At 54.2% G+C, this 57,671-nt stretch carries 56 protein-coding genes and 1 riboswitch (2 of these 57 running past the window's edge); of the genes, 20 read left to right on the top strand and 36 right to left on the bottom strand.

What is annotated here, in order from left to right; genetic code table 11:
* Positions 1-541: the 5' portion of a D-2-hydroxyacid dehydrogenase gene (locus AV656_RS10525; RefSeq protein ID WP_063181707.1), read on the bottom strand. 407 nt of this gene lie to the left of the window's left edge; only the first 541 of its 948 coding nucleotides appear in the window; its start codon is at positions 539-541; the stop codon falls past the left edge of the window.
* A gap of 13 nt (positions 542-554) precedes the next feature.
* The gene (gene bcp / locus AV656_RS10520) at positions 555-1,034 is read right to left on the bottom strand and encodes a thioredoxin-dependent thiol peroxidase (protein ID WP_063181705.1); all 480 of its coding nucleotides are present in this window, start codon (positions 1,032-1,034) and stop codon (positions 555-557) included.
* 126 nt (positions 1,035-1,160) lie between these two features.
* On the opposite strand from bcp, the gene AV656_RS10515 reads away from it, so the two are divergent.
* A complete protein-coding gene (locus tag AV656_RS10515; protein ID WP_063181703.1) occupies positions 1,161-2,456 on the top strand; it encodes a glutamate-1-semialdehyde 2,1-aminomutase in 1,296 nt (431 codons plus the stop codon).
* A gap of 91 nt (positions 2,457-2,547) precedes the next feature.
* Entirely contained in the window at positions 2,548-3,636 is a 1,089-nt protein-coding gene (locus tag AV656_RS10510) for an FUSC family protein (protein WP_063181701.1), read from the top strand.
* Positions 3,637-3,735: 99 nt separating this feature from the next.
* Here the strand turns inward: AV656_RS10510 and nikC are convergent, their stop codons facing one another.
* From nikC to mutY, 11 genes are all read right to left on the bottom strand, one after another.
* Entirely contained in the window at positions 3,736-4,626 is an 891-nt protein-coding gene (nikC, locus tag AV656_RS10505; protein ID WP_063181699.1) for a nickel transporter permease, read from the bottom strand.
* 17 nt (positions 4,627-4,643) lie between these two features.
* On the bottom strand, positions 4,644-5,648 hold the full coding sequence (locus AV656_RS10500; RefSeq protein WP_063181697.1) for an ABC transporter permease: 1,005 nt from the start codon (positions 5,646-5,648) through the stop codon (positions 4,644-4,646).
* 73 nt (positions 5,649-5,721) lie between these two features.
* Entirely contained in the window at positions 5,722-7,338 is a 1,617-nt protein-coding gene (locus AV656_RS10495; protein WP_063181695.1) for an ABC transporter substrate-binding protein, read from the bottom strand.
* Positions 7,335-8,354 carry an ABC transporter ATP-binding protein gene (locus AV656_RS10490; protein ID WP_063181690.1) on the bottom strand — a complete coding sequence of 340 codons (1,020 nt, stop codon included), beginning with the start codon at positions 8,352-8,354 and terminating at the stop codon, positions 7,335-7,337. The genes AV656_RS10495 and AV656_RS10490 overlap by 4 nt, the downstream gene beginning before the upstream one ends.
* The gene (locus AV656_RS10485; protein ID WP_063181689.1) at positions 8,329-9,345 is read right to left on the bottom strand and encodes an ABC transporter ATP-binding protein; all 1,017 of its coding nucleotides are present in this window, start codon (positions 9,343-9,345) and stop codon (positions 8,329-8,331) included. The genes AV656_RS10490 and AV656_RS10485 overlap by 26 nt, the downstream gene beginning before the upstream one ends.
* A 212-nt stretch (positions 9,346-9,557) precedes the next feature.
* Positions 9,558-10,223 carry a class D sortase gene (locus tag AV656_RS10480; protein WP_063181688.1) on the bottom strand — a complete coding sequence of 222 codons (666 nt, stop codon included), beginning with the start codon at positions 10,221-10,223 and terminating at the stop codon, positions 9,558-9,560.
* Positions 10,224-10,226: 3 nt separating this feature from the next.
* Positions 10,227-11,255 carry a processed acidic surface protein gene (locus tag AV656_RS10475; RefSeq protein WP_063181686.1) on the bottom strand — a complete coding sequence of 343 codons (1,029 nt, stop codon included), beginning with the start codon at positions 11,253-11,255 and terminating at the stop codon, positions 10,227-10,229.
* Positions 11,256-11,453: 198 nt separating this feature from the next.
* A complete protein-coding gene (locus tag AV656_RS10470) occupies positions 11,454-13,190 on the bottom strand; it encodes an ABC transporter ATP-binding protein (RefSeq protein WP_269447387.1) in 1,737 nt (578 codons plus the stop codon).
* Positions 13,191-13,269: 79 nt separating this feature from the next.
* Positions 13,270-13,815 (bottom strand): DUF402 domain-containing protein, encoded by a 546-nt coding sequence (locus AV656_RS10465; RefSeq protein WP_063181682.1) that lies wholly within the window; start codon positions 13,813-13,815, stop codon positions 13,270-13,272.
* Between the two features lie 137 nt (positions 13,816-13,952).
* Positions 13,953-14,195, bottom strand: a complete 243-nt coding sequence (locus AV656_RS10460; RefSeq protein WP_063181680.1) for a gamma-type small acid-soluble spore protein — start codon at positions 14,193-14,195, stop codon at positions 13,953-13,955.
* A 122-nt stretch (positions 14,196-14,317) separates the two neighbouring features.
* A complete protein-coding gene (gene mutY, locus AV656_RS10455; RefSeq protein ID WP_197462241.1) occupies positions 14,318-15,370 on the bottom strand; it encodes an A/G-specific adenine glycosylase in 1,053 nt (350 codons plus the stop codon).
* 114 nt (positions 15,371-15,484) lie between these two features.
* Between mutY and AV656_RS10450 the strand changes: the two genes are divergently transcribed.
* On the top strand, positions 15,485-16,471 hold the full coding sequence (locus AV656_RS10450) for a metal-dependent hydrolase (protein WP_063181678.1): 987 nt from the start codon (positions 15,485-15,487) through the stop codon (positions 16,469-16,471).
* 50 nt (positions 16,472-16,521) lie between these two features.
* Here AV656_RS10450 and AV656_RS10445 read toward each other — a convergent pair whose 3' ends face one another.
* From AV656_RS10445 to recX, 3 genes are read right to left on the bottom strand one after another with little or no spacing between them, the layout of a single operon-like run.
* On the bottom strand, positions 16,522-16,791 hold the full coding sequence (locus tag AV656_RS10445; RefSeq protein WP_063181675.1) for a YfhJ family protein: 270 nt from the start codon (positions 16,789-16,791) through the stop codon (positions 16,522-16,524).
* 5 nt (positions 16,792-16,796) lie between these two features.
* Complete coding sequence (locus AV656_RS10440; RefSeq protein WP_063181673.1) at positions 16,797-17,126, bottom strand: YfhH family protein; 330 nt, start codon at positions 17,124-17,126, stop codon at positions 16,797-16,799.
* Positions 17,119-17,937, bottom strand: a complete 819-nt coding sequence (gene recX / locus AV656_RS10435; RefSeq protein ID WP_063181671.1) for a recombination regulator RecX — start codon at positions 17,935-17,937, stop codon at positions 17,119-17,121. Before recX ends, AV656_RS10440 begins: the two co-directional genes overlap by 8 nt.
* 110 nt (positions 17,938-18,047) lie before the next feature.
* Between recX and AV656_RS10430 the strand changes: the two genes are divergently transcribed.
* Both AV656_RS10430 and AV656_RS10425 read left to right on the top strand, forming a co-directional pair.
* Positions 18,048-18,944, top strand: a complete 897-nt coding sequence (locus tag AV656_RS10430) for a TIGR01777 family oxidoreductase (RefSeq protein ID WP_063181670.1) — start codon at positions 18,048-18,050, stop codon at positions 18,942-18,944.
* Positions 18,945-18,992: 48 nt separating this feature from the next.
* A complete protein-coding gene (locus AV656_RS10425) occupies positions 18,993-19,787 on the top strand; it encodes a polysaccharide deacetylase family protein (RefSeq protein ID WP_063181668.1) in 795 nt (264 codons plus the stop codon).
* A gap of 79 nt (positions 19,788-19,866) precedes the next feature.
* Here AV656_RS10425 and AV656_RS10420 read toward each other — a convergent pair whose 3' ends face one another.
* Positions 19,867-21,030, bottom strand: a complete 1,164-nt coding sequence (locus AV656_RS10420) for an MFS transporter (RefSeq protein WP_156484846.1) — start codon at positions 21,028-21,030, stop codon at positions 19,867-19,869.
* A gap of 83 nt (positions 21,031-21,113) precedes the next feature.
* On the opposite strand from AV656_RS10420, the gene AV656_RS10415 reads away from it, so the two are divergent.
* The 3 genes from AV656_RS10415 (at position 21,114) to AV656_RS10405 (ending at position 24,152) form a co-directional block, all read left to right on the top strand.
* Positions 21,114-21,500, top strand: coding sequence for an OsmC family protein (locus tag AV656_RS10415; RefSeq protein WP_063181664.1), 387 nt, complete (start codon positions 21,114-21,116; stop codon positions 21,498-21,500).
* Between the two features lie 387 nt (positions 21,501-21,887).
* A complete protein-coding gene (locus AV656_RS10410) occupies positions 21,888-22,067 on the top strand; it encodes an SE1561 family protein (protein ID WP_063181662.1) in 180 nt (59 codons plus the stop codon).
* Between the two features lie 192 nt (positions 22,068-22,259).
* Positions 22,260-24,152 (top strand): heavy metal translocating P-type ATPase, encoded by a 1,893-nt coding sequence (locus AV656_RS10405; RefSeq protein WP_063181739.1) that lies wholly within the window; start codon positions 22,260-22,262, stop codon positions 24,150-24,152.
* A 29-nt stretch (positions 24,153-24,181) separates the two neighbouring features.
* Here the strand turns inward: AV656_RS10405 and AV656_RS10400 are convergent, their stop codons facing one another.
* Positions 24,182-25,150, bottom strand: coding sequence for a YihY/virulence factor BrkB family protein (locus AV656_RS10400; RefSeq protein ID WP_063181660.1), 969 nt, complete (start codon positions 25,148-25,150; stop codon positions 24,182-24,184).
* A gap of 26 nt (positions 25,151-25,176) precedes the next feature.
* Positions 25,177-25,722, bottom strand: a complete 546-nt coding sequence (locus tag AV656_RS10395) for a hypothetical protein (protein WP_063181658.1) — start codon at positions 25,720-25,722, stop codon at positions 25,177-25,179.
* 236 nt (positions 25,723-25,958) lie between these two features.
* Between AV656_RS10395 and AV656_RS10390 the strand changes: the two genes are divergently transcribed.
* The 4 genes from AV656_RS10390 (at position 25,959) to AV656_RS16500 (ending at position 29,332) form a co-directional block, all read left to right on the top strand.
* Positions 25,959-27,344 carry an alanine/glycine:cation symporter family protein gene (locus AV656_RS10390; protein ID WP_063181656.1) on the top strand — a complete coding sequence of 462 codons (1,386 nt, stop codon included), beginning with the start codon at positions 25,959-25,961 and terminating at the stop codon, positions 27,342-27,344.
* A 111-nt stretch (positions 27,345-27,455) separates the two neighbouring features.
* Entirely contained in the window at positions 27,456-27,677 is a 222-nt protein-coding gene (locus AV656_RS10385) for a DUF1128 domain-containing protein (RefSeq protein ID WP_063181654.1), read from the top strand.
* 106 nt (positions 27,678-27,783) lie between these two features.
* A complete protein-coding gene (locus AV656_RS10380) occupies positions 27,784-29,016 on the top strand; it encodes an aminopeptidase (RefSeq protein ID WP_063181652.1) in 1,233 nt (410 codons plus the stop codon).
* A 163-nt stretch (positions 29,017-29,179) separates the two neighbouring features.
* On the top strand, positions 29,180-29,332 hold the full coding sequence (locus tag AV656_RS16500) for a hypothetical protein (protein ID WP_197462240.1): 153 nt from the start codon (positions 29,180-29,182) through the stop codon (positions 29,330-29,332).
* A gap of 62 nt (positions 29,333-29,394) precedes the next feature.
* On the opposite strand, the gene AV656_RS10375 is transcribed toward AV656_RS16500, so the two are convergent.
* Positions 29,395-30,345: an NAD(P)-dependent alcohol dehydrogenase gene (locus AV656_RS10375; RefSeq protein WP_063181650.1), complete on the bottom strand. Its 951-nt coding sequence runs from the start codon at positions 30,343-30,345 to the stop codon at positions 29,395-29,397.
* A 291-nt stretch (positions 30,346-30,636) separates the two neighbouring features.
* Here AV656_RS10375 and mreBH point away from each other — a divergent pair, with 291 nt between their 5' ends.
* Positions 30,637-31,641, top strand: a complete 1,005-nt coding sequence (gene mreBH / locus AV656_RS10370; RefSeq protein WP_063181648.1) for a rod-share determining protein MreBH — start codon at positions 30,637-30,639, stop codon at positions 31,639-31,641.
* A 143-nt stretch (positions 31,642-31,784) separates the two neighbouring features.
* Here the strand turns inward: mreBH and AV656_RS10365 are convergent, their stop codons facing one another.
* Positions 31,785-32,330: a GNAT family N-acetyltransferase gene (locus AV656_RS10365; protein ID WP_063181646.1), complete on the bottom strand. Its 546-nt coding sequence runs from the start codon at positions 32,328-32,330 to the stop codon at positions 31,785-31,787.
* A gap of 6 nt (positions 32,331-32,336) precedes the next feature.
* Positions 32,337-34,139, bottom strand: a complete 1,803-nt coding sequence (locus AV656_RS10360) for a M3 family oligoendopeptidase (protein WP_063181643.1) — start codon at positions 34,137-34,139, stop codon at positions 32,337-32,339.
* Positions 34,140-34,305: 166 nt separating this feature from the next.
* Here AV656_RS10360 and AV656_RS10355 point away from each other — a divergent pair, with 166 nt between their 5' ends.
* Entirely contained in the window at positions 34,306-35,049 is a 744-nt protein-coding gene (locus tag AV656_RS10355) for a hypothetical protein (RefSeq protein WP_063181641.1), read from the top strand.
* Between the two features lie 50 nt (positions 35,050-35,099).
* On the opposite strand, the gene map is transcribed toward AV656_RS10355, so the two are convergent.
* Together map and AV656_RS10345 are read right to left on the bottom strand one after the other, a co-directional pair.
* A complete protein-coding gene (gene map / locus AV656_RS10350; RefSeq protein WP_063181639.1) occupies positions 35,100-35,855 on the bottom strand; it encodes a type I methionyl aminopeptidase in 756 nt (251 codons plus the stop codon).
* A gap of 67 nt (positions 35,856-35,922) precedes the next feature.
* Positions 35,923-36,264 (bottom strand): DUF4870 domain-containing protein, encoded by a 342-nt coding sequence (locus AV656_RS10345; RefSeq protein WP_063181637.1) that lies wholly within the window; start codon positions 36,262-36,264, stop codon positions 35,923-35,925.
* Positions 36,265-36,368: 104 nt separating this feature from the next.
* A riboswitch (TPP riboswitch) is annotated at positions 36,369-36,475 on the top strand.
* An 87-nt stretch (positions 36,476-36,562) separates the two neighbouring features.
* Between AV656_RS10345 and thiT the strand changes: the two genes are divergently transcribed.
* Positions 36,563-37,126 carry an energy-coupled thiamine transporter ThiT gene (thiT, locus tag AV656_RS10340; RefSeq protein WP_063181635.1) on the top strand — a complete coding sequence of 188 codons (564 nt, stop codon included), beginning with the start codon at positions 36,563-36,565 and terminating at the stop codon, positions 37,124-37,126.
* A gap of 612 nt (positions 37,127-37,738) precedes the next feature.
* Here thiT and AV656_RS10335 read toward each other — a convergent pair.
* The 8 genes from AV656_RS10335 to AV656_RS10305 form a co-directional block, all read right to left on the bottom strand.
* Entirely contained in the window at positions 37,739-38,680 is a 942-nt protein-coding gene (locus tag AV656_RS10335; protein WP_063181633.1) for an SGNH/GDSL hydrolase family protein, read from the bottom strand.
* The gene (locus AV656_RS10330; protein WP_063181631.1) at positions 38,677-39,900 is read right to left on the bottom strand and encodes a DEAD/DEAH box helicase; all 1,224 of its coding nucleotides are present in this window, start codon (positions 39,898-39,900) and stop codon (positions 38,677-38,679) included. Before AV656_RS10330 ends, AV656_RS10335 begins: the two co-directional genes overlap by 4 nt.
* Before the next feature lie 110 nt (positions 39,901-40,010).
* Positions 40,011-40,718 carry an aspartate/glutamate racemase family protein gene (locus AV656_RS10325; protein ID WP_063181629.1) on the bottom strand — a complete coding sequence of 236 codons (708 nt, stop codon included), beginning with the start codon at positions 40,716-40,718 and terminating at the stop codon, positions 40,011-40,013.
* 79 nt (positions 40,719-40,797) lie between these two features.
* Positions 40,798-42,258, bottom strand: coding sequence for an amidase family protein (locus tag AV656_RS10320; RefSeq protein WP_063181627.1), 1,461 nt, complete (start codon positions 42,256-42,258; stop codon positions 40,798-40,800).
* 53 nt (positions 42,259-42,311) lie between these two features.
* Positions 42,312-42,467 carry a Fur-regulated basic protein FbpA gene (locus AV656_RS16145; protein ID WP_008300531.1) on the bottom strand — a complete coding sequence of 52 codons (156 nt, stop codon included), beginning with the start codon at positions 42,465-42,467 and terminating at the stop codon, positions 42,312-42,314.
* 84 nt (positions 42,468-42,551) lie between these two features.
* A complete protein-coding gene (gene cax, locus AV656_RS10315; RefSeq protein ID WP_063181625.1) occupies positions 42,552-43,619 on the bottom strand; it encodes a calcium/proton exchanger in 1,068 nt (355 codons plus the stop codon).
* A gap of 162 nt (positions 43,620-43,781) precedes the next feature.
* A complete protein-coding gene (locus AV656_RS10310; protein WP_063181622.1) occupies positions 43,782-44,822 on the bottom strand; it encodes a lipid II:glycine glycyltransferase FemX in 1,041 nt (346 codons plus the stop codon).
* A 56-nt stretch (positions 44,823-44,878) separates the two neighbouring features.
* Positions 44,879-46,099 (bottom strand): hypothetical protein, encoded by a 1,221-nt coding sequence (locus tag AV656_RS10305; protein WP_082818709.1) that lies wholly within the window; start codon positions 46,097-46,099, stop codon positions 44,879-44,881.
* A gap of 298 nt (positions 46,100-46,397) precedes the next feature.
* Here AV656_RS10305 and AV656_RS10300 point away from each other — a divergent pair, with 298 nt between their 5' ends.
* Positions 46,398-47,684 (top strand): M48 family metallopeptidase, encoded by a 1,287-nt coding sequence (locus AV656_RS10300; RefSeq protein ID WP_063181620.1) that lies wholly within the window; start codon positions 46,398-46,400, stop codon positions 47,682-47,684.
* Positions 47,685-47,949: 265 nt separating this feature from the next.
* Positions 47,950-49,434: a peptide MFS transporter gene (locus AV656_RS10295; RefSeq protein WP_063181618.1), complete on the top strand. Its 1,485-nt coding sequence runs from the start codon at positions 47,950-47,952 to the stop codon at positions 49,432-49,434.
* Between the two features lie 44 nt (positions 49,435-49,478).
* On the opposite strand, the gene AV656_RS10290 is transcribed toward AV656_RS10295, so the two are convergent.
* The 3 genes from AV656_RS10290 to AV656_RS10280 form a co-directional block, all read right to left on the bottom strand.
* Complete coding sequence (locus AV656_RS10290; RefSeq protein WP_063181616.1) at positions 49,479-50,345, bottom strand: neutral zinc metallopeptidase; 867 nt, start codon at positions 50,343-50,345, stop codon at positions 49,479-49,481.
* 131 nt (positions 50,346-50,476) lie between these two features.
* Positions 50,477-51,325: an STAS domain-containing protein gene (locus AV656_RS10285; RefSeq protein WP_082818708.1), complete on the bottom strand. Its 849-nt coding sequence runs from the start codon at positions 51,323-51,325 to the stop codon at positions 50,477-50,479.
* Positions 51,326-51,581: 256 nt separating this feature from the next.
* Positions 51,582-52,196: a hypothetical protein gene (locus tag AV656_RS10280; protein ID WP_063181614.1), complete on the bottom strand. Its 615-nt coding sequence runs from the start codon at positions 52,194-52,196 to the stop codon at positions 51,582-51,584.
* Between the two features lie 585 nt (positions 52,197-52,781).
* Here AV656_RS10280 and AV656_RS10275 point away from each other — a divergent pair.
* The gene (locus AV656_RS10275; RefSeq protein WP_063181612.1) at positions 52,782-53,942 is read left to right on the top strand and encodes a pyridoxal-phosphate-dependent aminotransferase family protein; all 1,161 of its coding nucleotides are present in this window, start codon (positions 52,782-52,784) and stop codon (positions 53,940-53,942) included.
* Positions 53,942-55,561 (top strand): phosphoglycerate dehydrogenase, encoded by a 1,620-nt coding sequence (gene serA / locus AV656_RS10270; protein ID WP_063181733.1) that lies wholly within the window; start codon positions 53,942-53,944, stop codon positions 55,559-55,561. The genes AV656_RS10275 and serA overlap by 1 nt, the downstream gene beginning before the upstream one ends.
* Before the next feature lie 600 nt (positions 55,562-56,161).
* On the opposite strand, the gene AV656_RS10265 is transcribed toward serA, so the two are convergent.
* Positions 56,162-56,953 carry an HAD family hydrolase gene (locus tag AV656_RS10265; protein WP_063181610.1) on the bottom strand — a complete coding sequence of 264 codons (792 nt, stop codon included), beginning with the start codon at positions 56,951-56,953 and terminating at the stop codon, positions 56,162-56,164.
* A gap of 215 nt (positions 56,954-57,168) precedes the next feature.
* Between AV656_RS10265 and AV656_RS10260 the strand changes: the two genes are divergently transcribed.
* Positions 57,169-57,671: the 5' portion of a PAS domain-containing protein gene (locus AV656_RS10260; RefSeq protein ID WP_063181608.1), read on the top strand. It continues 277 nt past the right edge of the window; 503 of the gene's 780 nt are visible here — the first part of the coding sequence; the start codon lies at positions 57,169-57,171; the stop codon falls past the right edge of the window.

Genomic DNA, 57,671 nt, shown 5'->3' with positions numbered 1-57,671 from the left:
TGAATGAGACCATCTCATCCATGTACTCCGCCTGTGAACCGGAGCGGTTGCATCCATAAGTCCGGACACCGAAAGCCTTCAATAGCCTTCCCGCCTCTCCGCCAATTGCGCCCGGCCCCAGAATCAGCGCTTTAGAGCCGAGCAGCTCCGTGCCGCGGATCTTCTGCTTCCATTCTCCCCTCGCCTGCTGTGCATACACGTCTCTCAGCTTCTTCCTGTATGCCAGAATATGCGCAAGCATCGTTTCAGCCATCGGCGTCTTATGAATGCCCCGCACATTGGTTACCGGGATGCCCATCTCCTCTATCCGGCCTAGCGGCATCAGTTCAACCCCTGCAGATGCCACCATGATCCATTTCAGATTCCCGGCACGGTCCAGGACGTTTTCATCGATGTCTGTTCCGTAGGTGACGATGATTTCGCTTGTCTCAATCGCCGGGTCATCCGTGTTCCGGTCAAACAGGAAATTGACTTCCGGAAATTCAACTTTTAGCATTTCTTCCTGGTGATCTCTGATTCTGAACAAAAACAAAACATCCATGCCCGGTTCCCCCTTAGTTCTCCGTCAGCTGCCTGAGTGTTTCGAGCGCATCTTCGACATGTCCCTTCACACGCACTTTCCGCCATTCTTTCACGACCGTGCCGGTCGGGTCGATCAGGAAAGTAGATCGCTCGATCCCCATGTATTCCTTCCCGAAGTTCTTTTTCAGCGTCCAGACACCGTATTCTTCCGCGACCTTATGATCCTCATCCACCAGCAGCCTGAACGGCAGGCCGTGCTTGTCGATGAACTTCGCATGGGACGTCTCGTTGTCAGGGCTCACGCCGAGGATCACCGCATTCAGCTTTTCGAACTCGTCATGGGTGTCACGGAAGTCGCATGCTTCCGTCGTGCAGCCCGGCGTGTTGTCCTTCGGATAAAAGTAGAGGACGACGTACTGCTTTCCTTTATAGTCGGCCAGCGAGACGCTGTTCCCTTCGCTGTCTTTCAATGAAAAGTCCGGTGCGGACAGGCCTTCGAGTGTTTCTGCCATTCCCAATCCCTCCATGAAGTCGTTTTCTTCATCGTACCGGAGCGCACGTGGCATGACAATTTTTTTGGTGTTCCCCGCTCTCTTTGTCTACAATGAGAATCGGAGATTATGAATGGAGGGGTTCCATTGGAACGGAAACAGTCTGAACAGGTTTACGGTGAAGCGCTGAAGCATATCGTAGGTGGGGTCAACAGCCCGTCACGCGCCTATAAGGCGGTCGGCGGAGGCGCCCCGACCGTGATGGAACGTGCGGAAGGCGCATACTTCTGGGATGTTGACGGAAACAGGTATATCGACTATCTCGCGGCGTACGGCCCGATCATCACCGGCCACGCGCATCCGCATATTACGGAAGCGATCACTCATGCTGCGCAGACCGGTGTTCTCTACGGTACGCCGACCCGCCATGAAGTGAAGTTCGCGGAGATGCTGAAGGAAGCCATCCACTCGCTCGACAAGGTGCGCTTCACGAACTCCGGGACGGAATCCGTCATGTCCACAATCCGTGTCGCGCGCGCCTACACCGGCCGCACGAAGGTGCTGAAGTTCGCCGGCTGCTACCACGGGCACTCGGACCTCGTCCTCGTCGCTGCAGGTTCCGGACCTGCGACACTCGGCACGCCGGATTCCGCAGGAGTACCGAAATCGATTGCCGAAGAGATGATCACGATCCCGTTCAACGACGCAGAGTCTTACCGCAAAGCGATGGAACAGTGGGGAGATGAACTAGCATGCATCCTCATCGAGCCGATCGTCGGCAACTTCGGAATCGTCGAACCTGAGAAGGGCTTCCTTGAGCTGGTGCATGAGCTTGCCAAAAAGCACGGCGCCCTCACCATCTATGATGAAGTCATTACGGCATTCCGTTTCCACTACGGCGGTGCACAGGACCTGCTTGGCCTGACACCGGACCTGACTGCGATGGGCAAGATCATCGGCGGGGGCCTGCCGATCGGCGCATACGGCGGCCGCAAGGAAATCATGGACCATGTCGCGCCGCTCGGCCCTGCCTACCAGGCGGGCACGATGGCCGGCAACCCTGCATCGATGCTGTCCGGGATCGCCTGCCTGGAAGTGCTGAAAGAACCGGGAGTCTATGAAGAACTGGACCGCCTCGGTGCAATTCTTGAAGAAGGGCTGCTGGAATCCGCCAAAAAGCATGGCATTACGATGACGGTCAACCGCCTGAAGGGTGCACTCACCGTGTTCTTCACGGACGAGACCGTCAGAAACTACAAACAGGCCGAAGACAGCGACGGAGAGCAATTCGCAAAATTCTTCCGGCTCATGCTGGAGCGCGGCATCAACCTCGCTCCTTCCAAGTACGAAGCATGGTTCCTCACGACGGCCCATACTGAAGACGATATCCGCGAGACAATCAAGGCGGCGGACGAATCCTTCGCCGAAATGGCACGCGGATAACCGGGGAATTGGGGGAACAATTGATTTCCCTTCCGCTGTTGGGGTATAAAGTATGGAAACAAATAAACAGCGCGGAAAGGACAATCACTGAATGAAACTCGGTGCACGCATCTTAAAAACCGGTGTCGCGATCGTCCTCGCCCTGTTCCTTGCACAGACGATGGGACTGCCGGCACCGCTCTTCGCGGGGATCGCGGCAATCTTTGCGATACAGCCGTCCATTTACCGCTCCTTCAGGACGATCATCCAACAGGTCCAGGGAAATGTCATCGGTGCGTTTTTCGCGATCATTTTCGCCCTCATCTTCGGTGACCATCTGATCGGTGTCGGGTTTGCGGCCGTTACGATCATCGCGATCATGCTGAAGCTGAATCTTGGCGATGCGGTGACCCTCGCGCTCGTCATGATGATCGGGATCATGGAGCTGCCGGATGAGAATTTCATCATGTATGCCGTTCTCAGGTTTGCGACGATGCTGACCGGGATCTTCTCGGCTTTCCTTGTGAATATGTTTTTCCTGCCGCCGAAATACGAGCCGCGGCTGTTCCAGTCCCTTTATGACGTACAGGATGAAATCATCCGCTGGACTCGGCTGACGGGGCGCCAGGCCTCCGAGCATTCCGCAACGAAAAAGGCGATGGGCAAAATCAGTGACCGGTACAGCAAAATCGACACGTATTTTTCTCTTTTCAAGGAAGAACGGGGCTACACGAAAAAGTTCACTTTCAGGAAAGCGCGGAAGCTGGTCATCTATCGGCAGATGCTCGCTGCTTCCCGGGACGGATTTGATATCCTGAAGCAGCTTCACCTTTATGAGAACGAACTGATTGATATGCCGTCGCATTTCAGGATGATGATCCAGGAACTCCTGGATGAGCTGCTTACTTACCACGAGCAGATCCTCCTGAAATTTGCAGGCAAGCTGAAGGATGACCGGATGAGCCACTCCGGTCTGGACGATCGGATGGACCGGCATGAAGTGATGGACATCTTCGTAAAGGAGATCAACATCGCCAAGCAGGAAGAGGATCACGACTTTTCCGCCTATCACCTCCTTCATCTGCTTTCCTCGCTCCTTCAATATGAGGAGCAGCTGGAAGACCTCGACCGGATGATCGTCCGGTACGTGAAGCGGCACGGAGACGAGATGGACGAGAAACTGCAGGAAGACATCATCTAATAGCAATAAAGCCCGGGGCATCGGATGCTCCGGGCTTTTTTGGCCTGCTGTTGCATAGCAAAAGGAAAGACGGCCAGCCGGAGCGGTCCGTCTTTTTGATCAGCTTTTCATTTTCGGGTCCAGCGCATCCCGCAGTCCGTCTCCCATCAGATTGAATCCGAGGACGGTCAGCATGATGGCGAGTCCCGGAAAGATCATCGTCCACGGGGCATCACGGAGATAGTTGCGGGCATCCGACAGCATCTTGCCCCATTCCGGTGCCGGTGCCTGGGCACCAAGGCCGAGAAAGCCGAGTGCCGCCGCCTCGAGAATGGCTGTGGCGACTGCGAGCGTTCCCTGCACAATGACCGGCGCCATTGAATTCGGCAGGATATGCGAGAACAGAATCCTCGAATCCTTCATTCCGATTGCCTTTGCCGCCGTAATGTACTCATCCTGCTTAATGCTCAGCACTTTAGAGCGGATAAGCCGCCCGAAGTTCGGGACGTTGATGACGGCGATCGCGATGAGCGCGTTCTGGAGAGACGGCCCGAGAACGGAGACGATTGCGATCGCGAGCAGTATCGACGGGAATGCGAGCATGATGTCGAACAGGCGGGAAATGATCGTATCGACCCACCGTCCGTAATAGCCCGCAATAATTCCGAGGAGGCTCCCGACGATGACTGACCCGATGACCGAGAAAAATCCGACCCAGAGCGAAATCCTCGCCCCATGGATGACCCGGGACAGGATGTCGCGCCCGAAATCATCGGTGCCGAACCAGTGCTCGGCGCTTGGTGCCATCAGGCGTTTGGACATGTCCTGCTCATTGATGCCTTCCGGCGCGATCAGCGGCCCGACAAAGGCGAGCACAACAAACATCAGGACAATTGCCGCACCAAAGAGGGCGGCCTTGCTTTTTCTGAAACCGGTCCAGGCTTCACGCCAGGGACCGGCCGCTTTCTCTTCCGGGGCCCCGGGGACCGGCTGTGTGACTGCTTCAGACATGGCGCATCCCCCTTTCCTCAGTCATACTTGATGCGCGGATCGACGACACTGTAGAGGATGTCGACGAGCAGGTTGATCATGACAAAGATGAATGCAACGACGAGGATGCCGGACTGGATCACCGGGTAGTCCCGGAATCCGATCGCATCATAGATATAACGGCCGATCCCAGGCCAGCCGAAGATCGTCTCGGTCAGGATCGCTCCGCCGAGCAGGATCCCCATCTGCAGGCCGATCACCGTCAGCACCGGGATGATCGCGTTCTTGAGCGCGTGCTTGTACACAACGAGTGACATGCGCTGACCCTTCGAGCGTGCCGTCCGGACAAAGTCGGAGCGCATGACCTCAAGCATGCTCGAGCGCGTCATCCGTGCAATAATCGCCATCGGGATGGTCGCAAGCGCAATCCCCGGCAGGATCAGGTGCCGGACTACTTCGCCAAGCTGGTCAAAGCGTCCCTGGATGATCGTATCGATCACATACAGCCCGGTAATCGCCGTGACGGGATTCCGCACTTCCTCGCGGCCTGTCGTCGGAAGCATGTTCAGTTCGATTCCGAAGATCCACTGCTCCATGAGGCCGAGCCAGAAGATCGGCATCGACACCCCAATCAGGGCGACCACCATCGCGGCATAGTCGAACCACGAGTTTTGGAACCAAGCGGAGATGATGCCGGCATTGACTCCGACGATTACCGCGATGATCATTGCGAACACCGCAAGTTCGATGGTCGCTGCGAGATACGGCCAAATTTCCTGGGCTACGGGAGTCCGTGTCCTGAGTGACTCGCCAAGGTCGCCGGTCAGGATGCCCGCGAGGAAGTCAAAGTACTGGGTATACCACGGCTGGTCGAGGCCGAGCTTGGCTTCAAGAGAGGCGACCGCCTCAGGTGATGCCTGCTGGCCGAGGATAACCTGTGCCGGATTACCCGGAATCGCCCGGATGATCATGAAGACGATGAATGTCATGCCGAGGAGCACCGGGATCAGCTGCAGAAGCCGCTTTCCGATGTATTGGAGCATGGTTACCACTCCCTGAGTTCAGATTCTATAAACGGGAAAGGGGAAGAGGCGGTCACGCCCTTCCCCTCCTCCATCAGTTGAAGTCGACGTTGCTCAAGATGTCCGAACCCGTCGGATGCGCCTTGAAGCCGGTGATGTCAGCCGAGCCTGCAAGGAGCGGTGTGGAGTGCGCGAGCGGCACCCACGGAGCGTCCTCGTGGATGAGTTCCTGTGCCTTGGCATACAGCTCATTCCGCTTGTCTTCATCCACTTCGGTCTGTGCTTCGATCAGGATGTCGTGAAGCTCACCGTTTTCATAGTACGTGTAGTTGTTGCTGCCGATATTGTCCTGGTCAAGGAGGGCATAGATGAAGTTGTCCGCATCCCCGTTATCCCCTGTCCAGCCGAGAAGGAATGCATCCGCTTCCCCTTTGCTTGCCTTTTCGAGGTACGTGGCCCACTCATAAGAAACAATCTCTGCCGTCACGCCGATATCGGCAAGGTTCTTCTGGATGACTTCTGCCACTTTCGCGCCGTCCGGCATGTACGGGCGCGGAACCGGCATTGCCCACAGCTCCATCTCGAAGCCGTCCGGGTAGCCTGCCTCGGCGAGGAGTTCTTTCGCCTTTTCAGGATCATACTCATACCCTTCGATGTCGTCGTTGTAGGCCGGAATGGAAGGCGGAAGCGGGTTCTTCGCAGGCTCTGCAGCCCCTTCGAAGAATGCATCGATGATCGCCTGTTTGTCAATTGCATGGTTGAACGCCTGACGGACCAGCTTGTCGCCGAACGGCTCGCGTGTCACGGTCATGCCAAGGTAGCCGATGTTGAGCGACGGACGCTCAAACAGCTGCAGGTTGTCATCGCCGTCGATTGTTCCCTGATCCGACGGATTGATGCCGTCTGCCAGGTCGATATCACCCGTAATCAGTGCATTCAGTCGCGCACCGTTGTCCGGAATGGAGCGGAAGACGACGCGGTCCAGCTTCGGAAGGCCTTCTTTCCAGTATTCTTCGTTTTTCTCGATCGTGATGGAATCGTTGCGCTTCCACTCGACAAACTTGAACGGTCCTGTGCCGACCGGATTTTCACCGAATCCTTCAGAGTCCGCCTCAAATGCCTCCGGGCTGCCGATGCCGAACATCGTCATCGCAAGGTTTTTCAGGAACGGAGCCTGCGGGCGCTTCAGCGTGAAGACGACCGTATGGTCTCCCTCTGCAGTCACCGCTTCGATGACGTGGCCCTCATCCCCCTTGAAGCCGCCGAACATCGACTGATAGTAAGGGAAGGTATCCGCATCCCCGTTCGCCCACCGTTCGAAGTTCTTTACAACCGCTTCGGCGTTGAAGTCGGTGCCGTCGTGGAACTTGACGCCTTCCTCAAGCTGGAGAGTATACGTAAGGCCGTCCTCCGATGCCTCCCACTCCTTGGCAAGGCCCGGCTGAAGCGTTGTATCCTGTTCGCCGAAATTAATCAGTGTCTCAAAGATGTTGGCTGCGACTTTCATCGATTCGCCGTCCGTCACGCGGGACGGATCGAGTGAAACGGAGTCACCGCCGCGTCCGAAGACGAGTGTCTTGCTTTCCCCACTGCTCTCGCCTGCGTTGTCGCCTTCCGTCTCCCCTTCGTTCCCGCTGTCTGCACTGCAGGCCGCGAGGACCATGGAGACAATCAGCAGGACTGCAAGCGTCCATAATTTCCCCTTTTTCACAATGACCCCTCCGTCACTAGTTTTTTATTATCATCGCCGCGGGCTTCCTCCGTATAGAGGTGGCACGCGACAGAATGACCGGTTTCCTGTTCCGTCAGCAACGGAACCTTTGACTTGCAGATGTCCATCCTGAACGGGCACCGGGAATGGAACGGGCAGCCCGGAGGCGGATCGGCAGGGCTCGGGATATCCCCCTCAAGGACAATCTGCTCCCGGACGAACCCCGGATCCGGCACGGGCACTGCGGAAAGCAGCGCCTGAGTATACGGATGAAGCGGCATTTCATAAAGCCGGTCGCTCTCCGCGATTTCGACAATCCGCCCGAGATACATGACCGCCACCCTGTCGCTGATGTGACGGACGACACTCAGGTCGTGCGAGATGAAGATGTACGTCAGCCCGAACTCCCGCTGCAGATCCTGCATCAGATTCAGCACCTGGGACTGGATTGAAACGTCGAGCGCCGATACCGGCTCGTCCGCGATGATCAGCTTCGGGTTCGTCATGAGCGCCCTTGCGATGCCGATCCGCTGGCGCTGGCCGCCGCTGAACTGGTGCGGATATCGGGAGGAGTGGTAGCCGCTCAGCCCGACAATCTCGAGAAACTCCCGGACCTTCCGTTTCCGTTCTTTCGGATCTTTCATCCCATGCACGAGCAGTGGCTCCTCGAGAATCTTTCCGATCGTATGCCGGGGGTTGAGTGATGCATAGGGATCCTGGAACACCATCTGGATATCTCTTCGCACCTTCCTCATCTCATCACCGCCGAGTGCCGTCAGTTCCCTGCCGTCGAAAGTGACCTTCCCTCCGCTTGGCTCCAGAAGCCTCATCAAAAGACGGCCTGTCGTCGACTTCCCGCATCCCGATTCCCCGACAATGCCGAGTGTCTCCCCGGGCAGAACTTCAAAGCTGACGCCATCGACCGCCTTCACGTGCCCCTTCACCCGGCCGAGCGCCCCTTTTCTGACGGGGAAGTGCTTTTTCAGACCCTCAACTTTCAGCAAGGGCTCCTTCATTTGCAGCCGCCTCCTTTCTTTCTCTCAGGAAGCAGCGGGCACGGTGGCCATCCCCCGTATCGTAAAGATCGGGATCTTCCTCTGTGCATCGTCCGAATACATACGGACAGCGCGCTGCAAAACGGCATCCTGCTTTGATTGATCCGGGGCGCGGGACATTTCCCGGAATCGGGTCGAGCCGCTCCTGCTTGAACCGCATATCCGGGACCGACTTCAGCAGCCCTTCCGTATACGGGTGCTGGGGGTTCCGGAAAATCTCTCCGACCGGGCCTTCCTCAACCACCTTGCCGGCATACATGACGATGACCCGGCTGCATGTTTCCGCTACGACTCCGAGATCATGTGTGATCAGGAGTACTGCCGTGTCCAGCCGCTCGTTCAGGTCTTTCATCAGCTTCAGGATCTGTGCCTGGATCGTGACATCAAGTGCTGTCGTCGGCTCATCTGCGATCAGCACTTTCGGCTCGCAGATCAGCGCCATCGCAATCATGACCCGCTGACGCATACCGCCCGACAGCTGGTGCGGGTATTCATCCATGATTTCCCCGGCACGCGGGAGGCCGACGAGACGGAGCATGTCGACCGCCTTGCCGCGGGCTGCCTTCTTGCTGATTTTACGGTGGATGCGGAGAGGCTCGATCATCTGATCGCCGATTGTGAACAGCGGGTTCAGCGAGGTCATGGGCTCCTGGAAAATCATCGCAATTTCATTCCCACGGACTTTGCGCATTTTCCGTTCATTGAGCTTCAGGAGATCTGTTCCCCCGTACAAAATCTCCCCACCGGTCACTTTGCCGGGCGGATTGGGCACAAGCCCCATGACGGAGAGCGATGTGACACTCTTGCCGCAGCCGGATTCCCCGACGATTCCGAGCACCTCGCCCCGGTAAAGGTCAAAATCCACTCCATCCACTGCCGGCACGACGCCCCCGTCCGTGAAGAATGACGTACGCAGCCCGCTCACTTCGAGCACTTTCTGTCGGCTGTCCATGCCATCTCCCCCTTTGTCTGTTTGCAGGTTTCTGCAATATATCAATTGCATGCGCTTTCATTTTTCTGATGATTCTGCGTTCTCTTATTATACAAATCCCCTTTTAATTTGCAAGAGTATCTGACAAAGTCATACCTCATTAAAATAGAAAGGGCTGTTAAACTTTTGAAACCGAATCCAAAAAAAACAACTCCAGTATAAGGAGTTGCTTTTTACTTGGATGAAACCAAATCTGCTATCAGGACATAGCGCTCCGGTGATGCTCCTATAAAATCAAACGGATAACATGTGGAAACCGTCAATACCGCTTTAGGTTTGGGTACAATCACGGTCCGGTCGTCCTTGTCAACGATACGGACTTTTTTCACTTTATACGTAAATTCCCCGGCAGATGTTTGAACAACAAGCAAATCCCCTATGCCTACCTCACCCAGCTTGCGAAAGACTGTATCACGATGCCCGGATAAGACAGAGTTATCATTTTCACCAGGCAGAACGCTGCCGTCGAAATGTCCAACTCCCTTTGCAAGTTCTTCTTCGGCGGTACCATGGTAGATCGGAAGCTTTGCCTCTAATTTCGGAATGATCAGCTCCCCGATATTCTCCCCCTTATTCGGACGTTCAGGGTAGAGGATTGCCGGTTCCTGTTCTTTTATTTGATCCCCTGTATTGATTTCTTTTTCGGCCTCTGTCGGATTTGGATCTGTGCTGTAGTCTTCTGCGGCCACTTCGCCTGTTTTAAAGAGCAGATAGCCTTTTAAAAACGTATAGGCATTCGTACTCCCGAACCACAGTCCGAATACAATCAGCACAACAGATAAGGAAAGAAGAACCAAACGCTTGCTGCGCCTGCTTCTTCTTTTGTTTGACCCTTTCATTGATCAGATTCCTTTAACTCTGAAGCGTCGGAACAGGAAGAGACCAACCAGTACAATTGCCAGTCCTGCCATCGCTTTCCCGGCATAGTCGGAAGCTGTCTTTGGGAGCTTTCCGCCTTTGATGGTTTTGACGGATTGTTTTGATTCTCCGGGTTTTTGGACAGTTGTAACGATTTCCTCTGCCTGCTTAATATCTTTTCCGGTCTCCCGAATGAGCTCAGAGCCAAACATGTCTGCTGTTAACAGAACGTCTGCAAGAAATGCCCCTTGCCGGTTGTAGATTTCGATCAGCAGGTCATACCCGTTTGTTGTATTCATCGTCATCAGCGTTTCAAACGACAAGCTTTGCTTTTCGCCGTCTTTTACAAGATAATATTTAGCTTCCACTTCGAAAAGATTAAGCAAGTCATGAAAAATATCGATCAGCTCCGCGATTTGCGCTGCGGAAAGTTCATCGGCTGTTTCAAAGTCTTCAAAGGCCATCATTCTGTTGCTGAGTTCAATCAGTTTGTTCAAAAATGCAGGGTCTTCGAAGTCAAGGGTTTCGAGGTGAGCAAACAGTCGGTCGAGTTCCTCATCAGTCAGGCCGATTTCCGTGAAGAGTCCATAGATCTCTTCGTCAAAAAGCTCATCAAGTGAAGCATCTTCCCAGTCATTCAGATAAAAATCGACGTATTCATGAAGTTCTTCAGAAAAAATAATCCATGTACCTTCCAGTACGTCTTGTCCTTCTTCCAAATCGCCAAATTCAACAAGAAGGTCATTTAACTCTTCACGGCTTAAGTTGAATTCCGCAAGTACGGGTTGAATAGATTCCTCGGTAAGAGGTGTACCTAGTTCATCCACGGACTCAAAGTCTTCCAAATACCACTCTTTGCTTTCAAGATAATCGATATAATCTTGTTTTTCCCAGCCGATGCTTTTCAGAAAGTCTTCAAATTCTGGTTCGTTCGGCTCAATTGCAAATGTCATCGCAGGCAAAGCTCCAAAGCCGATCACAAAAGCCAGCAGTACCGACAGCAAACGCTTCATAACCTATCTCCTCTACATTCGTTTAATATTTTCTAAAGTAGTATAATTCCAAAATATTCATTTGGGAATGGTTCTTTGGACCCCATAAATTTCAAAAGAACTACATTAATCCGATAGTCCTTTATCACTTTCAACCAGCTTCCGAAAATATAAAAAACCTGCCCCCCGATAGAGGGGGCAGGGTTTTGCGTAAATGAGTCAATGATCCGGAACGTCGAGTTCCTGAACACGGAACAGGTCATGATAGATTCCGCCTTGTTCGATCAGTTCGGCATGGGTACCGTTTTCCTTCAGTTCACCGTGGTCGATGACGAAGATGTTGTCGGCATGGGTGATGGTGGAAAGGCGGTGTGCCACGATAATGGTCGTCCGGTCATGCGCGAGCCGTTCCAGTGAGTCCTGGATGAGCGCTTCGCTCTCCAGGTCAAGCGCGGATGTCGCTTCATCGAGAATCAGGATCGGAGGGTTTTTGAGGAAGACCCGGGCGATCGCGATGCGCTGTTTTTGTCCGCCCGAGAGCTTGACGCCCCGCTCCCCGACTTCCGTGTCGTAGCCTTCCGGCAGCCCCATGATGAAGTCGTGCGCATTCGCCGCTTTCGCGGCCTCGATCACTTCTTCTTCTGTAGCATCAGGCTTGCCCATCAGAATGTTCGATTTGACGGATGCGCTGAACAGCAGATTATCCTGCAGGACAATCCCGATATTCTTCCGGAGGGAACGCACGGTCACCTCGCGGATATCCCGGCCGTCGATTCGGACAGCACCGCCGGTCACATCATAGAACCGGGGGATCAGGCTGATGATCGTCGACTTCCCTCCGCCGCTCATTCCGACGAATGCGACCGTTTCGCCCGGACGGACGGTGAGGTTGATGCCTTTCAGCACATCACCGGCCTCTTCTTCATAACTGAAGCGAACATGGTCGAACTCCACTTTGCCCTTCGCTTCCGGCATGACGGATGCTCCCGGTTTGTCGGTGATGTCATACTCTTCATCCATCAGCTCGAATACCCGGTCCATCGATGCGATCGACTGGGTGAGGGTCGTGGATGAATTGACGAGCCGGCGGAGCGGGTTGTACAGACGGTCGATGTAGGCGATGAACGCAACCATCGTCCCGATCGACAGATCTCCGCCGATCACATGCCATCCCGCATAGGTGATGACAAGAAGCGGTGCGACATCGGTGATAGTATTGACGACGGCAAATGCCTTGGCGTTCCACTTTGTATGGTCAATCGCGGCATCCAGGAAATCGCCGTTCGTCTCGTCGAACAGGCCCTTTTCCCGTTTTTCCAGCGAAAAGCTTTTGATGACGCTCATGCCGGAAACCCGTTCATGCAAATAGCTCTGCACATTTGCAAGCGCCTGGGAACGCGCCCGTGTAAGTTCACGCAGACGGCCGAAAAAGTGTTTTACGCTCCATGCGTAAAATGGGAACGCGAGCAGCGTCACGAGTGTCAGTTTCACATCCATCGTCAGCATGATCCCGATTGCGATCACGATGGTGGCGAGATCGAGCCAGACGTTCATCAGCCCAATCATCACAAAGTTCTTTGTCTGCTCGACGTCATTGATAACCCTGGAGATGACCTCCCCCGCCCGTGTATTGGAATAATACCTGAGACTCAATTTCTGCAGATGGTCATAGATGCTGCTCCGGATATCAAACAGAATCTTGTTCGATGTGTACTGGGCGTAGTACTGACGGAAATATTCGACCGGCGGGCGGACGAGGAAAAACACGAGCATCGTGCCTCCCAGCCACCAGAGAAGCTGTTCACGCTTTTCCGCCGCGGTCAGTGTGTCAACGATAATGATGTTGTCGATGACGATCTTGATGAGGTAAGGAATGAAAAGCGGAATTGCAAATTTTAAAATCCCGATGAATAGCGTGAGGATTATCATCCAGGTGTACGGTTTGACGAATGTCATGTACCGCTTCATACTGCCGATGCTGCATCATCCTTTCTATATAGACAACGGAACAGCCCGCCCGGATGGGGGCAGGCTGTCATTTCCGTGTCTGGAACTGTTTCTGGAATTCATAACGGGACGTCCAGACGTCGATAAAGTCCGGTGCGAATGGGCCGCGCCGCTGCTTGATCCATCCGATCAGTTTTTCGACGTTGCGCTTCAGGATCTTGTCGATGACGTCGGGATATCTCATCTCCGCCTTGTGATCTTCGTACTCATCCTCATCCAGGATGTTGTACGACATGTCCGGGAATACCTTCACATCCAGGTCATAATCGATGTACTTGACCGTGTTGTTGTCAAAGACGAAGGGAGAGCTCATGTTGCAGTAATAATAGACGCCGTCATCCCTCAGCATGCAGATGATATTGAACCAGTGCTGCGCGTGGAAATAGACGATCGATGGTTCCCTGGTCAGCCAGGTGCGGCCGTCGGATTCAATGACCAGCGTGCGCTCGTTTGCTCCGATCACTACATTGCGCGTTCCTTTCAGCACCGTCGTTTCCTGCCAGACCCGATGGATTTTACCATCATGCTTGTAGCTGTGAATCTGGACCGTTTCCCCTTCTTTCGGGTTTGCCATAATCAACCCACCTTTGTCTGACGGCTGTTCGGAATGATTTTGTATCTACCTATTATAACAATGAACCCCTGAAAGCGAAATCAAAAAGAGCCGGCAGGGCATATTGCCCCGCCGGCCGGTGGTTTCCATCCATTCCGTTATTTGTTGAAACGGTTGTTCGCGCGACCAGAGTTCTGTTGCTTTTTGGCTTCAGACTGCTGGTTTTGGCGACGAACCTGCTGCACGTCCGTTTCAGAACCGAACTCTTCGTTACGGATCTGTTTGCGAACTTGCTGAATGTCCGTCTCAGTGCCAAATTCTTCACGCTGAGGCTGCTGCTGGTTGTTGCGCTGGTTGCGCTCCTCCTGCTGGTTACGCTGCCTGTCGTTGTTCTTCGTCATGGATTTCTCACCTCCGTGCTCATTAAGATGGCTCGCAGGCAAGTGGAATATTCAACTGGATTTTATTTCATTTTTTAAAGGCATTTCGGACGGGAGTACACTTCCGCTCCCCGAAATGAGTCTCACAACCCGATTGCCGCCCTCACCTTTTTCGTCGGATTGGGTAAAGTAAGCATGTCGAGTTCTTCCGCCCGGAACCAGCCGCTCCGGAGTCCTGGAGTTCCTCCATCAGGGACGGATGTGGTGTACGCCGCAACTTCCCAGATCCGGTGGGTGAACACATGGCGGAAACGGACCGCTTCTTTAAGCGGACCGACCGACAGGCCGTGGCGTTCGGAGATGATCCGGACAGCTTCTTCCGGATCGGCGGTTTCAGCCGTCGGGAATTGCCACATGCCGGCGAGAAGTCCCTCTTCGGGCCGCTGTTCCATGAGCCACCGGCCTTCCCGGTCCTGTACGGCGATGACGGTATGCGGGAAAGACTGCTGTTTTTTCTTTTTCGATTTGACCGGAAGCTCTTCTTCTCTGCCCTCGTGATAAGCGCCGCAGAGCTCTCTCACCGGGCAGAGAAGGCACTTCGGCCGCCTTGGCGTACAGACGACGGCACCGAGTTCCATCAGGCCCTGATTAAACGAGGACGGATCTTCCTTATCGATGAGTTCCATGACAGCCTCTTCGAACAGGCGGCGGGTCTTCGGCTTGGCGATATCCTCTTCAATCAGAAGGATGCGGGATAACACACGCATGACGTTTCCGTCGACCGCGGGCGCCGGAATACCATACGCGATGCTCATGACCGCTCCCTCCGTATAGGGTCCGACGCCTTTCAGCTTGCCGAAACGCTCCGGATCCGGCGGCACTTCTCCGTAGGTCTCATATGCCTCCCTCACGGCCGACTGCAGATTACGGGCCCGTGAGTAATAGCCAAGCCCTTCCCACATTTTCATCAGTTCCTCTTCCGGTGCATATGCAAGTTCTTTCATCTGGGAAAAACGCTCGGTAAACCGTACATAATAAGGGATGACCGTGTCGACACGGGTCTGCTGAAGCATCACTTCAGAAATCCAAATATGATACGGATTCCGGGTGCGCCGCCACGGAAGGTCCCGCTTCTCTTCGCGGTACCAGCCCGTCAGCGCTTCCCTGAATTCTTCTTTCCAATCCAACGGCTTCACGAAATGCCTCCTGTTCGTGGTATGTTACGATTACGCTGAAACATTCAAGGGTATATTAGTGTGTGTAGATTGCGGCGCCAAAAAGGCGCCCGTACAGAAAGGGGGAAGCCGCGGATGGATACGGGAACCCATATTGTCATGGGGCTTGCGCTTTGCGGACTGGCACAAGCCGACCCTCTTGTGGCGGAGCATGCTCCGACGGCGACCGCCGTCTATGCGGGACTCATGCTCGGATCCCAGGCACCGGATGTGGACACCGTCCTGAAGCTCAAGAACAACGCGGTGTACATCCGGAACCATCGGGGATTCACTCATTCAATTCCGATGGTCCTTGCCTGGCCGCTTTTCATCTCGCTTCCCCTCGCGCTGATCCTGCCTGAGGCAGATCTTCTCCATCTCTGGCTCTGGACACAGCTTGCGGTGTTTCTCCATGTGTTTGTGGATATTTTCAACTCATACGGGACGCAGGCGCTCCGGCCGTTCTCGGACCGGTGGGTGGCAATCGGCGTCATCAACACCTTTGACCCGATCATCTTCTTTGCACATATTGTGGCACTGGCCGCCTGGTTTTTCGGAGCAGAACCGGTTTTGACGATGCTGATCCTGTACGCCTTGCTGGCGCTCTACTATGTCATCAGGTTTTCCGTCCAGGCGGCGGTCCGCCATGCAGTCCGGAACACGATTCCGGATGCCAGCGACATCATTATCGCCCCGACGATGCGGTTTTACCAGTGGCGCATCGCAGCCTGCTCCGATAACTACCATTACGTGGGCCGGGCATTTGGCCGCTCCATCACGATCCTCGACGCGTTTCCGCGCCGGCCGATTCCTGACAACGAACTCGTCAGGACCGCCTTCAAGGACCCCAACCTCCGGGCGTTCCTTGCATTTTCTCCGATCTACCGCTGGGAGATCACAGACCTCGGTACCGTCTGCGAAGTTCGGCTGATCGACCTGCGCTACCGAAGCAAGGAATATTATCCGTTTGTCGCGGTCGCCCATATCGATGACGAGATGGAGATCCGGAATTCGTTCACCGGCTGGATCTTCAGTGAGGATAAACTGAGGAAAAAACTGAGTTTCGCCCACGAAGAGGGTTGAATATGTAAACCGCCGGGCCGGGAAGGCCTGGCGGTTTTTTACGTGCGAATTCAGTGGAGCAATCCATCTTCTCCGAGCAGTTCCCTGATTTTCGGGTTTGAGGCGACAAATTCATCAAGCCGACTCCCGTAGGCATCGATCCACCGCATGATCATCTGGGAAACCTGTTCCTCCTCCATCATTCCGTAGCCGGCCTTGGCATAGGAGGCTTCGATGTCAGACGCCATGAGCTCGATCCAGATCCTTGCCTTGTGGGCGGACAGCTGATCGTTGCCTTCCATCAGGCGCACGGCCAGACGTTCGGTCAGATCCGGTGACATCTGGATCACTTTCCTTTCTTGAGGTTCTGCAGCATTGAGATCGGCAGGGCTTCCGTATGAAGCTCGCCGCCAAGACGGTGGCCCCAGGCAAAACGTCCCTTCAGATAATCCACCTGAAAGAAGTTTCCCTCATCGCCGACGATCCGATACACTTCCCCCGGCAAGATCTCGTTCGGGTCCATCATGTAAGCCTGGGCCATAAGCGCCTTTCGTTCGTATACCGCAAATTCGTTGATGATGCCGAGCTGCTCCGCCTTGCGGGCCTTTTCTTTCAGGCGTGCGATTTCCTGCCTGAGCTCGTGCTCCGTCATCTCGCTATAGTTTTTCTCATTCATCTTCCAATTCGTCCTCCTTCGCCTCGATGAACCGGCTGATCCGGTCCGGCGGGATGCCTTTCTGGTACATTGCCTGCTGCACGCGGCGCCGGAGCTCCGGTCCGCTGTGCTTTCTGCTGTATGTGCGCCACGCTTTTTCTCCCGTTTTCTCCGTGAGGTCGTCCCACTCGTCTTCTTCGGGCTCGAGTTCGGATTCAATCCGCTCGATGGCAGTACTGATCACATCATACGAATAGCCTTTGCGCATGAGGGAGTCCTGGATTTTCTGCCGGATCTGTTGCGGTGTTTTGCCGGAAGAGCGAGTTGCCACTTTCCTTGCCAGTTCCTCCGCCAGTTCCAGCTGCTCTTCCTCGGTGAACGCTTCAAGGGCTTCTTCCTGGAGTTCCTTGCTGATCCCTTTCCGGACCAGCTCCTGCCTGATCGCTCCCGGTCCTTTTTTGGCGGTCCGCTTGCGGGTCTCGAGCAGCGCTTTGGAGAATGAATCATCATCCAGGAACTTCTGCTCCTTCAGCTTATTGATCGCCTCAAGCACCACTGCCTCTCCAAATCCGGAAGCCATCAGTTTCTCCTTTACCTCATGCTCACTGCGCATGCGGAATCCGAGAAAGTGGAGCGCCTTATTATAGGCTTTGCGGATCTCGTCTCCAAAGATGATCTCATCAATCTCCCAGTCGTCGAGCACCTTCCCCTTCATGAGGCCGAACTGGATCAGTACCTGCTCATCGGTGCTGAATGCGTATTTTCCGTCAAGAAAAATATTATATCGTTCCGCATTGTTTTTCTGTGTTGAAATCTTGGTGATTTCGGGCATTGCCGTACCCCCAATCTTCTTATTCATTATACCTGTTCGGAGAGATTCCTTCATCCATGCGGCATGGGCGGAAAAACGGGTATACTGGTTGAAAATGGAGGGATGCGGATATGAGAGTGGCCATCGCGGGCGGGACAGGATTCCTCGGTTCCGTTCTGGTCAGAATGCTGGAAGAAAGCGGACATGAAGTGCTCATCCTGACCAGACACCCGGTGGCAGGAGATCACCGGATGGTCGGCTACCTCATGGAAGGAGCCAGGCCCGAAAAGGAACTCGGTCCGATTGATGCATTTGTCAACCTGGCCGGCACCTCGATCAATGCCGGAAGATGGACAGAACGCAGGAAACAGGACATCCTCTCGAGCCGGATTGCGGCGACCGACGAGGTCGTCAGGATCATCCGGGCTATGGAAAGCAAACCGGACGTCCTTGTGAATGCAAGTGCGGTCGGTCTTTATCCGACGTCCGAAACCGCCATTTACAATGAAAAAGGTCCCGCCGGCAATGATTTTCTCGCGGACGTCGTGAAAGCATGGGAACACCGCGCGGCAGAAGCGGGAAAAGAAGGGGTCCGGACCGTGTTCATGCGATTTGGTGTGATTCTTGGCAAAGATGAAGGCGCCCTGCCGCTGATCGCGTTGCCGTACAGGCTCTATGGCGGCGGGACCGTCGGCTCCGGCAGGCAGTGGGTCAGCTGGATCCATGTGCTGGACGCGGCGCGAGCCATCCTGTTCGCAATAGAAAACACTCCGGTCACAGGACCGGTCAACACCGTCGCGCCGAATCCGCTCCGCATGAAACAGTTCGGCAGGACAGTTGGACACGTGCTCAACAGGCCCCACATCCTGCCTGTTCCGGCATTTGCGCTGAAAGCGGCACTCGGAGAAAAAAGCAAACTTGTCCTGGAGGGCCAGCGCGTCGCCCCGTCCAAACTCGGCCTTCACGGTTTCCTCTTCCGATTTCCCGATGCGGAAGAGGCACTCAGGGACATTTTAAAAAACGAATAAACCCGGTCCGAATGCGCAACCTAAAGCAAAAAGAAAGGTTGCGTTTTTATGTTCAGAAACCATATAGCAGGTTTCGTGATGGCAGCGGTCCTCATTGCCGCAGGATTGGTGATGAGCCCATTCACGGCGGAAGCTGGCGAGTTCCATTGGGGCTTTAAAAAAGCAACAGACGGAATCCCGCCGGATGCGGGCGCGGAGTTGAACACCCTCCTTGAGAAAAACGGTGCGCTCTATAAAGGTTCGCCGGATAAGAAAATTGTCTATCTTACGTTCGACAACGGCTACGAGGCCGGGTACACCGAATCGATCCTGGATACGCTTAAAAAAGAAGACATATCCGCGACCTTCTTCCTCACAGGACATTACTTGAACAGCGCGGACGGCCTTGTCAAACGGATGGTCAAGGACGGCCATACAATCGGCAACCACTCCTACGGACACCCGAATATGGCAAAAATGTCCCCTGCGGAAATGGAGGCCGAATGGAAAAAGTTTGATGACCGCCTCCGCGAAGTCGCCGGCGTCAAGCGGACGCATTACGCCCGGCCGCCAGAAGGAATCTTCAACGAGCAGGTGCTCAAGACCGGCAACAAGCTTGGCTATCGCCATATCTTCTGGTCGGTGGCGTACATCGACTGGCACCGGGACAAGAAACAGGGCGGCCAGTATGCTTATAATGAACTGATGAAGCAACTTCATCCGGGCGCGGTCATCCTCATGCATACCGTCTCCCCGGACAACTCCAACGGACTGCCTGACTTTATCCGTGACGCCAAAAAACAGGGCTACACCTTCGGTACGCTTGACGGGCTGGTGGAAGAAGCATTCATGCCGGATATGTAATGCAACGAACAGACGGCAAGGACCTCACGTCCTTGCCGTTTCTCGTGTATGTATGTATTTTCCGGTGTCACCTTTTTGATCACGCTTCTTTCGGCTTGGTCTTCCCAAACAGGAAAGCGGCGAAAAGTGCAGCGACGAACAGCGAAATGAAGGTCAGATAATCCGTGCCCGATCCGACGATGACCCCACCCAGTACGGGTCCCGTCAGGCTCCCGATGCTGAAGAAGATTCCACAAAGAAGATTGCCCATCGGCAGGAACGGCTTCGGTGTGAGATCCGTCATATAAGCAATGCCGAGCGTAAACGTGGAACCGACGAGCATGCCGGCAATCATGACGGCAGCCAGCACGCCCCATTCACGGCTTCCTGCCAGTCCTCCCCCGAAGAACGCGACGGTCCCGCCGATCAGCGCAAATAAGAGGACATTGCGGCGGCCGATCCGGTCACTCAGCATACCGAGCGGGATCTGGGACAGGATCGCTCCGACCGAGAAGGAGGCCAGGATGACCGATACCATCCCCACATCGATCCCCGTCCGGAGGGCGTAAACCGGATAGATGGCATTCAGCGAAGATTCCAGGAACCCGTAGCCGAACGGAGGGATGAATGCGACCCACGCATACTTTAGCGTCGTCATCACCCTCTTGTGGAACGGCATGACTGCTTCCTTTTCCTGAACGGCTTCCGGCCGGTCATTGTCCAGGAAAAAGACGAGTGACCAGGCAGCCATGCAAAGGGCACCCGACACGATGAACGGAAGCCCCTCAAAAATGCCGATCAGCGGAACGAAAAGCGGCCCGACAGCGAAGCCGGCACTGAACATGAGGCCGTAGACAGCAATGTTCCGCCCGAGCCTTGCCTGAGGGGAAGTGCTCGTGATCCACGTCTGGGTGGCGAAATGGAGCGCGTTGTCCCCCATCCCGATCACCAGGCGAAGGATAAACCAAAACGTGATGCTTTTATAAAGGGGAAACAGGAAAAGGGCAAGGAACACGGTCAGGCCGCCCACGACAATAACAGGTTTATAGCCGAAACGCCGGAGCGGCGCCTCCATGAACGGGGAGATCAGCAGAGTGCCGATATAAAGACCGGTCGCATTAAGCCCGTTTAGAGTGGATGAGATCCCGTCCTGCTCGAAGATGACGGAAATCAGCGGCAGGAGCATCCCTTGTGAAAATCCGGATATGGATACGATGATGACGAGAATCCAGAATCTCGTCCTTTCCGAAAGCCGTGCAGCCAATGATGAAGCCTCCCGTACCGGCATTCCGTTCGAATCCGGCAGTCAAATCCTGTACAATTCTATCATACCAAGGAGGGATTCAGATGAAGTTTTCCATGACTGAACATGGCTTTGAAACCGCCACGCAATTCGGCACACTGACCATCTCGCCCAAAGATGAGCACGGCTTCCGTCCTTACCAGCTGCTTGTCTCATCAATTGCTGTCTGCAGCGGGGGTGTGATGAGGAAGGTGCTCCAAAAAATGCGAATGCCGGCAGAGGACATCCGGATAGAAGTGAAGGAAGTCCACCGCAATCCAGACATCGCGGACCGTGTCGAACGCATCCATCTCCACTTTACAATCAAGGGTGCGGACATCGAAGAATCCAAGATGCCCCGCGTCATGGAACTCACAGCGAAAAACTGTTCGATGGTCCAGTCCGTCAAAGACGCGATCGACATTCGTGAAACTTATGAAGTCATCCGCTGACCAATAAGCTGCACTAAGAAAGCCCAGTCCCTCCGGCGTTCCGGACGGCTGGGCTTCAGCTTCTATTGCACCTATTTAAATTGTCCATTTTATCGCATTCAGGGGGCGAATCCGCCCGTGAAATGTCCGAATCCCCTCCTTCGCTTTCGTTCAGGATTTCAATTCCGACTTTTCCACCTTGGCCTCCCCTCTGTGTTTAAGTTAAGTTCATGTTAACACGTTATTAAACTTTTGTAAATATTCAATCTTCGTTTTTTTCGGATTTTTTTCCTCGGCCGGCTTCCTCAACCGGGCAGCCGGGTAAAGATAAGCAAAGCCCTTTTCTGCCGGGCGTTGATTCCCGCACAGTTTCCATTTAAAATCAACCATAGGAATTGAGGTGTACTGATGAAACCGACTGAACACAAGCAACAGATGGACCTGCTGAAAGAACGGCTCAGCGATTTTCTCGAGACGCTTAATCATCTGGAGCCGGAAACGGCCGATCTGGAGGAAATCGACCGGCTGATCCTGATGATCGATGAGATCGACGCCAAAGTGGCACAGCTCAGGGACAGCGAAAACTAAAATTGGGCATATGCCGTGCCGGCACTGCCGCATAATGGTAAAATAAAGATATCAACAGAAGAAAAAGCACCAAGAATAGGATGAAAGCTGGTTTCCCGACCCGGGAAACCGGCTTTTGTGCTATATGGGGAACTCTGATAACCAGTCTCATTCTCAATGATAGGAGGGATTCCGTTGACAATTGCCCATCAGATGGCAGTGCGTGAAAAACCGGAGCGTTTTGCTTGGCTCAACGGAGAGATGATTGCCGCCCTGGGAGCAGGCGCCCTGATCATCACTGCGTATCTTATCGGAGCAGCAGGCTTTGGGACAGCTTCGGCCATCGTCTATCTTCTGGCTTTTGTGATTGGCGGGTATGCCAAGGCGAAAGAAGGAATTACCGAAACCATTCGGAGCAAATCATTGAATGTCGAGATTCTGATGATCCTTGCCGCAATCGGTTCAGCTGCCATCGGCTATTGGACGGAAGGCGCCATCCTCATTTTCATTTTCGCAGTGAGCGGCGCGCTCGAGTCGTACTCGATGGAAAAGAGCCGGAAAGAGATTTCCGCATTGCTTGATCTCAAACCGGAGGAAGCCTGGCGGCTGAAGGAAGACGGTTCGACGGAGCGCGTCGGAACAGCGAACATCCGGATAGGTGATTTGGTCCTCGTCAGGCCAGGAGAACGGATTCCGGTCGACGGCAATATCCAGGGCGGAATGAGCTCAATTGATGAATCCGCCATCAGCGGGGAATCACTGCCTCTTGAGAAAGGCCGGGACGATGATGTGTTTGCCGGAACCATCAACCTGAGCGGTGCGCTGACCGTCCGGGTCAATAAACTCAGTTCGGATACCCTTTTCCAGAAGATCATTGATCTTGTGGAAAAGGCTCAAAGCGAAAAGTCCCCTTCCCAGCAGTTTATCGAACGGTTTGAAAGCACTTATGTCTACGCAGTGCTCGGGGTTGTAGCAATTATGATGGTTCTGCCCCATTACCTGTTCGGCTGGGACTGGACGAATACCATCTACAGGGCAATGGTACTGCTGGTTGTCGCATCTCCCTGTGCACTTGTCGCTTCGATCATGCCCGCCACTTTATCCGCCATATCAAATGGCGCGCGCCATGGAGTTTTGTTCAAGGGCGGAAGTCACCTGGAAAGCTTGTCTTCTGTTAAAGCAATTGCATTCGACAAGACCGGCACCTTAACGGAAGGTCGTCCTGCAGTGACAGATCTGATTGTCAGAGAGGGACTGGACCGCCGGCAGACCCTTTCCCTACTGCGAACGATCGAGTCACTCTCTTCCCATCCGCTTGCTGTGGCGATTCAGGCTTTTGCGGAGAAGGAAGGAGCCGGACTGCTAAAGGGAATTGAAATCCGTGATATCCCGGGATCAGGTCTGGAAGCGAATTGGGAGGGGAAAACCTATCAAGTCGGCAAACCCGGATTCGTCGGCAAGGAGGAAGCTGCCGAGTTTGCGGACGGCGCGCTGGAACGGCTGGGAAATGAGGGGAAAACAGTGGTTTTCATGCGTGGCGATGATGGCATACTGGCACTTGCCGCACTCAAAGACACACTTCGCCCCGAAGCCGTGGAAGCACTGGGCTCCCTGCGGGAACTCGGCATCCGTACGGTCATGCTGACCGGCGACAATGAACAGACGGCACGGGCGATTGCCAAAGAAGCCGGAATCGACGAATACACAGCAGAATGCCTGCCGGAGACTAAGGTCGCCAGACTAAAAGAGCTTGAGAGGGTCTATGGGCAGGTAGCCATGATTGGTGACGGGATCAATGATGCCCCGGCCCTTGCGACCGCATCGATTGGTATTGCAATGGGCGACGGTACGGGTGTGGCTCTGGAGACCGCAGACGTCGTCCTGATGAAAAATGATTTGAGACGGCTTCCATACGCCAGCAGGCTATCCGGCAGGATGAACCGGATTGTAAAACAGAATATTGTATTTTCGATTTCTGTGATTCTCTTGCTTGTGCTGTCCAATTTCATGCAAGTGATTGACCTTCCCCTCGGCGTCCTGGGCCATGAAGGCAGTACGATTCTGGTCATCCTGAACGGCCTCCGGCTGCTGAAAAGCGGCGACTGAACAAAAAGAAAAAGTGGCGTTGCCGGGGGTCATACCCCGACAGCGCCACTTTTGGCTTTAGCTTTATTTTCTTCCCGTCTTTCCTGCATGACGGCATTAACCTGCCCGCCAAGAATCAGGATGATGGAAGAGAGATACATCCAGATCATGAGCACAATGATGGCACCGATGCTGCCGTATGTGTTTGAGTAATTGGCGAAATTGCTGACATAATAGGAGAATGCCGAGGTGGAAAGGAGCCACCCGACTGTTGCAAACACCGCGCCCGGAATCGCATCAATGATTCTGACCTTTGCAGCAGGCACCAGCCAATAAACTAGCGTGAACACCGCAAAGATCAAAAGCGGCGGAATCGTCCAGCGGATATTGTTCCAGACCGTCAGGAATTCCTCATCAAGTCCCATGTAGGAGAAGAGGGTCCGGCCTATCTGCTCGCCGAATACCGGCAGGACCAGGGCCACCACCACTACGCCAATCAGCATGAGGGTGAAGACGATCGACAAGACCCTTTTTTTGATAAATGACCGCTTCCCATGCGAGAAGTACGACCGGTTGAGTGCCCTTGTCAGTGCATTCATGCCATTGGAAGCTGACCAGATGGTACCGATGATACCGAGTGACAGCAGGCCACCGCTCCGATTGTTCAGCACCTCACCCAACGTGGTCTCGATCATATTATAGACACTCGTCGGCGCGTACTCTTTGATGAAATCAAACAGTGCCGACTGGTCGATGTTCAAATACGGCAAAAGCGTAAGCATGAAGATCAGGAGCGGAAACAGCGATAGCAGAAAGAAGTAAGCCAGCTGCGAACCCAGCCCGACGACATCCACAAGTTTGATTCGGGTGATGAGTTCCTTGAAGAAGCCATGGCGCGTCGTCACATCAAAGCGCTCCAGGTCTCCCTCATTCACGTCCTCCACAAATCCCATCACTTTGTCTTTTAGGTTGTCGTCCCGGCTGGCCGCACCCGTGTCCAGCTTCTTATCATCCGCCATCAATCATCCGCCCCCTATCCCGTGCATCAGTTTTTCATATTGTCCCGCGCTTCTCCGGCCACCTGACCTTCACGATAAGCTTCCTCGGGCACGAATGTCCCTTTTGATGTGCCTGTTTTCTTCGCGCCGCCGTCGACCTGACCGCCGGCGTATGCCTCTTCCGGTACGAATGTCTGATCCGTGCCCGGGTGGTTGCCCTTGAACGCCGTTGTCGCCATCTGCTTGTAGTCGTCTTTGGCTTCCATGACTGCATCCTTCGAATCGACGAACGCCGTCTTCGTATCCTCCACCAATGTCTTCACCGTCGGCGTCAATTCCTTCAGTTCTGCCGCCTTCGATTGAAGATAGCGCTTATCGGAGTCGAACTGCTCATAGAGCGCCTTCAGCTTGTCGGACTTGTCCTGAATTTTCCAGCGGAGAACGTCCGGATTCTTCATGTAGTACTTTGCATCATCGCTGAGCCCCATTGCGCGGCGTGACATTTCGGACCGTGTTGTCCTGTCGAACATGCTGATGACCGCGCCGGTAAGCGCGCCGATGAGCACCATTTTGCCAAATTTGCTTCCTGCCATCAAAAATCCCTCCATAACTGTGTTTTAGACGATTTGCATACTCCATTATACCCTCACTCTTCCGGGCACAAACAAGGGAGCCGATGCCCATTTTAAAATTAGGTCTTGACGGGAGAGCTGAACTTTCGGAATATTAGTTCTAAGGTGATATAGAACAGTAGGTGATATAGAGCAGATTTCACAAGACAGCATCATTTTTTGGGGGAAACGATCACGAAGAAAAAGGGGGAACAAAAATGGAAGCTCTAGAGAAATTCCTGGGATCACTCAGCGGCATCGTATGGGGACCGTGGCTGCTCGTCCTGCTTGTAGGTACCGGTATTTTCCTCACCTTCAGGCTTGCATTTATTCAGGTGCGTTTATTGCCCTATTCTTTAAAACAGGTATTTTCGCGCAAGCATGATAAAAAAGCGGAAGGCGATATTTCACAGTTCCAGGCACTGATGACCGCCATGGCGGCGACCGTCGGAGTCGGAAACATTGTGGGTGTTGCGACCGCCGTTGTCCTCGGCGGTCCCGGCGCGGTCTTCTGGATGTGGCTGGCCGGCTTCTTCGGAATGGCCACCAAATACGGTGAAGCGATCCTTGCCGTCAAATACCGCACAAAGGATGCCAACGGCCAGATGGCCGGCGGGCCGATGTACTATCTCGAACATGGCCTGAAGGCACGCTGGCTTGGAGTCAGCTTTGCCCTGTTCGGCACACTTGCCGCGTTCGGCATCGGGAACGGGACACAGTCCAAAGCAGTTGCAGATGCCATGAACATGAACTTCAACACGCCGTACTGGGTCACGGGCCTTGTCCTGATGGTCGTCGCGGGGGCCGTCATCCTCGGAGGGATCAAGTCGATCGGCCGGGTAGCCGCCTTCTTTGTTCCGATCATGGCTCTCTTCTACTTTATTGCCGGTGCAATTATCATGATCACGAATTTCGACCTTGTCCCTTCTGCGTTCGCTACGATCTTCTCTTATGCGTTCGGCATTGAGTCGTTCGCCGGCGGAGCAGTCGGTGCAGCCATCCGCTTCGGGATTGCCCGGGGTCTCTTCTCGAACGAGGCCGGCCTCGGTTCCGCTCCGATTGCAGCTGCAGCAGCCCGGACGGATATGCCTGGCCGACAGGCGCTCATCTCGATGACCCAGGTGTTGTTCGATACCCTGATCATCTGCTCGATCACAGGCATCACAATCGTCATGTCGGGCGCCTGGCAGGATGAAGGGGCCGAAGCCGGAACGCTTACAGCCATGGCGTTCGGAACATTCTTCGGAGATGCGGGACAGTACATTGTCGGACTCGGCATCGTCTTCTTCGCCGCTTCCACGATTTTCGGATGGGCTTATTACGGAGAAAAGTGCTTCCAGTATCTTTTCCCGAATCCGAAACTTCTTAAGTTCTACCGTCTGGTATTCGTAGTGGTTGTCTACTTCGGCGCCACCGCCACACTTGATGTGGTCTGGCTCTTCTCCGATGTCATGAACGGCCTCATGGCCATTCCGAACCTGATCGGCCTCCTCGGCCTGTCCGGTGTCATCGTAGCCGAGACCAGGCGCTTCCAGAACAAAATCAAGGAAGAGAAAGAAGCAGAATTGGCTGCTGTTCCGGCCGTCAACTCTTCCAACGATTGATTGCCTTACCCATCCGGCCACCGGGGATCTCATGTTCCCGGTGGCTGTTTGACTTTGTATTCTATTAGTGTGAGAATGATGGCAATCCGATGAAAGGCAGGAACACCACAAATGGACCTTACCAACCCCACTGCAGAAAACGTGGAGTATATGATCAACGCGATCAAGGATAAACTTCGCATGGTCAATGTCGATGCAATGAAGTCCGAGCACTTCAACACATCCGACTACGAAGATCTTCGTGACATCTATGACATGGTTATGAAGCGAAACAACTTCAGCCCGAGTGAGATGCAGGCAATCGCAGCCGAGCTGGGCAGCCTGCGCAAATGAGCGATACTTCGTCCCCCGTACTGCTTCGGCAGACGGGGGATTTTTCGTTGCCGGCCATACCCTGCTATTGGTAGACTATGGTTAGATCGGAAAGGAGATTTGGACAATGGGGACATTTGAAGAAAATCTCGACAAGTACGCAGAGTTGGCAGTGAAAGTCGGCGTCAATATCCAGCCCGGGCAACCGCTCTATATCGGCGCCTCGACCGAGTCGGCGGAATTCGTACGGCTTGTAACAAAAAAGGCCTATGAAGCCGGTGCCCGTCATGTCATCGTCGACTGGCAGGATGATGAAATTTCCCGTCTCCGATATGAGATGGCACCTGAAGATTCGTTTAGTGACTTCCCTGCCTGGATTCCGAAGATGCGCGAAGAACTGGTCGGCATGAATGCAGCGTTCATGAATATCGTGTCGCAGAGCCCCGATCTCCTGAAAGGGATCGATCCGACGCGGATCGCAAACTTCCAGAAAGCCGCCGGCCAGGCCCTGGAGTCCTATCGCCAGGCGATACAGTCCGATAAGGTGAGCTGGACGGTCATTGCAGCTCCATCAGAGGCATGGGCTTCAAAGGTGTTCGCCGACCTGCCTGAAGAAGATCAGGTTCCTGCCCTCTGGGATGCCATCTTCAAGGCCGTCCGCGTAGATACCGAAGACCCTGTCGAAGCGTGGAAACAGCATGATGAGACGCTTTACGAGAAAGCCGATCATCTGAACAAGAAGAAATATACAAAGCTTCACTACACCGCTCCGGGAACGGATCTGACCATCGGCCTGCCGGAAGGCCATATCTGGGCCGGTGCAGGGAGCATCAACGCCCAGGGGGCGACATTCATGGCCAACATGCCGACGGAGGAAGTATTTACTGTCCCGCACAAGGACCGCATCGACGGCTATGTCTCAAGCACAAAACCGCTCAGCTACGGCGGCAACATCATCGACAATTTCAAGATTACCTTCAAAGATGGGCGGATCACGGAAGTCGAGGCTGAGCAGGGTGAAGACGTGCTGAAGCATCTCATCGAAGCGGATGAAGGAGCAAAATCCCTTGGTGAAGTTGCGCTTGTCCCGCACTCTTCTCCGATTTCAACGTCCGGCCTGCTCTTCTACAATACGCTGTTTGACGAAAACGCCTCGAATCACCTGGCGATCGGAAGCGCATATGCCTTCTGCATCGAAGGCGGCAAAGAGATGGACAGCGAAGAATTGCAAAAGCACGGACTCAACCAGAGCATCACCCACGTCGATTTTATGATTGGCTCGGAAGAAATGGACATCGACGGCATCCTTGAAGATGGTACGGCAGAGCCGATTCTCCGCGGCGGCGAGTGGGCATTCTGATAACAATTTTCCATACTGACATTGCATGACACAAGGGATGGCGGGTTCACATTTGTCACAATTCAGCCGTATTCCAGCAATGTCCTCTTAAAAACAGGCATATTCTGTAGTATAATGAGCTATAGAGATGCATAGGAACAAGAATAGAGAGGAGTATTCTGCTATGTGGCTGATGTTTACAACAGTAATCGGTTTCACGGTCCTGCTGCTTTTCGGCATGCTGATCATGATTCACTTCCTGCAGCGCGCAATGATCTCGGAAGACTCGGTTACCATCGACGATAAACCCGAGAAAACATATACGCTTGACTCCTGAAGAATTGCCGGTCATCCGGCAATTCTTTTTTAATTCCCTATGGAAACCTCACAAATGCTCTATCAGAATTTCAAAACGATCTTGCCCTTTGTGCGCCCGCTCTCCATGTGCCGGTGCGCTTTTATAATTTCCTCAAACGGATAACATTTTTCAATAGTCGGTTTTAATTTCTCTTTCTCCACAAGAATTCTAAGGAAATCCAAATCTCCATGATTCGGTTTCGTAAAATGGATTTTTGCTTTTTTTCGACCAATTAACGAGCCGATCATCAATTGAAATGGGTGATATTTAGGGTGAAACGGGTGTTCCGTGATATAAAGACCTTCCTCGGTTAAAGATTTTAGACAACTGAAAAAGGTTCGCTTACCCACTGCATCCAGAATAACGTCGTATTTTTCTCCGTTATCCGTGAAATCTTCCTTGGTATAATCAATTACATATTGTGCACCGAGTTCCTTAACCCAATCCAAGTTAGAAGTGCCGCAGACAGCAGTTACCTCAGCCCCAAAATAGTTTGCAAGTTGAACAGCAAAATGCCCCACTCCGCCAGAAGCTCCATATATTAAGACTTTTTGACCTGGCCTTACCTGTGCTACATCTCTCAATGCTTGTAATGCAGTTTGAGCGGCACATGGTATTGCAGCCGCTTCCTCATAAGTCATGTTTTTCGGCATATGACATAAGGCATTCTCACGTGGCGCGACATATTCTGCATGAGATCCGAAGCAGCTCCCGAAAACATGATCCCCCACCTTAAAGTTGCGGACATCCTCACCGACAGCCTCAATGGTTCCGGCAACATCTATGCCCAGTATCTGATTCTTGGGTCTCGTTAGGCCATTATCCTTCCTGGTTGGAAAATAACCCTTGCGGTACAAGCAGTCCAAAGTATTGACGGATGCACTGTGTACACGAATCAATACCCTGTCCGGTTCGTTGATGGTTGGTGGTTCCACATCCTCTATCCCTATAGCCTCAGCAGAACCATAAGTGCTGTAAATTGCTGCTTTCACCCGCGGACCTCCAAGTTTAAAGTTTCCCCATCATATGTTTCTTCTTGAAATATTCAGACCCCGGCACCCTTCATTTCAAAATGAAATTTCCCTTACAATCTGATTTCAATTCATGACGATTTTTGTAACATTCCACCCTTTACGCTTTAATAATTTCCCTCAATTTGGTTTTAAATAGATCTTCAGGCTCATTCCGGTTTGTCATATACCATTATCTACTAATTTGCGGACAGGCTATTTTCTACTATACTTATCATCAGCAGAAAGTACCGTTACCGGGAGGCAACTTAAATGTGGAATTCTACTGATATCGGCATCGACCTTGGCACTGCCAATTTACTCATCTATACAAAATCAAAAGAAATCGTCTTTGATGAACCCTCTGTCGTCGCCGTCGATCCGGCAGGAAAGCTGATTGCCATCGGCCACGAGGCAAAAGTGATGCTCGGAAAAACACCCGAGCAGATCACAGCCATCCGGCCGCTCCGTGACGGTGTCATCGCGGACTATGATATGACAGCAGAACTGCTTAAATCCGCCATGGCCAAGGCATCCAAGAAACTCGGCCAGACCCTCCGGAAGCCCCGTGTGGTCGTTTCAATCCCTTGCGGCGCCACTTCCGTCGAACAGCGCGCGATCGTGGATGCCGTGAAATCCGGAGGCGCCAAAGAAGTCCACCTGATCGAAGAGCCCGTCGCAGCAGCCATCGGGGCGGATCTTCCGGTGAGCGAACCGATCGCGAACGTCATCGTCGATATCGGCGGCGGAACAACCGAAGTCGCGATCATCTCGTTTGGAGGCGTCGTCTCTTCCAACAGTGTGAAGTTCGCCGGTGACAAAATGGATGAGGAAATCATCCATCACATCCGAAAGCGCCACAACCTCATCATCGGAGAGCAGACAGCAGAAGCGATCAAGAAGGAAATCGGATTCGCGCCGATCGCCCATGAAGCGAAAACGATGGACATTCGGGGCCGTGACGTCGTTACGGGTCTGCCGAAGACAATCACCCTCCACTCCCGCGATATCCAGCAATGCCTGAAAGAAGGCATGGAAACGATTCTTGAAGCCATCCGTACGACACTCGAGCAATGCCCTGCGGAACTGTCCGGCGACATCGTCGACCAGGGCATCGTGCTCACCGGAGGCGGCGCTCTCATGAACGGCATGCAGGATTGGCTGTCACAGGTCATCTCCGTACCTGTCCATACCTCTCCTGATCCGATGAAGGCCGTCGTATTCGGCACCGGTAAAGCACTCGGTACGATTAAAACCATGCGCAAAGTTGCAAACTGAATTAGAACACACCCCGGGAACGCAGCCCCCTGCCTCCGGGGTTTTTTGTATTTAAAAGACATATCAAAAGGACCCTGTCCGGCTCATGGCCGGAATAGGGTCCTCAGTTTTGCAATGGGTTTCCGCAGAGCGGCCTTACCCTTTCAATGTCCGTCCTCGATGATGGAATAAATATAGTGGTCCTCCCATACACCGTTGATAAATAGCAGCTGGCGCAGGAGGCCTTCCCGCTCCATCCCGGCCTTCTCGAGCACACGGACCGAACCCTGGTTTCTCGGAGACACATAGGCCTCGATCCGGTGGAGCCCCGCACGCTCGAAGCCAAACTGCAGGACCAGCTTCAGGGCTTCCGTCGCGATGCCGCGGCCCGCTTCCCCCTGATCGACGGAATAACCGACAAAGGCGCTCAGGAAAGGCAGCCGTTTCAGCCCATACAGGGAGATGTGGCCGATCAGCCGGCCGTCTTCCGCCCGGAAGATGCCGAAGCTGTATTCCCGCTTTTCCCTGAGCTGCTGGAGCGACTCACGGATCTTTTCGCGCTGGACGCTGACTGTGTAATAGGAGCTGTCATGCCTGGGCTCATAAACGGTCCAGTAGTGCTTGTTCCTTGATACGAGGTTCGTCATGGCAAGTGCGTCGTCGTCAGTGAGGACGCGCAGGATGACCCTCTCGCCCTTCAGAGTAATCAAGTCGGCTCACCCTTCTCCGGACGTCAGGCTCAGGAACTCTTCCACATCCCGGATGCAGAGCCGGACACCCTTTTCCCAGAAGTCCCGCTTCGTGATATCTTCACCAAGATGCTTCATCGCCAGATCCTCGGTCGTCATGACAGCCGTATCGCGCAGGAGCGCCATATACTTCTCCTCAAACGCCTCTCCTTCCTCGAGCGCCTTGGCATAGATGCTCAGTGAAAACAGGTAGCCGAATGTGTACGGGAAGTTATAGAACGGAACGCCAGTGATATAGAAGTGCAGTTTGGAGGCCCAGAAGTGCGGGTGCGTCTCGCCGAGTGCTCCGGCATAGGCCTCGCGCTGTGCATCTTCCATCAGTTCGTTCAGGCGGTCAGAAGAAACGACGCCCTTTTTCCGTTCTTCGTAAAATCGCGTTTCAAAAAGAAAGCGTGCATGGATGTTCATGAAGAAAGAAACGCTCCGCTGCGCCTTGTCTTCAAGGAGAGCGATCTTTTCTTCCTTCGTCTGCGCTTCCTTCACCGCCGCGTCGGCGACGATCATCTCGGCGAATGTCGATGCGGTCTCCGCAACGTTCATCGCATATTGTCTGTTGAGCTGATGGACCGGACGGAGCGCATACGAGTGGAAGGCGTGACCGAGTTCGTGTGCGAGCGTGGCGACGTTCGACATCGAGCCGCTGTACGTCATGAAGATACGGGATTCCTCGGACAGCGGCATACCGGTGCAAAAACCGCCCGGTCGTTTGTTCGGACGGTCTTCCGCCTCGATCCAGCCGTTTTCGAACGCCATGCGGGCGAACGACTCGAGTTCCGGACCGAACTTACCGAAATGCTTCAGGATGAATTCAGCGCCTTCCTGATAATCCAGTTTCGAAGTTGATTCGGACACCGGCGCGAAAAAGTCATACCAGTCAAGCTGTTCCTTGCCGAGAAGGGATGCCTTGCGGTTCAGGTATTCCGCAAACGGCTGCTTATTGGCAGAAATGGCGCCCCACATCGCGTCAAGCGTCTCCTGCTTCATGCGGTTGTACTCGAGCGGTTCATGGAGGACGTGGTCCCAGCCCCTCTTCTCATACACCTGCAGACGGAATCCCGCAAGTGAGTTGAGTGCCTTTGCGAAGAACTCTTCCTTCTCGGCCCATGCGGCCTCCAGCTTATCAAACGCCTCTTTGCGGACCGCGGGATCGGGGTGGGTGCCGAGATTGTTCGCCTGTCCGACGGAAAGCACTTTCTCCTCTCCGTCCACCGTGACCTTCACCTGCATGTCTCCGACAAGCAGGTCGTAAAGTTCTCCCCAGCCATGGTAGCCATCGACGGACAGTGCCGTGATGAGCGCTTCCTGCTCCTCCGGAAGTTTGGCACCGGCTTTTTTGCGCCATTCATCCAGGATGAACGAAAACACTTGCAGCTGATCGGAAGCGAGCATCTCTTCCCAGACCTTCTCATCAGTCTTCGCCAGCTTCTGCTGGAACGACATGAATGCCGTCTGGAACTTTGCGCCGAGCACGGACACTTCTCCCTGCAGGAGATGCGCCTTTTTATCTGTCGTGTCCTGTGCCAGGAAGCAGCCGATGACCGCGCCGGCTTCTCTCAGGTGGGCCGATGTGCTTTTCGTCTCTTCAAGCAGAGCCGCGACCTGCTCTGCTGCGTCTGCGGCTGCAGGTGAGCTGAAAGCTGCGACCGATTCAGCATAGCTGCGGACTTTTTCCGCCCCTTCCTGAAGATGGTCACGAAGTTCTTCGGATTCACTGCCTCCACTGAAAAACGTTTCCAGGTCCCAGGTGACCGGGTACGTAGTTGTTGACATCCCAATTCCCCCTGACTGTTTGCCAATTTTCTAAAAACAATTTCCCTGCAATTATAACACGGTTGTTCGGAAGGCGAAACTTGCCAACTGGCAAAAAAGCGTCACACTTTCCACCGTTAACGCCGAAAATCCCATGTATACTAATACGGGTAGGAGGTGAAGAAGATTGATCCGAAAACTGTTGATGGGGATCGCCCTGGCTGCGGCGGTCGGCTTCCATGCGTCGGCGATGTTCATGCCGGCATTCGGGCGGCCCGCCGGGGAGATTGCTGCGCGGCTTCCGGTCGTCTTCATGCCGTCCATGTACTCGTCGCTGATCCTGATTGTCCTGATGCCGCTTTTGGGGCTGTATGTTCTCAGCGGCGGCGGCAAGGCGGACCGGCCCTCGACTGCGAACCTGCGTGCCGCTCTGTTCATCGCGGCCTCCATTCTCCATATCATCGAAATCATCACTTGGCAGGAAGAACGTTTTATCCTGTTCACAGCGGCGGAAGTCGCCATGCTGGCCGTCCTGGCCGCCCTCTACTTCACCTATCCGAAAAAGGAGAACCGCCTTTCGGGACGGATTCCCATATCGGGGATCTTCTCCTATTTCTTCTTCAGCCTCCTCGTTGCGATTCACTATACGCTTGAGGAGAATGATTGGGGCGGGTTGGGCCTGAGCGATGCGCTTTGGGCAATCATCACGCTGACATTTGCCGCAGCGATTGCACTTCATTTTCTTTACCACCACAGGGATGATATGTTTGCGGGCGTCTTTGCATGGATGTCCATCATGGTCGCTGCAAAGAACGGGCTTGACGAGCCTCTTGTTTCCGCGGCTTCCCTTTTCCTCGCCGGAGCGGTCATCACCTGGATGGTCGTAAGCAGAAGGCAAAGCGGTAAAGTGCCGCGAACGGCGGAAGAATAATCATCTATTATACGTAAAACGGTCCCGGGACATGATCCCGGGACCGTTTTTTAGTCTTCGCTGATGTCAGTGATCAGAAGCGGACCATCCGCCGTGACGATGACGGTATGCTCAATCTGGGCCACAAGTGACTTGTCCGGCGTGATGAACGCCCAGCCGTCGCCGCCTTCGATGATGTGCTCTGCCTTCTGGGAGATGAACGGTTCGACCGCAAGGACCATGCCTTCCTTCAGAAGGGTGGTATCCCAGCGGTCATAATAGTTCAGCACATGGCTCGGCTCTTCATGGAGGGAGCGGCCTACTCCGTGGCCTGTCAGATTCTTGATCACATGCAGGCCGTTGTCGCTCGCCTCACGGCTGACCGCCTTGCCGAGCTGATTCAGCCGTCCGCCGGGCTTCACCTTTTCCATCGCCCTGTCGAGGGCCGCCTTCGCGACATCGATGAGTTTCTGTTTTTCCTCGTCCGGTTCGCCTGCCACGATCGAAATGCCCGTGTCGGCAAAGTAACCGTTGTACGAACCCGACACATCGATGTTGACCATGTCGCCATCCTTGATCACATAGTCATCGGGGATGCCATGGGCCACCACTTCGTTGACACTGATGCACGTGAAGCCGGGAAAGTCATACTCGCCTTTAGGACCGGAGATGGCTCCCTTCTCCTCGAACATGCGGCCTGCCATGTCATCCAGCTGTCTGGTCGTGACGCCGGGTTTTGCGGCGTCTTTCAGCGCATCGCGGATTTCCGCACAGATGCGCCCGATTTTCTTGAGATTCTCGAAGTCTTCGGTCGTCTTCGCGATCATTCGATTCAGCACTTCCTTCTGTGGATTCAGTTTCCACTATACCACAGACCGGACCGGCGCCAAACAGTCAGGTTCTCAGCGCACGGATCCCCGCCACGGTGCACCAGACGAACGCCGCCCCCTGAAAGATGGCATACAGAAGGGACAGCAGGGCGGTCATGCCCGCATGCCCGAAAGACGGCACCGTGCCGGTGAACGCCGCTTCCCTCACCTCATTCGCCCCGATAAAGGTCATGACCAGCAGGGCCGCGAGCGGCAGCGCCGGCATGAGCTGGATGGCAAGTGCCCGCTTCGCGTGGCGCCTGACCAGCCCGTCGCCCGACGCCAGAAGCAGGATGAACGGGAACAGGACGGGAGCAAACAGGATGCTGAAGTAATTGATTGATGAAAGAATGCGGGGATTGTCCATCATGCCCTCCTTCCGGAATGTGGCACAGCTGTTTTCATCGTATGCCGGGTCAGGTTGAAAACAGCGGGCGGGTAGTCTACACTTGAAGGGTCCATACTGAATAGTTGAACCACAAGGGGAGCCGCAGATGCGGCTGAGAGTGGGCGCCCGCCGCCCAGACCCTTTGAACCTGTAAGGTCATGCTTGCGCAGGGATGTGGATGGAAAACGATGCCCGAAGGCGTCCGGCTCTGTCCCGGACGCTTTTTATATTGGTCATCCCCATCTTGCGACATCATTAAAAATGGGGGGAATCATCTATGCAGCGCAACTCACGTCTCCAGCTCCTGATCGAAGTCGCAATCTTTTCCGCGATCGGCTTTGTGCTCGATCAGATTTCCATTAAACTCTGGTTCCAGGGCGGATCCATCAGCCTCACGATGGTGCCGATCGTCCTGATGGCCTTTCGCTGGGGGCTTGGCGGTGGCTTGCTTACCGGCCTGATCCTCGGCATTCTCCAGACATTCGCCGGTGCCTACATCATTCACCCGGTACAGGGCTTCCTGGATTACATTGCGGCATTTGTCGTGATCGGTGCCGCTGCTTTTCTGCGGCCCATGGTCGTGGGCGGCGCCGACTCCGGCAATAAGGGGCGGATGGTAACCGGCATCGTCATCGGCACGGTCATCGGCGGCCTGCTCCGCTACGTCATGCACGTCCTGTCGGGCGTCGTATTCTTCGGTGCCGCGGCAATTGATGCCGGTGATAACGTCTGGTGGTATTCGATCGTCTACAACGCGGGCTACATGATCCCGTCAATCATTCTGACGGCCGCCGCCTGTGCCCTTCTGTTCGGCACCGCGCCTCGGCTGCTGAAGAGATAACCCCAGTCTGCCCGCGCGGCGGCTGGAATAAACCGGAATTCAGATGGACTGACATACCCCGCCGGAAACGGCGGGGGTTTTTGCATGAAATTGGGGCGGATGAACGGCGTATGACATCGGATTTCGGAGTATGGCGTCCGAGTTCGGAGTATGTGACACGAGTTTGGAGTATGGAGACCGAGTTCGAAGTATCCGACACGAGTTCGGAGTATCCGACACGAGTTTGGAGTATGGAGACCGAGTTCGAAGTATCCGACACGGGTTTGGAGTATGGAGACCGAGTTCGGAGTATGTGACACGAGTTTGGAGTATGGCGTCCGAGTTCGGAGTATGCGACACGGGTTTGAAGTATGGCGTCCGAGTTCGGAGTATGTGACACGAGTTTGGAGTATGGAGACCGAGTTCGGAGTATCCGATACGAGTTTGGAGTATGGCGTCCGGGTTCGGAGTATGCGACACGAATTCGTCCTTACTCAAGGGAAATCGGATTAAGACCGTGATTTTCTGAGTATGCGGCGGCTGGAATAAACCGGAATTCAGATGGACTGACATACCCCCGCCGGAAACGGCGGGGGTTTTTGCGTCCCGCTAAGCAACAATTCAGCCAACGTCTCACTTCACTAAGGCAAAGTCACCATATAAAAACCCCTCCGGCAGATCGGAGGGGTTAAAGTAAATGGCGTGGATGCCCTGAAGATGGTCATCAGCCGTATATCGGTCCGGTTTTCTGCCGCCGGCATCGGCGCTTCGTCCGTCCGCCTTCTGCAACCGCCGGCTCATCTCCTTAAACGAGACCGGGTTCGGAGGCGGCACTTCCCACGGCTGGACGGTCAGCCGGTAAGGCGAAGTTTCAAAGAAGGCATTCGCCATCCGGCGGTACCCTTCCAGTGAAGGGTGGACGTCCGCGGGGTTCGGAAGCAGCTGGGTGCCTTCGCCGGCGAATGCCTCTTCGACCGGGACAAAAACCGCTCCCGTAGCTTCCGCCTCCTGCTTCAGAATGGCGTTCAGCCTGCCCAGCTCTTTCCTCAGACCCGGCTTCATCTCTTCACGGGCATGCGGATATGCGAAATAATAGCCCATGATATAGACTTTCGCCCGCGGTGCGCGCTCCGCCAGTTCGTCCAGAATGGCCGAAACATTCTTCCTGACCCCGTTCAGCGCATAGTCAGCCGGGATCCGGTCGTAGGCGAGCGTGCCCGCCCGGGAATCGTAGCGCACCAGGCCGAGCAGATCATTGGCGCCTGCAGAAACCGTAATCAATGTGGCACGCTCCAATATCGGGCGTGCCTCTTCCGACTTCACACGCTCCAGCACCTGCCCGCTTGTGAGGCCGGGATAGCTGAGATCCTTTGAATAGAAGGCAAGAGGCACATGCCTGCGCAGCTCCATCGCGATCATGTCCGCATAACCGAGGTCAATCTCCCGGTTCGGGGTCTGTCCGGCCGCAAGCGAGTCGCCGAGCGCGACATAGGCGGCCGGAGCGGCAGCCTGCACGGGGCCTGTTTGCGGAATCAGCAGCAATAGTGCGCCGACGAGGAGGACAAACCGCCTCATCGCCGTTTGCCGCCCTTGTTCCCTTCCCTATTCTTACTGTTGCGCGGCCCCTTGCCGGCATTGCCCGCAGGCTTCCCTGAGGATGCAGCCTGTACGGTTTTCGAAGAGCCCTCGATCAGGCCTCCCCTATGCCAGACTTTCTGGACCGGTTTGACCGTCAGTGTACGGGTCAGCTTCCGGTACGTCTTCTCGTCCGGATACGAAACGAACGACAGCACTTCCCCGTCTGCACCTGCGCGCCCAGTCCTGCCGGAACGGTGCGTGTACTGCTCTTCGGTACGCGGCACGTCGATATGGATGACATGCGTCAGGCCGGTGATATCGAGCCCGCGTGCCGCAAGATCCGTCGCGATGAGGATGCGCACCGTGCCGTCACGGAACCCGTCAAGTGCCTGTTTGCGCTCCATCTTATTCATGCCGGAGTGAAGGACCGCAACCGGCGCGTCCTGGAACTTCAGCTTCGATTCCTTCATGAGCAGCTGATCCGTGTTGTTGATGAAGGCCAATCCCTGCAAGCCTTCCACGTGGGAAAGCCTCCGGATCAGGTCCGTTTTGTCGCGCTCGTCCACCTTGATGAAAGAATGCGTGACCTCGCCCTGTTTCGGCAGCTCTTCCGCAGTCACTTTCAGCTGGAGAGGATCGTCCATGAAGCGCTCCGCAACGAGACGGATTTCATCGGTGATCGTAGCCGACACGACTGCAACCTGGCAGTCCGAAGCTGCAGCCCCGACCAGCGACTTGACATCGGTCCGGTGATCACGCCCCAGAAGCTGGTCGCCTTCATCCAAAACGATGTGCCGGATATCATGCATCTTCAGCTTCCGGTCATTGGCCAGCTCCCAGACGCGCCCCGGTGTCCCGACGACAATTGTCGGCTTCTTTTTCAGCTTCTCGATCTGGCGCTGCTTGTTCGCCCCACCGATCAGCTGCGTGACCGTGACGTCCGTGCCTTCCGTCCATTCGCGGAACACTTCGACAATCTGCATGCAAAGCTCCTGGGAAGGCGCCATGACCAGCGCCTCCGTTTTCTTTGAAGTGCCATCAACAAGCGACAGCAGCGGGATGACATAGGCGAGCGTCTTCCCCGACCCTGTCGGCGATTCCGCGACGATGTCCCGTCCGTCGATCATCGCGGGAATCATTTTGGACTGAATCGGCATCTCCTCTTCAAATGTCCATTTATCCCGGAATTGCGGCTCCAGCCGTTCGATCCAACTCATCATCCATTCCCCGTTTCACAACAATATTTTTCTCCATTCCAGTGTTTCTCCGGATTAATCACCGATATACAAAACGGATGGCAGAGAAACGTTTACCATCCGCATGATCTTTATTTATGCATTCTGAGACTGTGACCGCATGCCAAGATGGCCTTTTCTGCAAGGACGAGGAGCGAATCGATGTAATGCTCATTCAACGACAGCTCCTTTTTTACAATCGACAGTTCGGTGCAGCCAAGCACGACTCTGTCACAGCCTTTTTCCTTCATATTCTCTTCTACCTTCGCCCACAAAGCAGGGTCTGCAGGGCGCCCGGCCTTTACATAATCATAAATAATCGACATGACGGCTTCCTGAATATCCGTGTCTGGCAAGACTGGCATGATTCCTTTGGATTCACACGCATCCTGATAAACCCGGCTGATGATCGTTCCGTCTGTTGCCAGGATACCAAGCTTCTCGGCTCCCTCTTCAGCTGCACGTTTTATCGTCTCTTCAATCATATTCAGAACCGGCACCGGAGAAGCCGCTGCGATCTCCCGATAGAATGTGTGGGCCGTATTGCATGGGATCGCGATCATATCCGCTCCGGCCCCGGCAAGTCTCTCTGTATCACGTACGATGAAAGGAACCGGGTCAGTCTTTTCCGGATCGATGATGAAGGCGGTACGGTCAGGAATGGCGGTATTATTTGTAATCACCATGTCCACGTGATCCTGATCACGATCAGCATCCGTATGCCGGACAATCATCTCTCCGATATACATCGTAGCGAGCGGTCCGACTCCTCCCAGAATTCCAAGTGTTTTCTTCTCCATGTTGTCCAATCCTTTGCTGTCTATCAGTTTATGGGTGTAAATTATATCACAGAAGGCATTCGTTCCGATAGAAATGCCATCACCCATTCGGCGGCTTGATCCGCCCCTGTTCCCGTTGCTCAAAGGCATAGGCGAATCTGATCAGGAGCGGATCCGCGAACGCCTTCCCATAGAAAGCGATGCCGAATGGCTCGCCTTCCTCCGTCTTTCCTGCCGGAACCGCCACACCGGGATATCCGGCTGCGGCGCCGAAACTGAGCCCGTGGTAGTGGGGAAAGACTAGCGCGCTGATGTCATGGTCCCTGAACGCCCTCTCCAGCGCCAACTCGGACGACAGATGCCGGTTCCGCTCAAGCGCTTCGAGATAAGCCCGCTCAGTCAGTGTCCCCGATGTGCGGTCCGATTGCTCCAGCATGTTCTGGCCGAACTTCAGCGTTTCCTCAGGATGCTGATGGTTAAATTCGATGACATCAGACAGTGTCCGGATCGGATTGCTTGCCGGCGTCCTGCCGAGATAGGCGTTTACTGCCGTCTTGAATTCGTGCATGAGCACATCATATCCCAGGTCATCTTCCATGACACCAAGGTCAATGTCGTCAATGATTTCAGCTCCGCACGCTTTCAGCACTTCCAGCTTCTTGTTAAACAGGTTCTTGCACTCACTGTCGGCCTCGTTTTCGAAGATGTTGCGGGCGACGCCGATGCGTTCGCCTTTTAGCGCATCCGGATCAAGGCAGGCTTCCCAGTCCATGTCTTCCCATACTCCGCTCAGGGATGTGACCGGATCAGACGGATCCTCTCCGATCATCACCCGGAACACGAGCAGCGCATCTTCCACGGTCCTGGCAAGCGGCCCGGGGATGTCCTGAGTCATGGACAGAGGAATAACACCTGTCCGGCTGATGGCGCCAACAGTCGGCTTGATTCCGACAAGGCTGTTCTGTACGGCAGGCTCGATGATGGACCCGGTCGTTTCCGTGCCGACCGACGCCGCCGCCAGATTCGCGGCGACCGCCACGGCCGCACCGGAGCTTGATCCGCCGCAATCAAATTGGCCATAAGGGTTTTTGACTTGCCCGCCCCTGGAGCTGTATCCGTTCGTCATCTTGTCGGACATGAAGTTGGCCCACTCGGTCATGTTCGTCTTGCCGAGGATGACCGCACCGGCTTCCCTCAGTTTTTTCACCAGAAAGGCATCTTCCGCCGCGTAGTGGTCGGCCAGGGCAAGGGACCCGCAGCTGGTGTGCATCTTGTCCCCGGTGTCCATGTTGTCCTTGAGCAGGACCGGAATCCCGTGCAGGGGCGAACGTACCCCTTTCACCTGGCGCTCATAGTCCAACTGCCTTGCGATCTGCAGCGCATCCGGATTTACTTCGAGGACGGCGTTGACGTTGCGGCCGTATTCCGAGATCCTCGACAGGTACATGACCGTGATTTCCTCTGCCGTAACTTCTCCTTTCTCCATCTTTTCCTGCATCTCCCGGATGGTTGCCTCTTCAAGCCATTCATCCCGGATGCGTTCCAGCCGTTCGTTCTGCATCCTGATCCCTCCGATATAAAAAGCCGGCCGGCTGATGGCCGTCCGGCAAACGTTTATTGTTCCTGCAATTCGGTGTATTGCTTCAATAATGTATAGATGGGCAGCTCGTACAGTTGCTTGCCGTCAATCTTGAAAATTCCTTCATCCACCAGCTTATCGATGATGGACTGCTTTTTCTCATCCATCGGGCCTTCATGCAATTCTCTCATGGTGCATTCTTCTCCTTGCTCATGATGTTACCGACTTTATCTTTCCCCCTTGGGACGAAATCGAAACCGGCTTTGTTCCATCGGTCAAAGGAAGAAGAACCCGATGCCCATGATCAGATAGGCGGCAAGCAGGGTCAGCCCTTCGAACCAATTTGACTCCCCATCCAGCGTGATGACGATCGTGAGCAGTGCCGCCGTAATCATCGCGACCAGTTCCGCGACCGTGAATACTAGCGGCATCTGCACAGGCATCAGCAGCGAAATGAGGACCAGGGCAGGTGCAACGAACATGGCTACCTGGAGTGTCGAACCGACGGCGATCTCAACGGATACATCCATCTTGTTCTTGACCGCCAGGATAAGGGCGGAAGCGTGCTCCGCGGCATTTCCGACGATGGCGACGATGATGACCCCGATAAACAGTTCAGACCATCCGAAGCGCTCTCCGATGTCCTCAAATGTGTGGACAAGGTTTTCGGACACAAAAGCCACCGCAGCCGTAGCCAGAAGCAGAATGAGGATCGCCTTCCCCTTTGACCATTCTGCCTCTTCTTCTTCCTGGTTGCCATGACTTTCTTTGTCGGATCCGGTAAAATATCCCCGATGCGTGACCAGCTTAAAGAACAGCCCCGCCAGATAAAGCAGGATCATGATGACCGAGACCCCGATGCTCAGGCTGATCGTGCCACGGTCGTCCATTCTCTGGGAGAAGATCTCCGGGATGACGAATGCGACAATGATGGCGAAAATCAGGAGCCCGGCATTATAGCGGGCATCCCGCAAACTGAAATTCTGGCGCTTATGTTTGAGGCCGCCAATGAAAAATGACAGTCCGAGCACAAGAAGCAGGTTCCCGATTACCGAACCGGTCAGAGAAGCAAGAACGATCCCGACCAATCCTGCCTTCAACGAGAAGATGGCGATGATCAGCTCGACTGCATTCCCGAACGTCGCATTCAGCAACCCGCCTACACGCGGCCCCGATATGATGGTAAGCGACTCCGTCGCTCTCCCCATGATTGCGGACAGGCCAATAATGCTCACACAGCAAAGTATGAACATCACCAGACTCGTCCAGTGAAGGAAAGAGCCCGCTACAACGAGCGGCACACCGATGAATGAAACGATCGTAAAGACTTTATTCAACGTCATTCCCCCTACCGACATTAAATCCTATGAAGGAACTATACCCATATAAGGTTCTGCGATAACCGGTAGGCATATATGCCGGACCGCAACAGACTGGCGCCATTAAAACGAACCGCCCCGCAGCCGGGGATCTCTCCGGCTGCGGGGCGGTTTTATGTCTGCGCTTTAGCGACGCAGTTTCTTCTTCAGTTTTTGCAGCTTCGGCACAACGTTGACGAACATGGTATAGAGCAGCGGGTTGTATACTTTGTCCACTTCTCCAATGTATTCAGTATGCCCGTCCTTATCACAGAAGCTTTTCTTAAACAGATACAATCCGTCTTTTGGACTCAGCTCGAACACGCCTCCAAAGTCGTACTGTTCCGCTCCTTCTGAGATTCCCCACTTGATCATCTCATAGTTCATCAGATGGTTCGGGTTCAGGTTGCGCTTCTCATTGGTGCTTCCCGCATACAGATAATACAATTTGCCGCTGTAATTAATCGTCAGCCCGGCAGCGAGCTGATCACCCTCATGTTCAGCAATGTAAATGCGGAAGTTCTTCCCGAACGCCTCGCGCATCCGCTTAAAGTAATCGATCGAGCGCGTCGTGATTCCGTTCCGCTCCGCCATCGTCTTGTAGATCGAGTAGAAGTCGTTCAGGTACTCATCGCTATCACCGTAACTCACAGTGACGCCCTTCTTGATTGCGCCGCGGATGATATTCCGGCATTTCTTGGAGAATTTCATCATGATCGATTCTTCGTCATGGTCCTCGAAGTAGAGGATCATGTTGAGGCGGGGCTGGATGAGCGCCTCCTTCTCCTCTTCCCGGTTATGGACTTTGAAGCCCATCGAAGTGAACTGCTGTTCAAGCGAGCTGGAATACCGCACTTCCGGATCGAACTTTAAAGCAAACGCTTTATGTTTCTTCACGAGCGGCTCGACTTCTTTCATCAGCCTGAAAAGGAGTTCCCGGTCGGTGATGTCGCATACCGGGCCCCGGGGTGCATACAGGAGTGAGAATCCGCCGGGAACCTTCTTGACGAGAATGGACATCGCCGCTACGATCTCACCATCCTGCTCTACGTATACCTGTTCATTGCCCCAGTCGTTCTTTACTTTTGACCATTGCAGGTCCTGCGTGATGGCTCGGTACGGAGACTTCTTTACGAACTCCTCATACCTGGCCGTCATTTCTTTGTTGTTATGGTCTAAGATTGGCACCCTATGTAAACCTCCATGTCCATCAGCAAGAAATCCCGCCTCCTGGGAAGGCGGGATCACCCTCTCGGATTGAAGTATTCTTCAAACCGCTGATGGTAAGTCTTATAGTATGAGTGAAGCTTGAACCGGCGGATAAAGCTCCGGTCCTTTTCATAATAAAGCGTCGAGGCGGTCTTCCCTTCGCGGATCAGGCTCTGAACCTGTTCTGTAAGCTCCGGATCAGTCGTGTATTTCACGACGATATCAAGGGGAATACCGTGCCAGAGCACTTCGTTATCTCCATAGACGACCGGGTTGTCACGGTGGTAGACCCTGTCCTCCACAAGATATCTCGACATGTTATACCCGTTCGCAGTTACGAAAAAGCTGCTTCGGCCCTGCCGGATGTTCAGCTCGAAGATCTTGAACTTACCATCACGCCGGTCGTACTTCAGGTCGATGTTCGCATAGCCCGTGAAACCGATCGCTTCGAGAAATCTCTTGTACTGATCATACAGTTCCTGATTTTTGTCTCCGACGATGGCCACATAGTTGCCGATCAGGATCGGCGTCGGGTCTTCGAGTAGCACATGGCCGAGACACATCATCCGGACCTTGCCGTTCCTGTCGCAATAGGCGTTCAATACATACATGGTCGTGTCATCACCAGGGATATAGTCCTGAATAATGAGGGTCCCGTCATATGTGGAGCCGTAAATCTTCGTAATCGCGTCGACAAACTCTTCACGGCTGTCGACAACATACGCCTTCTTCTTCCCTTCGAACTGTGCGTTGAAGTAGCGCATACTGTCCGAAGGCTTCACGACTGCCGGAAAGTCGAACGGCAGCTCCATGTACGGATCCATTCCTTTTTTGAAAATGACCGTACCCGGATAATCCAGATCATACTCCTCGCACATCGAGTAGAACTTTTCCTTGAAGATGATATCGTCCATCATCTGTTCACTGACGAACGGCAGGATGTAGTGCGGCTCCAGGACGGACCGTGCCCGGACAGCCAGTTCGACATAGTTCTCATTGCTGGCAATCAGCAAAAGCTTTTCCCCCCGCTGTTTCAGCTCGTCCTTTAATGAAAGCAAGCTATCTGCGAAAGTCTTCGGATCGTCGAAATTCTCAAAGATTTTCTTTTCTACGATTTTACTGTGCATCGTGGATAGGAGATGCCCTTTTGTCGCAACGATGCTCTTGATGCCGTACTCCTCATGGAAGGCACGCGCCATTCCATACGCATTATCATCCGATCCCAAAATAACCGGCAAGAAATCCATTTTCGGCATAGTTTAAACCCCTTCATTCTCGTACGGTGCCTTCATTTTTCGGCATCCGCAAATCAACATTCAGTCTATCTTACGCTGCTCTGTCAAGTCAAGGAAGCCGCGGCCCTACGAGGGGTCATGATTGGAATGGATTGGTGATTCCCGTGTGTTCTCTTTCCTGTATTTCTTCCCCTTGAAACACAAATCTCTGACTTGATCCGAACGTACTGTTGACGGTTCTATACCGGAACGCTAGATTATAATGAAGCAGGTTGGAAGAAAAATACTCGTCCGCCAATTTATTAAAAGGGGAGCCATCATGAATCTGAATACCATCACGTCACCGAGGGAAACGGTTTACCTGATCCTCTCGGCGATCGTCAGCGTCCTGATCTACCTGGTCGCAGCGCTATCCATCATCGGGATCGGCATCGCACTCATCGTGTTTGCGTTTGTCCTGTTCACCAATGCCATCATGCTCGGGTCGGTCCGGGGCAACGGCGTCCGTCTGTCAGAGCGCCAGTTTCCCGATGTATACGCGCGTGCGGCGGAACTGTCAGCAAAAATGGGACTCCGCAACGTGCCGGACATTTTCATCGTGCAGTCCGAGGGAGCGCTCAATGCCTTTGCCACCCGCTTTTTCGGACGGAATATGATCGTCCTGTACTCCGAAGTGTTCGAGCTGGCACGCGAGAAAGGCGAGAAAGAACTGGATTTCATCATCGCCCATGAGCTGGCCCATATCCGGAGGCGTCACATCCTGAAAAACCTCCTCATCATGCCGGCCCGCTTCGTTCCATTCCTTGCACAGGCGTACAGCCGATCCTGTGAGTATTCCTGTGACCGGGAAGCGGCTTACATCACCGGAGACGGTGCTGCAGCAAAGCGTGCACTCACGTTGCTCGGTGCCGGCAAAGGGGTCTACAGGGAAGTCGACGAAACTGCCTGGCTTGAGCAGATCCATTCTGAATCCAATGGAGCCGTCTGGCTCAGCGAGATTCTTTCTTCGCATCCGAACTTGCCGAAACGCGTCCAGGCAGTCGGCCATTTCATGCAGGTTGAGGGCACGCCCCACTACCGGCAGAACAACGGCCGGATTGCACTCTGGGCCACGGGCTTGACTGCAATAGCGGCTGCCGCCTATGTCGGTGTTATCGTTTCGTTTGCCGGAGGCGGTCTGGTCTATGGCAATTTGATGCCGGCCATTGCAGAATCTGAAGAATTCTACGAGGAACCCGCATTTCCTCCCCTCTCGGATGCCGTCTATGAGGCCGATGATGATCAGCTCAGGAGCCTGATTGAGGACGGAGCGGATCTGGAGGAAACCGACGGAGAGGAGACGACTGCGCTCCATTTTGCCGCCTACGATGGCAATGCTTCCGCAGCCGCCATCCTCCTTGAAGCAGGAGCCGACCCGAATGCCAGCGACATTCATGGCACTGCCCTTACCACCGCGGTTGATTTCGGCCACTATGACATCGCGCTCCTCCTCTATGAAGCCGGCGCAGACCCGTATGCCGTAAGCGCGGAAGGCATAAGTGCCCTCGAATCCCTCAAAGCCATGACACCGGAGGAATTCGAACAGAAACTGAAAATCCTTCAATAATCACAAACAGACAGCATCCCGGAAACATGCCAATCGCGTGTTTCCGGGATGCTGTTTCTTCCTTAACGGGATTTTGAAATAGATAATTGAACATCATTAATTGTTAAATAGATTGAATTCCAATGATAGTTCGATTATTCCAATATAACGTTTTGATTTTCACCTACCAACTCACCCTTGAGTTTCTGCTTCCAAAAATTATTTTTGACAATTAAAAATGCGAGGAGTAGTATAATATGGTCTACAATTAAGGAGGTAGCACAATATGTCGCGTCTATCGCACCGTGAAATTGTGGAGAGTGTTCCTCAGAAAGGGTTCTTCGGACATCCGAAAGGACTGTTCACCCTCTTCTTCACGGAATTCTGGGAACGTTTCTCCTACTACGGGATGAGGGCCATCCTCGTCTTCTATATGTATTACGAAGTTTCGGAGGGCGGCCTCGGCCTTAGCGAACCGCTTGCCCTCTCGATCATGTCGATCTACGGCTCGCTCGTCTACATGTCCGGAATTATCGGCGGCTGGCTTGCCGACCGTGTATTCGGTACTTCAAAAGCCGTATTCTACGGCGGTATCCTCATTATGCTCGGTCATATCGCCCTGGCCATTCCGGGTAATGTCGCCCTGTTCTTCGTCTCGATGGTGCTGATTGTCCTCGGTACGGGTCTTCTGAAGCCAAACGTTTCGAGCGCAGTCGGCGAGATCTACCCTAAAGACGACCACCGCCTCGACGCCGGGTTCTCCATCTTCTACATGGGGATCAACCTCGGCGGTTTCATTGCACCGCTGATCGTCGGCTCTCTCATGGGCGTAAGTTTCCACCTCGGCTTCGCTGTCGCAGCAGTCGGGATGTTTGTCGGTCTCGTGACCTTCGTCGTCACCAAGAAAAAGAACCTGGGTCTTGCCGGCACGCAGGTGCCAAACCCGCTGTCCGCTCAAGAAAAGAAAAACTGGACAAAATACACAATCATCGGCATGGTTGTCATTGCAGCCCTTCTCGCAGTGATGATTCCGCAGGGCTGGATCACGATCAATGGGGTCATCGCGCTTGTCGGTGTGCTCGGCATCCTGATTCCGACCGTTTATTTCATCGTCATGTACCGCAGCCCGAAAACCACGCCTACGGAACAGTCCCGGCTGATCGCCTATATCCCTCTGTTCATCGCGTCGGTCATGTTCTGGGCAATTGCCGAACAAGGTTCCACGATCCTTGCTCGCTATGCGGACAAGCGGACCGATCTGAACGCGTTCGGTTTTGAGATTTCGCCGGCCTGGTTCCAGTCGCTGAACCCGCTGTTCATCATTATTCTGGCACCATTGTTTGCCTGGATGTGGACACGCCTCGGAGACCGGAACCCGTCGATTCCGCGAAAGTTCTCGTTCGGCCTCCTGTTTGCAGGGCTGTCGTTCATCGTCATCCTCCTTCCGGGCATGCTCGGCGGAGAAGGCGCCCTGGTCAACCCGATGTGGCTTGTCCTGAGCTACTTCCTCGTTGTCCTCGGTGAGCTTTGCCTGTCGCCTGTCGGCCTTGCCGCGACCACGCGCCTCGCGCCTGCCGCATTCTCTGCACAGACGATGAGCCTCTGGTTCCTGTCGAACGCGGCGGCACAGGCGATCAACGCCCAGATCGTCAAGCTGAACACACCGGAAACGGAAAACCTTTACTTCGGAACCATCGGGGGACTGTCGATCGTCCTCGGGATCATCCTCTTCCTCGCGGCACCGAAGATCGTCAAATTCATCAAAGAATAACATACGAAAAGACGCCCGCCATCATGGCCGGGCGTCTTTTGTGATTATCGCAGAAGTTCGGAAAACGTATCGCCGTGCTCGAGGTCACCGTATTCAAATCCGCGGTTGAACCATTCCATCCGCTGCTCGGACGTTCCGTGGGTGAAGCTTTCCGGGACCACATACCCACGGGACCGGCGCTGGATCGTATCATCCCCGATGGCGCTGGCCGCATTCATCGCTTCCTCGAAGTCGCCTTCCTCCAGGTAGCCCCGTTCCTGGGCATGCTTTGCCCAGACACCTGACAGGTAATCGGCCTGAAGCTCCATCGCGACCGAATATCGGTTGAATTCTTCCTTACTCACCTGCTGGCGGACCCGGTTCACTTCCTCATTGACGCCGAGAAGCGTCTGGACATGGTGGCCGACTTCATGGGCAACGACATACGCCATCGCAAAGTCTCCGGGTGCATGAAATTTGTTTTTCAATTCATTATAAAAGCTCAGGTCGATATATAACTTATGGTCGCCAGGACAATAAAACGGGCCGACCGCGGCACTGTTGAAGCCGCATGCTGACTGGACGCTGCCGGTATAGAGGACAAGTGTCGGCTCCTGATAGGTCATGCCGTTTTCCTCGAAAATTTCGCCCCAGATTTCTTCGGTGTCAGCAAGAACGACTCCCACGAAATCTGCCAGTTCCTCTTCCTCGGCCGTCTCCACATAACCCGTGCCGCCCTCCTGGCCGGCCTGATCCGGGCCGCCCATTCCAAACAGACCGTCAAGGCCGCCACCGAACAACAGGAACAGGATGATCCCGACAATTCCGAGTCCTCCTCCGCCGATTGCAATCGGCCCGCCGAAACCGCCCGCTCTGCCCTGTCCGCGGCGGTCCTCAATATTTGAACTTTGCCTCCTGCCTCTCGTCTTCATGCTATTTCCTCCCTACCCGATCGCGATGCGAATGATGCTGGATATTCTTTACCCAAAAACTGCACGGGTCATACTTGCGGAAGGGATTACCAAAAGCAGGCCAAAAAACCGCCCGCAGGCGGCTTGTCTGATTATTTTTCCAGCACCGGAGTTTCTTCCAGCGCCTGCTGGAGCGAACCATATGTGCGGATCAGGCTAAAATCGAGCCCAAGGTGGACGGAAGTCTGGGCGATCTCCGGCCGGATTCCGGTCATGGTGGAGCGGATGCCGAGCAAGCTGAGAATCTGGATGAGCTCGAACATTTGCTGGGCAACCATCGTGTCGATGATGGTGACGCCGGACAGATCGATAAACAGGTGGTTGATGTCGAGTTGTGCACACCGCTCCGGAACGACCGTCTTCAGGATCCGGGCCCGGTCGGTGTCGATGTCACCGATCAGCGGAAGAATGCCCCGCTCGCAGTCGATCTTGATCACAGGTGTTCCCAGCTCCTGAATCAGCGCCTGCTGGGCAGTCAGGCGTGCTTCCGTCATTTCATGATAGGTTCTGGTGAACTCATGGAACAGGTCATCAAAAGCGTGATTCATCTCTCTTCCCCACCGGAGGACATCCGTGCGATGCACCTCGTCGTTATTCGCGCGGATAAAACGCTCGATAAACGACCAGAAGACGGTACGGAACCGCATGACAGAATCAAACACTTCATGGACGGGCGTATTGCTTTGGATGCGGCTTTCCGCCACCCATTCCGCCCACTTCTCTTTCATCCCCTCAAAATGCCCTTTATGACCGGACAGTCGGGTTGAAATGGAACGGATCGTCAGCCGATTCTGTTCACGGAGCATCTCGACCGTCTGATCACCGGCCGCAGATGAGTAGATGGACCCCCTCTTGACCACCCGATCGGACAACCACTCGTCGGTCATCTCATCCGCTTTTTCCAACAGATCGTCATACAGCCTCTCGTTCAGCGTCTTCAACAGCGCATCTCCCCCTTCTGTACTTCCGCAGCGACTCTCTTACTTCCTTATTCCATCAGTTTACCATTGTTCCCCACTATTTCAGAGAGAGGAGCCTCCCATCTTGTGATTGCTTGTCGAAAAGTGCTCTGTACCGAGAGTCTTTACTGAAGAGAGAGTCACAAAATTCCCCATCACCTGGGCTTCCGGAGATTCCGGCACCGGTTTCAATCTGCAGACAAAACAGAAAAGCTCCGGAATACATCCGGAGCCTCTCTCACTGTTCAGCCATCATGTTCGCAAAATCGGATTTCACAGTCACTTTCAGATCCTGAACCCTTTTGTCGCGCTGCGCAGAACGTTCTGCCGTCAATTCATCACGGACCGTTTTCTCAAGCCGGTCCTGAAGGTTTCGGGCATGCTCGATCTCTTCCTGGACCTCCGCAGCCCCGAAGCGTTCGGTGACAGCAGTGTAACCTCCGAACAGCTGATCCAGCGGCGACTGATCCAATTCCTGCACAACCGCGACGATGGCGATATGCTCGTCCTTCATCCGCAAAGTCATGGACCAGAAAAGGTTGGCATCCGGCATCATATGCGGTGCGTTTTCCTCCGAGCCGACAGAACCGCCGACACCCACACTGAGCAGCGTCCCGACAGGTCCCGCAATGACACCTGTGATTCCTCCGATGATGCCGCCGATGATCGACTCATCGGCCTCCGCTCCCGAACCGAAGGAACGGCGCAGGCTGATCATCCCCTGGTCTTTCTTGAAGATGCCGACCTGTGCAATCTGCGTCTCGCCGCCCGCTTTTTGCAAACTTTCCAAATCCGCCAGCGCATCAAGCGCTGCCTGCTCTTCGCTGAAATAACCGATCATGACATTTTCCAACGCAGTAAACTCCTTTCGCCTGTAAAATCCTCTTATCTTTCTTGGTATTCCCGCTTCGCCGGGATTCAAGCCAACGGATTTGGCGGTCCGGTTGCTTTCGTCCGTATAGAGCAAGCTGGAGGAATTTATTTTCAAAACCCAAAAACACGAACATTCGAGTAGTGAAATGATTTAATTCGTGCTTATTCCGATGAAAACCTTTTCATATAGGGCATCAACCAAAAGTTTCGATCCCAAAGACGAATGATGGGTTGACATCGAGTTTTAGCGTGTTATGATAGTCACAACTTAAGAAATCGTCTAACAATTTTGAGGGAGACATACGTCAGGATTCCAGGGATTCCCAGAGAGCCGGTGGTTGGTGCAAACCGGCAGTCCCGCCCGGACGTTCCGCTTCTGATATTGGCGTGCTGAACCAAGTAAGCCCGTCCGGCCATGGCCGTTATCCATGTCAACGAAGGCCGCCGGATTCCGGCGGCGAATAAGGGTGGCACCGCGTGGCTTAAAGCCGTTCGCCCCTTGCAGACTGCAGGGGACGAATGGCTTTTTTCATTTCAATTTGATCTGACCAAGGAGGAAATAGACATGCTGAAAGACCAACAGTATCTTCGTATTCCGGGACCGACTCCGGTACCGCCGAGCGTCCAGCGCGCCATGGCGCAGCCGATGGTGGGCCACCGTGCAAGCGAGACTGCCGAATTGATCCGCCGAATCCGTCCCGGCCTCAAAAAGGTGTTTGGAACGGAACAGGACGTGATGATTTTCGCGGGAAGCGGCACATCCGGCCTGGAAGCGGCTGTCGTCAATACGGTCGGCGAAGGCGACGAAGTGATCGTTGCCGTCACCGGTGCGTTCGGAAGGCGATTCGTCAAGATCCTCGATGCCTACGGGGTCACTGTCCACGAGATTGAAACGGAGTGGGGTCATTCGGTCTCTCCTGACGAGATCCGCGAAGCCCTGAAGAAGAACCCTGAAACCAAAGCGGTCTTCGCCACTTTCTGCGAGACATCCACCGGTGTCCTGAACCCGGTCGCCGAGCTGGCAAAGGCGGTCCGCGATGAGTCGGATGCCCTGTTCATCGTAGACGGCGTTTCCTGCATCGGGGGTGTCGAGTCGAAGATGGATGAATGGGGAATTGACATTCTCGTCACCGGCTCCCAGAAAGCGCTGATGCTTCCGGGAGGCCTCATGTTCGCCGCATGCAGCGACCGCGCCTGGAAAGTAATCGAGAAGAACACGCGACGCGGATTTTACCTCGACTTCACAAAGTACCGCGATAACCTGAAAAAGGACTCGACGCCATTCACACCGGCCACTTCCCTCCTCTATGGTCTGGAGCAGACGATCCAACTGATCGAGGAAGAAGGTTTCGGGGAGGTCATCGCCCGCCACGAACTCATGAAAGACATGACCCGTGCCGCCTTCAAGGCACTCGGCATCCCGCTTCTCGCGAATGATCAAGACGCCTCCCCGACCGTCACGGCGATCCGGCCGGATGCCTTTGACGCCGCCAAGCTGCGCAAAGTGCTGAAGGAAGAATTTAACCTGGTTGTCGCCGGAGGCCAGGAACACCTGAAAGACGCCATCTTCCGGATCGGCCATATGGGCTATGCGTCTCCCGGCGATGTGCTCCAGACGCTTGCACTGATTGAAATCGGCATCGTAAAAGCAGGCCAGGACATTGAACTTGGCAAAGGCGTTGCCGCCGCTCAGCAGATTTACCTAGGGAAAGGGGATCCTCAATGATGAATACAACGATTGAGAAAGAAACCACAGTGAAAAACGCCGTCATCCTCATCAGCGACCCGCTCAGCGAAGAAGGACTTCAGCCGCTCCGGGAAGCGGAAGGCGTCGAGCTTAAGATCCAGACCGGCATGACACCCGAGGAACTTCTTGCTGCAGTGAAAGACGCGGATGCGCTCCTCGTCCGCAGCCAAACCCAGGTCACCCGCGAAATCATCGAAGCGGCCGATAACCTGAAGATCATCGGACGCGCCGGTGTCGGCGTAGATAACATCGACCTTGAAGCGGCCACTGAGCGCGGAATCATCGTCGTCAATGCGCCGGACGGCAACACCAATTCGGCTGCAGAGCATACGATCGCCATGATGACCGCCCTCGCCCGGAATATCCCCCAGGCGTTCCTGTCCCTTAAGGAAGGCAAATGGGACCGGAAGAAATTCGTCGGTGTCGAGCTGAAGGAAAAGACACTGGGGATTGTCGGCTTTGGCCGGATCGGAGCGGAAGTCGCGCGCCGCGCCAAGGGCCAGCGGATGTCGGTGATCGCCTACGACCCGTTCCTTACAGAAGAACGCGCGAAGGAAATGGGCATTGCCGTAGGCACGCTGGATGAAGTTGTGGGCGCAGCCGACTTCATCACTGTCCACACCCCTCTCATGAAAGAAACGCGCCACCTCATCAATGCGGATCGCTTCGCCAAGATGAAAGACGGTGTCCGAATCATCAACTGCGCACGCGGCGGCATCATCGACGAAGATGCGCTTTATGAAGCGATCGAGTCGGGTAAAGTCGCCGGTGCAGCGCTGGACGTTTTCGAGACGGAGCCATTTGTCGGCCACCGGCTGCTCGACCTGCCGCAGGTCATCGCCACGCCTCACCTTGGCGCGAGCACGATTGAGGCCCAGGAAAGTGTCGCGATCGACGTCGGCCGGGATGTCGTGCGTTTCTTCGGCGGCAATCCTGTCCGCAATCCAGTCAACATGCCGTCCGTGACACGTGAAGTCCTGGCTAAGATCGGACCGTTCTTCGACCTGGCCGAAGATCTTGGCGCCTTTGTCTCCCACCTGTTCGACAAGCCGCTGACCGGAGTGAACATCCGCTATGCGGGTGATCTGGCTGAGTACGATGTGCGCCCGCTCACGCGCAATGCGCTGAAGGGAATCCTGAAGCGCAACCTCGGCAATCACGTGAACGATGTGAATGCCAAGTTCCTCGCCGATTCGATCGGCATCGGGGTCTCTGAGCACAAAACAACCCAATCGAAGGGCTTCCAGCACCTGATTACGGTTGAAGTGAAGGCCGGCGACGAGACACACAGCGTGTCCGGCACCCTGCTGAACGGTCTCGGAGAACGCATCGTCAAGGTCGATGACTATGTCGTCGACGTCGTCCCTGCCGGTCACCTGCTCCTCATCAAACACAAGGACCAGCCGGGTGCGATCGGCCGCGTCGGCACCCTCCTTGCAGAAGAAAACATCAACATCGCCACCATGCAGGTCGGACGTTCCGCTGCAGGCGGTGATGCGATCATGATGATCACCGTCGACAATGAAGTAAAGCCGGAAGAAGTCAGCCGTCTCCTTGAGATTGAGGACATCCACGCAGTCCGGACGATTGATCTATAATAGAAGATAAAGAAGGCTCCCGCTACATGCGGGAGCCTTCTTGGTTAGACCAATCTCTTCCGAAGTCATCTCTTTGGAAGAGATTTTCTCTAATGATTCCTATAGTTCTTCATCTAGTTCTTCATCGTGAGCTGTTGATTTCCGTTCCGGGTGGACGCTTTCCGCGGGGAAGGCTCGAGCCCCTTGCAGGGTCTCTCCGCTCTTCCTTTTCCGCAGGAGTCGCCACCCTTCACTCCAATCAACAACAAATTAGATATCAAAAGAAGCATCTATTCGTATTCGGGCATTGCCTTAGCCGATGCCAACACGTAGATTGGCATCTGCATGCAAAAGCGCAGCAAACTGTTCCAGTCACATACATCGATAAATTGACAATTAATCTATTCTGAATCCGATTAATCTAAAGCCTGATTGGCTGTCCGACAACTCAGTTTCTACAAATCATATGGCAAACGGCACGGACGCCGGGAGACACCTGCGGGAAAAGCCGGGCTGTCGAGATCCGCTTCACGCGGAGCTCGGCGCCGGCCCGCGGTAAGCGACCAGAGTCCGTGCCGTTTGCTGTTTTCATCATATTACTGACTTAATGGACAACGCTGTTTATCTGTTTGCTTCACTAATCACATCGGCCAGTTTGCCGAGATGGTCGATTTCGTAGGTCGGTCTCACTTCAGAATGCGGTTCGGTTCCTTCCCGGTTCAGCCAGACGGAGCGGATGCCGGCACGGTTTGCACCAAGAATATCGGTCATCAGGTTGTCTCCGACCATCAATGCCTCTTCTGCCTTCGTGTCCGATTTCTCGAGAACGTGGAGGAATATCGAGGCATCCGGTTTTCCGCGCCCGAAGTCGCCCGAGATGACGATCAGATTGAAATACGGTGCGATCTCCGGCGTGATGGCCAGTTTCTCATTTTGGAGGCTCGGCGCGCCATTCGTCAGAAGCAGGAGCCGATAATCTTTTTTAAGTGCTTCCAGTACCTCAAACGATTCGTCAAAGACGAACGGGGCTTTGCGCCGTTCGGAGATAAACTTCGCGACCAGCTCGTTTGCCAGCTCGTAGTCCTCCACGCCGACTTTCTTCAGCCCTTTCGTCCAGGCATCCTTCTGATAGGAGCGGATGATATCGCGCATTCTCCGGAAATCATCGCCCGGATCTTCAAATGCACCCCACAGGCCCTCGAATGGGTTGATGCCGATCATTTGGGTGAACTCGTATGTATCATACGAAGCATAGAGCTCGCGTGCCGCTTCGCGCACTTTTTCCTCCAGCAGCTTCGGGTCAACCTTGGCCTTTTCGGCGGCGAATTCGCATGTGCGGTCGAATGCCGTCTGGATGCTTTTCTTGTCCCACAGGATCGTATCGTCCAGGTCGAAAATAATCGTCCGGATCATCGGGATCGGCCTCCTTTCAACTCATATCCATTATACCTGACTTCCGGTGCCGCAGGCGGAAATGTTGGAATGTTCTGCCCACCCCTGCCGATAACCGGATATGGCATGAATGTTGCCTTACAGAGAATTTTCATATGTGTCTGGGCTTTCTGCAGAACTATGCTACGATGTGGTTAGTCAGAATACTAGATTCAGGAGGGATTGCCATCAAACGAATGGATGCGGAGACACAGATTACTCTCCTTGAAGCGATGTTGGACGGCAGCGAGACCGCTGCGCTGTTCACCGACCCTTCACAGGAAGACCATCCGGTCATCTATGCAAATCAAACATTTGAGAAACTGACCGGATATTCACCCGAAGAAACCATCGGCCATAACTGCAGGTTCCTTCAGGGAGCAGACACCAATCCGGATGACGTACAAAAAATGCGCGATGCAATCAGAAAAGAAGCCACTGTCACCGTGACGGTGAAGAACTATAAAAAAGATGGCACTCCCTTCTGGAACCGTGTTCATATCGAGCCAGTCCGTACCGGCGGCCGTCTATTCTTTGTCGGTACCCAGACGGATGTCACACTTGAGGAGGAACAGCGAAAACGCCTGGAAGAAAAGGAACGCGAGATTGAACGTCTGTCCCTTCCTGTCCTGGCGATCGATGATGGGATCGCGGCCATTTCCCTGAACGGCGAGATGAGCTTCGAGCGCCACCGCCGTCT

It is taken from the genome of Bhargavaea cecembensis (assembly GCF_001619585.1).
GTDB classification, from domain to species: Bacteria; Bacillota; Bacilli; order Bacillales_A; family Planococcaceae; genus Bhargavaea; species Bhargavaea cecembensis_A.
This window is presented reverse-complemented; position numbering and strand designations above follow the sequence as displayed.

Excerpts from the sequence above, each read along its gene's own strand:
- bcp (WP_063181705.1), bottom strand. The coding sequence starts at position 1,034 with ATGGCAGAAACACTCGAAGGCCTGTCCGCACCGGACTTTTCATTGAAA.
- AV656_RS10510 (WP_063181701.1), top strand. The coding sequence starts at position 2,548 with ATGAAACTCGGTGCACGCATCTTAAAAACCGGTGTCGCGATCGTCCTC.
- nikC (WP_063181699.1), bottom strand. The coding sequence starts at position 4,626 with ATGTCTGAAGCAGTCACACAGCCGGTCCCCGGGGCCCCGGAAGAGAAA.
- AV656_RS10500 (WP_063181697.1), bottom strand. The coding sequence starts at position 5,648 with ATGCTCCAATACATCGGAAAGCGGCTTCTGCAGCTGATCCCGGTGCTC.
- AV656_RS10490 (WP_063181690.1), bottom strand. The coding sequence starts at position 8,354 with ATGAAGGAGCCCTTGCTGAAAGTTGAGGGTCTGAAAAAGCACTTCCCC.
- AV656_RS10485 (WP_063181689.1), bottom strand. The coding sequence starts at position 9,345 with ATGGACAGCCGACAGAAAGTGCTCGAAGTGAGCGGGCTGCGTACGTCA.
- AV656_RS10480 (WP_063181688.1), bottom strand. The coding sequence starts at position 10,223 with ATGAAAGGGTCAAACAAAAGAAGAAGCAGGCGCAGCAAGCGTTTGGTT.
- AV656_RS10475 (WP_063181686.1), bottom strand. The coding sequence starts at position 11,255 with ATGAAGCGTTTGCTGTCGGTACTGCTGGCTTTTGTGATCGGCTTTGGA.
- AV656_RS10470 (WP_269447387.1), bottom strand. The coding sequence starts at position 13,190 with ATGACATTCGTCAAACCGTACACCTGGATGATAATCCTCACGCTATTC.
- AV656_RS10465 (WP_063181682.1), bottom strand. The coding sequence starts at position 13,815 with ATGGCAAACCCGAAAGAAGGGGAAACGGTCCAGATTCACAGCTACAAG.
- AV656_RS10460 (WP_063181680.1), bottom strand. The coding sequence starts at position 14,195 with ATGACGAAGAACAACGACAGGCAGCGTAACCAGCAGGAGGAGCGCAAC.
- AV656_RS10450 (WP_063181678.1), top strand. The coding sequence starts at position 15,485 with ATGGATACGGGAACCCATATTGTCATGGGGCTTGCGCTTTGCGGACTG.
- AV656_RS10445 (WP_063181675.1), bottom strand. The coding sequence starts at position 16,791 with ATGTCACCGGATCTGACCGAACGTCTGGCCGTGCGCCTGATGGAAGGC.
- AV656_RS10440 (WP_063181673.1), bottom strand. The coding sequence starts at position 17,126 with ATGAATGAGAAAAACTATAGCGAGATGACGGAGCACGAGCTCAGGCAG.
- recX (WP_063181671.1), bottom strand. The coding sequence starts at position 17,937 with ATGCCCGAAATCACCAAGATTTCAACACAGAAAAACAATGCGGAACGA.
- AV656_RS10430 (WP_063181670.1), top strand. The coding sequence starts at position 18,048 with ATGAGAGTGGCCATCGCGGGCGGGACAGGATTCCTCGGTTCCGTTCTG.
- AV656_RS10425 (WP_063181668.1), top strand. The coding sequence starts at position 18,993 with ATGTTCAGAAACCATATAGCAGGTTTCGTGATGGCAGCGGTCCTCATT.
- AV656_RS10415 (WP_063181664.1), top strand. The coding sequence starts at position 21,114 with ATGAAGTTTTCCATGACTGAACATGGCTTTGAAACCGCCACGCAATTC.
- AV656_RS10410 (WP_063181662.1), top strand. The coding sequence starts at position 21,888 with ATGAAACCGACTGAACACAAGCAACAGATGGACCTGCTGAAAGAACGG.
- AV656_RS10405 (WP_063181739.1), top strand. The coding sequence starts at position 22,260 with ATGGCAGTGCGTGAAAAACCGGAGCGTTTTGCTTGGCTCAACGGAGAG.
- AV656_RS10400 (WP_063181660.1), bottom strand. The coding sequence starts at position 25,150 with ATGGCGGATGATAAGAAGCTGGACACGGGTGCGGCCAGCCGGGACGAC.
- AV656_RS10395 (WP_063181658.1), bottom strand. The coding sequence starts at position 25,722 with ATGGCAGGAAGCAAATTTGGCAAAATGGTGCTCATCGGCGCGCTTACC.
- AV656_RS10390 (WP_063181656.1), top strand. The coding sequence starts at position 25,959 with ATGGAAGCTCTAGAGAAATTCCTGGGATCACTCAGCGGCATCGTATGG.
- AV656_RS10385 (WP_063181654.1), top strand. The coding sequence starts at position 27,456 with ATGGACCTTACCAACCCCACTGCAGAAAACGTGGAGTATATGATCAAC.
- AV656_RS10380 (WP_063181652.1), top strand. The coding sequence starts at position 27,784 with ATGGGGACATTTGAAGAAAATCTCGACAAGTACGCAGAGTTGGCAGTG.
- AV656_RS16500 (WP_197462240.1), top strand. The coding sequence starts at position 29,180 with ATGTGGCTGATGTTTACAACAGTAATCGGTTTCACGGTCCTGCTGCTT.
- mreBH (WP_063181648.1), top strand. The coding sequence starts at position 30,637 with ATGTGGAATTCTACTGATATCGGCATCGACCTTGGCACTGCCAATTTA.
- AV656_RS10360 (WP_063181643.1), bottom strand. The coding sequence starts at position 34,139 with ATGTCAACAACTACGTACCCGGTCACCTGGGACCTGGAAACGTTTTTC.
- map (WP_063181639.1), bottom strand. The coding sequence starts at position 35,855 with ATGATCGCGAAGACGACCGAAGACTTCGAGAATCTCAAGAAAATCGGG.
- AV656_RS10345 (WP_063181637.1), bottom strand. The coding sequence starts at position 36,264 with ATGGACAATCCCCGCATTCTTTCATCAATCAATTACTTCAGCATCCTG.
- thiT (WP_063181635.1), top strand. The coding sequence starts at position 36,563 with ATGCAGCGCAACTCACGTCTCCAGCTCCTGATCGAAGTCGCAATCTTT.
- AV656_RS10335 (WP_063181633.1), bottom strand. The coding sequence starts at position 38,680 with ATGAGGCGGTTTGTCCTCCTCGTCGGCGCACTATTGCTGCTGATTCCG.
- AV656_RS10330 (WP_063181631.1), bottom strand. The coding sequence starts at position 39,900 with ATGAGTTGGATCGAACGGCTGGAGCCGCAATTCCGGGATAAATGGACA.
- AV656_RS10325 (WP_063181629.1), bottom strand. The coding sequence starts at position 40,718 with ATGGAGAAGAAAACACTTGGAATTCTGGGAGGAGTCGGACCGCTCGCT.
- AV656_RS10320 (WP_063181627.1), bottom strand. The coding sequence starts at position 42,258 with ATGCAGAACGAACGGCTGGAACGCATCCGGGATGAATGGCTTGAAGAG.
- AV656_RS16145 (WP_008300531.1), bottom strand. The coding sequence starts at position 42,467 with ATGAGAGAATTGCATGAAGGCCCGATGGATGAGAAAAAGCAGTCCATC.
- cax (WP_063181625.1), bottom strand. The coding sequence starts at position 43,619 with ATGACGTTGAATAAAGTCTTTACGATCGTTTCATTCATCGGTGTGCCG.
- AV656_RS10305 (WP_082818709.1), bottom strand. The coding sequence starts at position 46,099 with ATGCCGAAAATGGATTTCTTGCCGGTTATTTTGGGATCGGATGATAAT.
- AV656_RS10300 (WP_063181620.1), top strand. The coding sequence starts at position 46,398 with ATGAATCTGAATACCATCACGTCACCGAGGGAAACGGTTTACCTGATC.
- AV656_RS10295 (WP_063181618.1), top strand. The coding sequence starts at position 47,950 with ATGTCGCGTCTATCGCACCGTGAAATTGTGGAGAGTGTTCCTCAGAAA.
- AV656_RS10290 (WP_063181616.1), bottom strand. The coding sequence starts at position 50,345 with ATGAAGACGAGAGGCAGGAGGCAAAGTTCAAATATTGAGGACCGCCGC.
- AV656_RS10275 (WP_063181612.1), top strand. The coding sequence starts at position 52,782 with ATGCTGAAAGACCAACAGTATCTTCGTATTCCGGGACCGACTCCGGTA.
- serA (WP_063181733.1), top strand. The coding sequence starts at position 53,942 with ATGAATACAACGATTGAGAAAGAAACCACAGTGAAAAACGCCGTCATC.
- AV656_RS10265 (WP_063181610.1), bottom strand. The coding sequence starts at position 56,953 with ATGATCCGGACGATTATTTTCGACCTGGACGATACGATCCTGTGGGAC.